Annotated in this window: 57 protein-coding genes and 1 tRNA gene (1 of these 58 only partly in view); 51 read left to right on the top strand and 7 right to left on the bottom strand. The window is 68.4% G+C overall.

Going from position 1 to position 56,898, the window contains the following annotated elements; translation table 11 throughout:
• The 19 genes from AAEX57_RS03415 to AAEX57_RS03325 form a co-directional block, all read left to right on the top strand.
• A protein-coding gene (locus AAEX57_RS03415; RefSeq protein ID WP_342091157.1) for a type II toxin-antitoxin system HipA family toxin crosses the window boundary here: on the top strand, positions 1-501 show its 3' end. It extends 687 nt beyond the left edge of the window; only the last 501 of its 1,188 coding nucleotides appear in the window; the start codon falls outside the window, past its left edge; it ends in the stop codon at positions 499-501.
• A 73-nt stretch (positions 502-574) separates the two neighbouring features.
• A complete protein-coding gene (locus AAEX57_RS03410) occupies positions 575-1,201 on the top strand; it encodes a GtrA family protein (RefSeq protein WP_342091158.1) in 627 nt (208 codons plus the stop codon).
• A 4-nt stretch (positions 1,202-1,205) separates the two neighbouring features.
• On the top strand, positions 1,206-4,760 hold the full coding sequence (gene smc / locus AAEX57_RS03405) for a chromosome segregation protein SMC (RefSeq protein WP_342091159.1): 3,555 nt from the start codon (positions 1,206-1,208) through the stop codon (positions 4,758-4,760).
• 138 nt (positions 4,761-4,898) lie between these two features.
• On the top strand, positions 4,899-5,117 hold the full coding sequence (locus AAEX57_RS03400) for a hypothetical protein (protein ID WP_342091160.1): 219 nt from the start codon (positions 4,899-4,901) through the stop codon (positions 5,115-5,117).
• Positions 5,118-5,149: 32 nt separating this feature from the next.
• Positions 5,150-6,253, top strand: coding sequence for a signal recognition particle-docking protein FtsY (gene ftsY / locus AAEX57_RS03395; protein ID WP_446721080.1), 1,104 nt, complete (start codon positions 5,150-5,152; stop codon positions 6,251-6,253).
• A 96-nt stretch (positions 6,254-6,349) separates the two neighbouring features.
• Positions 6,350-7,711: a sn-glycerol-1-phosphate dehydrogenase gene (locus tag AAEX57_RS03390; RefSeq protein WP_342091161.1), complete on the top strand. Its 1,362-nt coding sequence runs from the start codon at positions 6,350-6,352 to the stop codon at positions 7,709-7,711.
• A 174-nt stretch (positions 7,712-7,885) separates the two neighbouring features.
• Positions 7,886-8,944: a glycosyltransferase family 2 protein gene (locus AAEX57_RS03385; RefSeq protein ID WP_342091162.1), complete on the top strand. Its 1,059-nt coding sequence runs from the start codon at positions 7,886-7,888 to the stop codon at positions 8,942-8,944.
• A complete protein-coding gene (locus AAEX57_RS03380; protein ID WP_342091163.1) occupies positions 8,941-9,324 on the top strand; it encodes an EamA family transporter in 384 nt (127 codons plus the stop codon). Before AAEX57_RS03385 ends, AAEX57_RS03380 begins: the two co-directional genes overlap by 4 nt.
• Position 9,325: 1 nt before the next feature.
• On the top strand, positions 9,326-9,655 hold the full coding sequence (locus tag AAEX57_RS03375; protein WP_342091164.1) for an EamA family transporter: 330 nt from the start codon (positions 9,326-9,328) through the stop codon (positions 9,653-9,655).
• Positions 9,655-11,520 (top strand): DUF6020 family protein, encoded by a 1,866-nt coding sequence (locus AAEX57_RS03370; RefSeq protein WP_342091165.1) that lies wholly within the window; start codon positions 9,655-9,657, stop codon positions 11,518-11,520. The genes AAEX57_RS03375 and AAEX57_RS03370 overlap by 1 nt, the downstream gene beginning before the upstream one ends.
• A 79-nt stretch (positions 11,521-11,599) precedes the next feature.
• Positions 11,600-13,198 carry a signal recognition particle protein gene (gene ffh, locus AAEX57_RS03365; protein WP_342091166.1) on the top strand — a complete coding sequence of 533 codons (1,599 nt, stop codon included), beginning with the start codon at positions 11,600-11,602 and terminating at the stop codon, positions 13,196-13,198.
• A 151-nt stretch (positions 13,199-13,349) separates the two neighbouring features.
• The gene (locus tag AAEX57_RS03360) at positions 13,350-14,534 is read left to right on the top strand and encodes an amidohydrolase family protein (RefSeq protein WP_342091167.1); all 1,185 of its coding nucleotides are present in this window, start codon (positions 13,350-13,352) and stop codon (positions 14,532-14,534) included.
• A gap of 354 nt (positions 14,535-14,888) precedes the next feature.
• Positions 14,889-15,434: a 30S ribosomal protein S16 gene (gene rpsP, locus AAEX57_RS03355; protein WP_342091168.1), complete on the top strand. Its 546-nt coding sequence runs from the start codon at positions 14,889-14,891 to the stop codon at positions 15,432-15,434.
• A 2-nt stretch (positions 15,435-15,436) separates the two neighbouring features.
• Positions 15,437-15,700 (top strand): RNA-binding protein, encoded by a 264-nt coding sequence (locus AAEX57_RS03350; protein WP_342091169.1) that lies wholly within the window; start codon positions 15,437-15,439, stop codon positions 15,698-15,700.
• A gap of 100 nt (positions 15,701-15,800) precedes the next feature.
• Positions 15,801-16,337 carry a ribosome maturation factor RimM gene (gene rimM / locus AAEX57_RS03345; RefSeq protein ID WP_342091170.1) on the top strand — a complete coding sequence of 179 codons (537 nt, stop codon included), beginning with the start codon at positions 15,801-15,803 and terminating at the stop codon, positions 16,335-16,337.
• Positions 16,337-17,041 (top strand): tRNA (guanosine(37)-N1)-methyltransferase TrmD, encoded by a 705-nt coding sequence (gene trmD / locus AAEX57_RS03340; protein ID WP_342091171.1) that lies wholly within the window; start codon positions 16,337-16,339, stop codon positions 17,039-17,041. Before rimM ends, trmD begins: the two co-directional genes overlap by 1 nt.
• Positions 17,042-17,237: 196 nt before the next feature.
• The gene (locus tag AAEX57_RS03335) at positions 17,238-17,903 is read left to right on the top strand and encodes a succinate dehydrogenase cytochrome b subunit (RefSeq protein WP_342091172.1); all 666 of its coding nucleotides are present in this window, start codon (positions 17,238-17,240) and stop codon (positions 17,901-17,903) included.
• Entirely contained in the window at positions 17,900-19,954 is a 2,055-nt protein-coding gene (locus AAEX57_RS03330) for a fumarate reductase/succinate dehydrogenase flavoprotein subunit (RefSeq protein ID WP_342091173.1), read from the top strand. Before AAEX57_RS03335 ends, AAEX57_RS03330 begins: the two co-directional genes overlap by 4 nt.
• Positions 19,951-20,700 (top strand): succinate dehydrogenase/fumarate reductase iron-sulfur subunit, encoded by a 750-nt coding sequence (locus tag AAEX57_RS03325; protein WP_342091174.1) that lies wholly within the window; start codon positions 19,951-19,953, stop codon positions 20,698-20,700. Before AAEX57_RS03330 ends, AAEX57_RS03325 begins: the two co-directional genes overlap by 4 nt.
• A 148-nt stretch (positions 20,701-20,848) precedes the next feature.
• On the opposite strand, the gene AAEX57_RS03320 is transcribed toward AAEX57_RS03325, so the two are convergent.
• Both AAEX57_RS03320 and AAEX57_RS03315 read right to left on the bottom strand, forming a co-directional pair.
• On the bottom strand, positions 20,849-21,979 hold the full coding sequence (locus AAEX57_RS03320) for a hypothetical protein (RefSeq protein WP_342091175.1): 1,131 nt from the start codon (positions 21,977-21,979) through the stop codon (positions 20,849-20,851).
• 130 nt (positions 21,980-22,109) lie between these two features.
• The gene (locus AAEX57_RS03315; protein ID WP_342091176.1) at positions 22,110-22,601 is read right to left on the bottom strand and encodes an RNA polymerase sigma factor; all 492 of its coding nucleotides are present in this window, start codon (positions 22,599-22,601) and stop codon (positions 22,110-22,112) included.
• Between the two features lie 256 nt (positions 22,602-22,857).
• On the opposite strand from AAEX57_RS03315, the gene rplS reads away from it, so the two are divergent.
• From rplS to AAEX57_RS03275, 8 genes are all read left to right on the top strand, one after another.
• On the top strand, positions 22,858-23,205 hold the full coding sequence (rplS, locus tag AAEX57_RS03310) for a 50S ribosomal protein L19 (protein ID WP_342091177.1): 348 nt from the start codon (positions 22,858-22,860) through the stop codon (positions 23,203-23,205).
• A 144-nt stretch (positions 23,206-23,349) separates the two neighbouring features.
• A complete protein-coding gene (gene lepB, locus AAEX57_RS03305) occupies positions 23,350-24,150 on the top strand; it encodes a signal peptidase I (RefSeq protein WP_342091178.1) in 801 nt (266 codons plus the stop codon).
• A 3-nt stretch (positions 24,151-24,153) separates the two neighbouring features.
• Complete coding sequence (locus AAEX57_RS03300; RefSeq protein WP_342091179.1) at positions 24,154-24,792, top strand: ribonuclease HII; 639 nt, start codon at positions 24,154-24,156, stop codon at positions 24,790-24,792.
• Positions 24,789-25,103 carry a DUF2469 domain-containing protein gene (locus AAEX57_RS03295; RefSeq protein WP_342091180.1) on the top strand — a complete coding sequence of 105 codons (315 nt, stop codon included), beginning with the start codon at positions 24,789-24,791 and terminating at the stop codon, positions 25,101-25,103. The genes AAEX57_RS03300 and AAEX57_RS03295 overlap by 4 nt, the downstream gene beginning before the upstream one ends.
• A 109-nt stretch (positions 25,104-25,212) precedes the next feature.
• A complete protein-coding gene (locus AAEX57_RS03290) occupies positions 25,213-25,623 on the top strand; it encodes a YraN family protein (RefSeq protein WP_342091181.1) in 411 nt (136 codons plus the stop codon).
• Positions 25,620-27,146, top strand: a complete 1,527-nt coding sequence (locus AAEX57_RS03285) for a YifB family Mg chelatase-like AAA ATPase (protein ID WP_342091182.1) — start codon at positions 25,620-25,622, stop codon at positions 27,144-27,146. Before AAEX57_RS03290 ends, AAEX57_RS03285 begins: the two co-directional genes overlap by 4 nt.
• Positions 27,143-28,294 carry a DNA-processing protein DprA gene (dprA, locus tag AAEX57_RS03280; protein WP_342091183.1) on the top strand — a complete coding sequence of 384 codons (1,152 nt, stop codon included), beginning with the start codon at positions 27,143-27,145 and terminating at the stop codon, positions 28,292-28,294. Before AAEX57_RS03285 ends, dprA begins: the two co-directional genes overlap by 4 nt.
• Before the next feature lie 115 nt (positions 28,295-28,409).
• Positions 28,410-29,030, top strand: coding sequence for a hypothetical protein (locus AAEX57_RS03275; RefSeq protein WP_342091184.1), 621 nt, complete (start codon positions 28,410-28,412; stop codon positions 29,028-29,030).
• Between the two features lie 11 nt (positions 29,031-29,041).
• Here AAEX57_RS03275 and AAEX57_RS03270 read toward each other — a convergent pair whose 3' ends face one another.
• The 3 genes from AAEX57_RS03270 to AAEX57_RS03260 form a co-directional block, all read right to left on the bottom strand.
• Entirely contained in the window at positions 29,042-31,447 is a 2,406-nt protein-coding gene (locus AAEX57_RS03270) for an N-acetylmuramoyl-L-alanine amidase (protein WP_342091185.1), read from the bottom strand.
• Between the two features lie 281 nt (positions 31,448-31,728).
• Positions 31,729-31,905, bottom strand: coding sequence for a hypothetical protein (locus AAEX57_RS03265; protein ID WP_342097747.1), 177 nt, complete (start codon positions 31,903-31,905; stop codon positions 31,729-31,731).
• A gap of 93 nt (positions 31,906-31,998) precedes the next feature.
• Positions 31,999-32,086, bottom strand: a tRNA-Leu gene (locus AAEX57_RS03260).
• Between the two features lie 127 nt (positions 32,087-32,213).
• Between AAEX57_RS03260 and AAEX57_RS03255 the strand changes: the two genes are divergently transcribed.
• A complete protein-coding gene (locus AAEX57_RS03255; RefSeq protein ID WP_446721082.1) occupies positions 32,214-32,471 on the top strand; it encodes a DUF5703 family protein in 258 nt (85 codons plus the stop codon).
• A 46-nt stretch (positions 32,472-32,517) separates the two neighbouring features.
• On the opposite strand, the gene AAEX57_RS03250 is transcribed toward AAEX57_RS03255, so the two are convergent.
• Positions 32,518-33,492: an aldo/keto reductase gene (locus AAEX57_RS03250; protein WP_342091187.1), complete on the bottom strand. Its 975-nt coding sequence runs from the start codon at positions 33,490-33,492 to the stop codon at positions 32,518-32,520.
• 56 nt (positions 33,493-33,548) lie between these two features.
• Here AAEX57_RS03250 and AAEX57_RS03245 point away from each other — a divergent pair, with 56 nt between their 5' ends.
• From AAEX57_RS03245 to pheT, 15 genes are all read left to right on the top strand, one after another.
• Entirely contained in the window at positions 33,549-34,262 is a 714-nt protein-coding gene (locus AAEX57_RS03245; protein WP_342091188.1) for an MSMEG_4193 family putative phosphomutase, read from the top strand.
• Positions 34,263-34,303: 41 nt separating this feature from the next.
• Entirely contained in the window at positions 34,304-34,897 is a 594-nt protein-coding gene (locus AAEX57_RS03240) for a DUF3090 family protein (RefSeq protein ID WP_342091189.1), read from the top strand.
• An 11-nt stretch (positions 34,898-34,908) separates the two neighbouring features.
• Entirely contained in the window at positions 34,909-35,661 is a 753-nt protein-coding gene (locus AAEX57_RS03235) for an SCO1664 family protein (protein WP_342091190.1), read from the top strand.
• A gap of 142 nt (positions 35,662-35,803) precedes the next feature.
• Entirely contained in the window at positions 35,804-37,057 is a 1,254-nt protein-coding gene (gene mshC / locus AAEX57_RS03230; protein ID WP_342091191.1) for a cysteine--1-D-myo-inosityl 2-amino-2-deoxy-alpha-D-glucopyranoside ligase, read from the top strand.
• Positions 37,058-37,154: 97 nt separating this feature from the next.
• Positions 37,155-37,421, top strand: a complete 267-nt coding sequence (locus tag AAEX57_RS03225; protein ID WP_342091192.1) for a phosphoribosyl-ATP diphosphatase — start codon at positions 37,155-37,157, stop codon at positions 37,419-37,421.
• A 41-nt stretch (positions 37,422-37,462) separates the two neighbouring features.
• Positions 37,463-38,323, top strand: coding sequence for an ATP phosphoribosyltransferase (gene hisG / locus AAEX57_RS03220; protein ID WP_342091212.1), 861 nt, complete (start codon positions 37,463-37,465; stop codon positions 38,321-38,323).
• 44 nt (positions 38,324-38,367) lie between these two features.
• Positions 38,368-38,778, top strand: a complete 411-nt coding sequence (locus AAEX57_RS03215; RefSeq protein ID WP_342091193.1) for a PH domain-containing protein — start codon at positions 38,368-38,370, stop codon at positions 38,776-38,778.
• A gap of 39 nt (positions 38,779-38,817) precedes the next feature.
• On the top strand, positions 38,818-39,303 hold the full coding sequence (locus AAEX57_RS03210) for a hypothetical protein (protein WP_342091194.1): 486 nt from the start codon (positions 38,818-38,820) through the stop codon (positions 39,301-39,303).
• A 65-nt stretch (positions 39,304-39,368) separates the two neighbouring features.
• Positions 39,369-39,821 carry an SseB family protein gene (locus AAEX57_RS03205; RefSeq protein WP_446721085.1) on the top strand — a complete coding sequence of 151 codons (453 nt, stop codon included), beginning with the start codon at positions 39,369-39,371 and terminating at the stop codon, positions 39,819-39,821.
• Positions 39,822-40,120: 299 nt separating this feature from the next.
• Complete coding sequence (infC, locus tag AAEX57_RS03200; protein ID WP_342091196.1) at positions 40,121-40,819, top strand: translation initiation factor IF-3; 699 nt, start codon at positions 40,121-40,123, stop codon at positions 40,817-40,819.
• 112 nt (positions 40,820-40,931) lie between these two features.
• Positions 40,932-41,138, top strand: coding sequence for a 50S ribosomal protein L35 (gene rpmI / locus AAEX57_RS03195; protein ID WP_342091197.1), 207 nt, complete (start codon positions 40,932-40,934; stop codon positions 41,136-41,138).
• A gap of 124 nt (positions 41,139-41,262) precedes the next feature.
• On the top strand, positions 41,263-41,634 hold the full coding sequence (gene rplT / locus AAEX57_RS03190) for a 50S ribosomal protein L20 (protein WP_342091198.1): 372 nt from the start codon (positions 41,263-41,265) through the stop codon (positions 41,632-41,634).
• A gap of 59 nt (positions 41,635-41,693) precedes the next feature.
• Positions 41,694-42,497 carry a TrmH family RNA methyltransferase gene (locus AAEX57_RS03185; protein ID WP_342091199.1) on the top strand — a complete coding sequence of 268 codons (804 nt, stop codon included), beginning with the start codon at positions 41,694-41,696 and terminating at the stop codon, positions 42,495-42,497.
• Between the two features lie 211 nt (positions 42,498-42,708).
• The gene (pheS, locus tag AAEX57_RS03180) at positions 42,709-43,821 is read left to right on the top strand and encodes a phenylalanine--tRNA ligase subunit alpha (RefSeq protein WP_342091200.1); all 1,113 of its coding nucleotides are present in this window, start codon (positions 42,709-42,711) and stop codon (positions 43,819-43,821) included.
• Positions 43,818-46,343 (top strand): phenylalanine--tRNA ligase subunit beta, encoded by a 2,526-nt coding sequence (gene pheT, locus AAEX57_RS03175; protein WP_342091201.1) that lies wholly within the window; start codon positions 43,818-43,820, stop codon positions 46,341-46,343. The genes pheS and pheT overlap by 4 nt, the downstream gene beginning before the upstream one ends.
• Before the next feature lie 137 nt (positions 46,344-46,480).
• Here pheT and bioB read toward each other — a convergent pair whose 3' ends face one another.
• Positions 46,481-47,521: a biotin synthase BioB gene (gene bioB / locus AAEX57_RS03170; protein ID WP_446721083.1), complete on the bottom strand. Its 1,041-nt coding sequence runs from the start codon at positions 47,519-47,521 to the stop codon at positions 46,481-46,483.
• Between the two features lie 136 nt (positions 47,522-47,657).
• Here bioB and AAEX57_RS03165 point away from each other — a divergent pair, with 136 nt between their 5' ends.
• From AAEX57_RS03165 to tyrS, 8 genes are all read left to right on the top strand, one after another.
• Positions 47,658-48,200, top strand: a complete 543-nt coding sequence (locus AAEX57_RS03165; protein WP_342091202.1) for a TetR family transcriptional regulator — start codon at positions 47,658-47,660, stop codon at positions 48,198-48,200.
• A 57-nt stretch (positions 48,201-48,257) separates the two neighbouring features.
• Positions 48,258-49,304, top strand: coding sequence for an N-acetyl-gamma-glutamyl-phosphate reductase (gene argC / locus AAEX57_RS03160; RefSeq protein WP_342091203.1), 1,047 nt, complete (start codon positions 48,258-48,260; stop codon positions 49,302-49,304).
• Positions 49,301-50,506, top strand: coding sequence for a bifunctional glutamate N-acetyltransferase/amino-acid acetyltransferase ArgJ (argJ, locus tag AAEX57_RS03155; protein WP_342091204.1), 1,206 nt, complete (start codon positions 49,301-49,303; stop codon positions 50,504-50,506). The genes argC and argJ overlap by 4 nt, the downstream gene beginning before the upstream one ends.
• Entirely contained in the window at positions 50,503-51,468 is a 966-nt protein-coding gene (gene argB / locus AAEX57_RS03150) for an acetylglutamate kinase (protein WP_342091205.1), read from the top strand. The genes argJ and argB overlap by 4 nt, the downstream gene beginning before the upstream one ends.
• Before the next feature lie 5 nt (positions 51,469-51,473).
• Positions 51,474-52,709 (top strand): acetylornithine transaminase, encoded by a 1,236-nt coding sequence (locus tag AAEX57_RS03145; protein ID WP_446721086.1) that lies wholly within the window; start codon positions 51,474-51,476, stop codon positions 52,707-52,709.
• On the top strand, positions 52,706-53,191 hold the full coding sequence (locus AAEX57_RS03140; RefSeq protein ID WP_342091207.1) for an arginine repressor: 486 nt from the start codon (positions 52,706-52,708) through the stop codon (positions 53,189-53,191). Before AAEX57_RS03145 ends, AAEX57_RS03140 begins: the two co-directional genes overlap by 4 nt.
• A gap of 240 nt (positions 53,192-53,431) precedes the next feature.
• The gene (gene argH / locus AAEX57_RS03135; protein ID WP_342091213.1) at positions 53,432-54,847 is read left to right on the top strand and encodes an argininosuccinate lyase; all 1,416 of its coding nucleotides are present in this window, start codon (positions 53,432-53,434) and stop codon (positions 54,845-54,847) included.
• A gap of 168 nt (positions 54,848-55,015) precedes the next feature.
• Positions 55,016-56,278 (top strand): tyrosine--tRNA ligase, encoded by a 1,263-nt coding sequence (tyrS, locus tag AAEX57_RS03130; RefSeq protein ID WP_342091208.1) that lies wholly within the window; start codon positions 55,016-55,018, stop codon positions 56,276-56,278.
• The last annotated feature ends 620 nt before the right edge of the window (positions 56,279-56,898 follow it).

Below are 56,898 nucleotides of genomic sequence, written 5' to 3'. Positions count from 1 at the left end.
TCGCGTCGATTCGATCGCAGCAAGGGGAAACGCGTCGGCTACCTCAGCGCGATGACGCTACTGGGCGCCGACGATGGGGACGAACGAGACTACCTGGAGATCGCCGAGGAACTGGCGTTGAACAGCGCAGCGGCATCGGCGGATCTGGCGCAACTCTGGCGTCGAATTGCCTTTGGACTGCTGATCAACAACACCGACGACCACCTGCGCAATCACGGCGTGCTGCGTACCGCCACCGGCTGGCGGCTCTCGCCGGCCTTCGACCTCAACCCCAACCCCGAACCGGGGCAGCACGCCACCACGATCCTCGGCGAGGCTGCTCGCGAGCCCGGTTTGGAGGCTCTGATGGTCAGTGCACCGCAGTTCGGGCTCGACCGGGATGCCGCTGCCCGGATTCTTGGCGAGGTGCGCGGGGCCGTTGCGCACTGGAGGACGATTGCTCGTGGGCATGGGATCCGGGCCGCCGAATGTGAACTCATGGCCACGGCATTCGGCTGCTAGCCCGAACGGATGGAATTGGCGCGGGGCGCGGCGCCGGGGGAGCGGCACGGGCGGCCGGTAGACTCTGCTGACTGTGAGCCAAGTTCCCGAGACCCGCACGCAGCGAAACAAGCGCAACCTGCGTCAATTCTTTGTCTTCGGCATGGTTGGCGGCTCGGGCATCGTGGTCAATCTGGCCGTGATGGTGGTGCTCAACTGGGTCCTGCCGCACTACCAGAGGGTCGCTTTAGACCTGCCCCTGACAGCCTTCAACGTGCGTTGGTACCACGTCATGAATGTCATTGCCTTCATGGTGGCCAACACCTGGAACTATGAACTCAACCGCCGTGTCACCTTCAAGGCGCGCAAGCAGGGTGCCGCGGCCTGGTGGAAGGGGCTCGGCAACTTCATGGGCATCGGCGCCGTGGCGCTGTTGGTGGGCATGCTGATCCAGACCGCCCTGCTCAAGCCTGAGTCCGCCTTCTACCTGGAGCGCTTCTTCGGATGGATGGACGATTCGAGCGGCCTGCGAAAGAAGGTGTACTACGCGCAGTTGATCCAGATCGCCCTGACCATGCCGATCAACTTCATCGTGAACAAGCTGTGGACCTTCCGCGCCGTGCGTACCGGACACCTGGACGAGATCCCGCTCGTGGCACCCGTCGTCGCGCCCGAGGTCCTGGAGGCTGACCGGGTGTTCGACGCTGCCGAGACGGAGTGAGCGGGTGTACCTCAAGAGCCTCACGCTGCGTGGCTTCAAGTCCTTCGCGTCCGCGACGACGCTGAACTTCGAGCCCGGTATCACCTGCGTCGTGGGGCCCAACGGCTCGGGCAAGTCCAATGTGGTGGACGCCCTGAGCTGGGTGATGGGCGAGCAGGGGGCCAAGAGCCTGCGCGGCGGCAAGATGGAGGACGTCATCTTTGCCGGCACATCCGGTCGATCTCCTCTGGGCCGGGCCGAGGTGGTGCTCACCATCGACAACACCGACGGCGCCCTGCCGATCGAGTACACGGAAGTCACCATCAGCCGCACCATGTTCCGCAATGGCGGCAGCGAGTACGCCATCAACGGCCAGCACGCCCGGCTGCTGGATGTGCAGGAACTGCTGAGTGATTCCGGCATCGGCCGGGAGATGCACGTCATCGTCGGGCAGGGGCAGCTGGACACCATCCTGCAGGCCACCCCGGAGATCCGTCGCGGCTTCATCGAGGAGGCGGCCGGCGTCCTCAAGCACCGCAAGCGCAAGGAGAAGGCGCTGCGCAAGCTGGAATCGATGCAGGGCAACCTGGACCGGGTCAATGACCTGGTGGCGGAGATCCGGCGCCAGCTCAAGCCGCTGGGACGCCAGGCCGAGGTGGCTCGCAAGGCCGCCCTGATCCAGGCCGAACTGCGCGACGCCAAGGCGCGGCTGCTGGCCGACGACCTGACCCAGGCCACCCTGGCTTTGGAGACCGACCTGGCCGACGAGAAGGCGCTCAACGAGGCCCGGCAGAAGGCCGAGGCCCGGCTGGAGGCCGCCCGGGAGAACGAGTTGGCCGCCGAACTGGTGGTGGCCGAGGCCCAGCCACGGCTCAGCCGGGCGCAGGACACCTGGTACGGGCTGGCGGCGCTGCGTGAACGGGTCACCACCACCCAGCAGATCGCCGCCGAGCGGATGCGGCATGCCGACGCCCAACCCGAGCTGGGCCGTCCCGGGCGGGATCCGGAACAGCTGGAACGCGAGGCCACCGACGCCCGTGACCAGGAGAACGAACTGCGTGCCGAGGTGGATGCTCTGGCCGCGAAACTGGCCGACGCCCAGCTGCGGCGCACCGCGGCGGAGAAGGCCCACGCCGAGGCCGACCAGGCACACGCCGCGGCCCTGCGCGCCATCGCTGACCGACGTGAGGGACTGGCCCGGCTGACCGGGCAGGTGAACTCGCTGAAGTCCCGGCTGGGTGCCGCCAGCGAACAGGCCGAACGGCTGGCCACCCAACGTGATGAGGCACTGGCTCGCGCCGACCAGGCTGCTGCCGAGCTGGCCACCGCACAGCGACGCGCCGACGAGCACCAGGGCGGCGGCGACGAGTTGGTGGCCGCCCAGCAGCGCGCCACCGAGAAGGTCTCCGAGTTGGGCTCCGCCATCCAGGAGCTGCGCCGCAGCGAACAACAGGCCCGGCAGGATCGGGCCGGTCTGGCCGCTCGGATCGATGCCCTGGAGATGGGGTTGGACCGCACCGATGCCCCGGCCGCGCTGCTGGCCGCCCGCGACCAGCTCGAGGGGGTGCTCGGCCAGCTGACCGAGCTGATCAGCGTCGAGGCCGGCTGGGAGACCGCTGTCGCCGCCGCGCTGGGCAGCGCCACCGAGGCGATCGCGCTCAACTCCCTGGAGGCCGCCACCGCCGCCGTCGAACACCTCAAGACCGGCGAACTTGGCCGGGCCGGGCTGCTGCTGGAGGGCGCCAGCCGTTCCGGCGTCTCCGAGATCCCCGACGGCCACCGCGGCGCGCTGGAGGTGATCAGCGTCGCCGAACCGCTGCAAGCCGCCCTGGAACGACTACTGGGCCACGTCGCGCTGGCCGAGGATGCCGCCGCGGCCGTCGCGCTGGTGGCCCAGAATCCGGATCTTGCGGCCGTGACCCGCGACGGTGACGTCTATTCCTCCTGGTTGGTCACCGGCGGCTCGGCCTCCAGCTCGTCGCTGCTGGAGATCCAGGCCGCGGTGGACAAGGCCCGCAGTGACCTGGACGATGCCGAGGCGGTGATCGCCGATCTGGAGCGCCGGATCAAGGCCGAGAGCCTGCTGCTGGAGAAGGCCAATGCCGAACGCCAAGCGGCCCGCGCGGCGGTCAAGGAATCCGAGAAGCAGCAAGGTGACCTGGCCCGGCAGGTGAGCGTGCTGGCCCAGGCCGAGCGATCGGCCCGCGCCGAGGCCGATCGGCTGGAGCAGTCGATCACGGCCGCCCAGTCCACCAGGGTCAAGGACGAGGCCCAGTTGGCCGAGCTGGAGGCCCGGCTGGCCAACGCCTCTGCGGAAGGTGATCTGGCCGAGCCCGACTCCAGTGAGCGTGACCGGCACGCCGATGAGGCCCGCCGGGCCCGCACCGACGAGATGGACGCCCGGCTGGCGTTGCGCACCGCCGAGGAACGCGTCCGGGCGCTGGCCGGCCGGGCCGACTCGCTGCGCCGTGCCGCCCTGGCCGAACGACAGGCCCGGGAGAAAGCGGCGGCCCGCGCCGCCCAGCTGCGCCGCGAGGCCGAGGCCGCCACCGCGGTGCACACCGCCGCCGGTTGGCTGCTGCAGCAGGTGGATGCCAGTCGGGCGCTGGCCACCAGGGAACGCAATGACGCCGAGGCCGCCCGGGTTGCCGCAGAGGGCGCCCTGGGCGTCGCCCGTCGCGAGACCCGGGATCTGGCCAAGGAGCTGGAGAAGCTGGTGGAGGGGGCTCATCGCGACGAGATGGCCCGGATCGAGGTCCGGATGCGGATCGAGTCGCTGGCCGAGCGCGCGATGAGCGAGCTGGGCATCGAGGCCAAGATCCTGATGGAGGAGTATGGCCCCGACCTGTTCGTGCCGGTGCTCACCCGCCCCGACGGCAGCGCCCTGACCGAAGAGGACGAGACCCCCGATCCGATCCCCTTCGTGCGCGAGCAACAGGCCAAGCGGCTGCGTACTGCCGAGCGCAACCTGCAGGTGCTGGGCCGGGTGAACCCCCTTGCCCTGGAGGAGTTCGACGCGATGCAGGAGCGGCACGCCTTCCTGGCGGAGCAACTGGAGGACCTGCGTCAGACCCGCAAGGACCTGCTGGAGATCGTCGACGAGGTGGACAAGCGGGTGGAGGAGGTCTTCGCCGCCGCCTATGCCGACGTCGAGCGCACCTTCAACGAGGTCTTCCCGCGGCTCTTCCCCGGCGGTGAGGGCCGGCTGGTGCTCACCGAACCCGGCCAGTGGCTCACCACCGGCGTCGACGTGGAGGCACGCCCGGCAGGCAAGAAGGTCAAGCGGCTCTCGCTGCTCTCCGGCGGCGAACGCTCCCTGGTGGCGGTGGCCTTCCTGGTCAGCCTGTTCATCGCCCGCCCCAGCCCCTTCTACATCCTGGACGAGGTGGAGGCGGCGCTGGACGACGCCAACCTGGGCCGGCTGCTGGGTATCTACGAGCAGCTGCGGGAGAACTCCCAGCTGCTGGTGATCACCCACCAGAAGCGCACCATGGAGATCGCCGATGCGCTCTACGGCGTCACCATGCGCGGCGACGGCGTCTCCACGGTGATCAGCCAGCGGCTGCACCACGACGAATGATCCGCCGGGTCGGTTGACCCAACGGCTGAGTCTTTGCTGTGTGTTCACCCAGTGGTCAGCGAGACCCGGACTGACCGGTTACCGTTACGCGGCAGAATTGAGGCACACTCCCCGTTGGATCCCCTGGAAAGCAGTAGCGTGACCGCATTTCTCATCTCCCTGGTCCTCATTCTCCTGGTCAGCCTGGCCGTCGTGGCCGTCGTCGTGGTCGGCATGAAGGGGGCCCTGCGGGAACGGGCGCCCAAGCTGCACGAGGGGCTGGCGGAAACCGCCAGGCACATGAACGGCGAGGGTGAGGCTCCACAGATGCTGGTTGACCTGCTGCCGCAGCAGTTGGTGGCCTCGCCCAAGCACTGAGGCGTCCCGCCACGGTTGGCTAGGATGCCGACGTGGACCAAATCTTCTGGTGGATCATCGGCGGCGTCATCGCCTGCCTGCTCATTGCAACCGTCGTCATCTGGACGGGCAACCGGCGTGCCGTGCCCCCGGCCGAGCGGACTCCCGAGGTCACGCCCCCGACGGGCACCGACCTGGAGCCGGTGGAGCCCGAGACCGGCGTCGAGGTCCCCGAGGCGGCCGGTTCCCGCCTGGCCCGGCTGCGTCGACGGCTGGCCGGCAGCAACAATGCCCTGGCTCGGGGCCTGGCGGATCTGCTGGCCCGCGACCGGCTGGACGAGGACACCTGGGATGACTTCGAGGCGACGCTGATCAGCTCTGATCTGGGCGTTGGCCCCACCACCGAACTGGTGGGCACCCTGCGCAAGGAACTGGCGATCGACGGTGTGAATGACCCGGCGCGGGCAGCCACCGTCCTGCGACGCGAACTGGTCAGGCTGGTGGATCCGACCATGGATCGTTCGCTGAACCTCAACCGCGCCGACAACAAGCCCGCCGTCGTGATGGTGGTGGGCGTCAACGGCACCGGCAAGACCACCACCTGCGGGAAGTTGGCCCGGGTGTTGGTGGCCGAGAACAAGACCGTGCTGCTGGGTGCCGCCGACACCTTCCGGGCCGCCGCTGCCGAACAGCTGACCACCTGGGGCTCCCGGGTGGGCGTCGAGACCGTGCGTGGTGAGGAGGGCGCCGACCCCGCGTCGGTGGCCTACCGCGCCGTGGAGCAGGGCATCGCCGACGGCGTCGACGTGGTGCTGATCGACACCGCCGGCCGGCTGCACACCAAGACCGGCCTGATGGACCAGCTGGGCAAGGTGAAGCGAGTGATCGAGAAGATCGCCCCGGTCACCGAGGTGCTGCTGGTGCTGGATGCCACCACCGGCCAGAACGGCCTGACCCAGGCCAGGATCTTCCGCGAGGTGGTGGACTGCACCGGTCTGGTGCTGACCAAGCTGGACGGCTCCGCCAAGGGCGGCATCGTGGTGCAGGTGCAGCGCGAACTGGGGGTTCCGGTGAAGCTGATCGGGTTGGGCGAAGGCGTCGACGACCTGGCGCCCTTTGAGGCCGAGGGCTTCGTGAACGGCCTGATGGGGGAGTGAGCCGCCGCCCGCGCCCGCATGCCCCAGTTCACATCAAAGATGTGAAATTCGCGACCACCTCTGTGAAATCGGAGGGGATCGCGGCATGATGGAGCCATGACTTCAGCGTTGATCAGCCAGGCCCTGGAAACGGCCACCGACACCAAGAGCATCGTCACCGGGCGAGGTGTCGTGGCCCAGACCGGTCAGGTCTTCCGGGACTGTTTCGGTGCCGCCCGGGCGATCCTGGTCGCCGACGAGAACACCTGGGCGGTGGCCGGCAAGCAGGTCCGGGAGAGCCTGACCCGGGTCGGGGCGGAGCTGGAGGAGCCGTACGTCTTCCCCGGTACTCCCACGCTCTACGCCGGCTACGAGAACGTCGAGACCCTGCGGGAGGTGCTGCGCGGCGTCGACGCCGTCGCCGTCTCCATTGCGTCGGGCACGCTGAATGACGTGACCAAGCTGGCCTCCGGCGAACTCGGCCGGCCCTACCTCAATGTCTGCACCGCCGCCAGCATGGACGGCTACGCCGCCTTCGGTGCCTCCATCACCCGCGACGGCTTCAAGATCACCCGCAACTGCCCGGCGCCGGCCGCGCTGGTGGCGGATCTGGACATCATGGGCACCGCGCCGCAGCGGCTGACTGCCACCGGCTTCGGAGACCTGATCGAGAAGGTTCCCGGGGGTGCCGACTGGCTGCTGGCCGACGAGCTGGGCATCGAGGCCGTGGACGACTATGTCTGGGGTCTGGTGCAGGGCAATCTGCGCGGCGCGCTGGCCAATCCGACCGGTTGTGCCGCGGGTGAGCCGGAGGCGATCGACGCCCTGGCCGAGGGACTGCTGATGAGCGGCCTGGCGATGCAGGCCCATCAGTCCTCGCGACCGGCCTCCGGCGCCGGTCACAACTTCAGCCACCAGTGGGAGATGGAGGGCCACGGGCTCGACTGGGAACCCCCGCTCAGCCACGGAAACAAGGTGGGCCTGGGCACCGTCGCTGTCTGCGCCCTGTACGAGCAGGTGCTGACGCTGGACGTCGCCGGGCTCGACGTCGATGCGGCGGTGGCGGCCTGGCCGGATCCGCAGGCCAATGACCAGCGGGTGGCCGCGCTGCAGCCGATCGAGGCGATCCGGGAGGCGGCGCTGGGCCAGTCCCGCGCCAAGTACGTAGCCCCTGACCAGATTCGCGAGCGGATCGAGCTGGTCAAGGCCCACTGGTCGGCGATCATCGAGCGCATCACTCCGCAGCTGGTCACCGCCGACGAGGCCGCACTGATGCTCAAGCAGGTGGGGGCCCCCTACCACCCGTCGATGATCGGGATCGACCAGCAGAAGCTGCGACTCACCTACTACCAGGCCCAGACCATCCGCAGCCGTTACACCATCCTGGACACGCTGCAGGAGCTCGGGCTGCTGCACCAGGTGGTCGACGCTCTGTTCGCCCCCGGCGGTTACTGGCACCGGCATCCGACGGCGGAGTGACCGCAGCTGTGCAACCGGGCCGGGATCTGGTCGGCCCGGTTGCGAGCGTGGCGACGCGCGAGGCGCGGCCGCGGGCGACCGACGAGCGAGTAGCATTCTTGCGTTGAACAACGACGCCGGCGCGTCCACCCACCCGGGGAGCCGCTGCTCGTCATGCTCGTGAAGGGGACCGCAATGGCACGAACCGCTGTGCTCATTCCTTGTTTCAATGAGGAAGTGACGGTGGAGAAGGTGGTCCGGGACTACCGAGCGGCGCTGCCGGGTGCCGACGTCTATGTCTACGACAACAACTCCACGGACCGGACGCCGCAGATCGTCGCCGCCCTGGCCGCAGCCGATCCCCAGGTGCACCTTCGGCACGAGCACCGGCAGGGCAAGGGCAATGTGATCCACGCCATGTTCCGCGACATCGACGCGGACTGCTACGTGATGATCGACGGCGACGACACCTACCCCAGCGAATTCGCGCCGCGGATGGTCGAGCTGGTGCTCACCGGCCAGGCGGACATGGTGATCGGGGACCGGTTGTCCACCACCTATGCGGATGAGAACAAACGGCCCTTCCACAGCCTGGGCAACAGCATGGTCCGAGGGTTGATCAACCGGCTCTTCCGGGCCAACATCCGAGACATCATGACCGGCTACCGGGCGTTCAACCGCTCCTTCGTCAAGGGTTTCCCGGTGCTCTCCCGCGGTTTCGAGATCGAGACCGAGATGTCCATCCACGCCGTGGACAAGAACTATCGCGTGGTGGAAGTGCCGATCAACTACCGCGACCGCCCGGAGGGCTCGGACTCCAAGCTGAACACCTATTCCGACGGCCTCTTGGTGCTGCGCACCATCTTCCGGTTGTTCAAGGACTACCGCCCCCTGGCCTTCTTCGGCGCCATCGCGGCGCTGCTCGGGCTCGCGGCGCTGACCATGTTCCTCCCCGTCTTCCTGGAATACCTGGACACCCACACCGTGCCGCGTTTCCCGACGCTGATCGTCTCCACCGCCTTCGCGATCGGCTCCGCCCTGTCCTGGAGCGTCGGCGTGATCCTGGACGTCGAGGTGAAGAAGCACCGCCAGCTCTATGAGGTGATCACCAACTACCACGAGCACCTGGCCCGGTTGGCCACCGCGCAGCTGGAGCAGCCGCGGGAGGCGGACCCGCCGCCCAGCTCGGTGCCCGCCTCCGGGTCGGTACCCCCGCCCAGCGCGATGCCGCCGGCCCCCGGAATCGCGTCGTGACGCAGCCCACGACACGGCCCGAGGCACCGCCCGCCGGGGCAGCTCACACCGAGGCGCTGGGGGTGCTGCTGATGATCGCCTCGTCGGTCTTCGCCTGCATCGGGCAATTGCTGTGGAAACTGGGCGCCGCGGGCAACCTGGCCCAGATCGGGGTCGGGTTCGTGCTGTACGCCGTGGGGGCGGTGCTGATGCTGGTGGCCTACCGCTACGGGGAATTGTCCGTGCTGCAACCCATCCTGGGGCTGTCCTATGCGCTCAGCCTGGTGCTGGGCGCGTGGTGGCTGCACGAGCAGGTCTCACCCGGGCGGCTGCTGGGCGTGGTCGCGGTGATCGTCGGCGTCGCTCTGGTGGCCCGTGGCCAGACCCGGACGGAGGGCTGAGATGCTGCTGGGCTTCGCCGTGATCGGCATGACGGTGCTGGGTGCCGTCGCCAGCCTGATGCTGAAACTCGCCTCCGGCAACCTGCGTGTGGCCCACTTGCTGACCGACTGGCATTTCTACGCCGGTGGGCTGGGCTACCTGTCCGCGGCCCTGGTCAACATCTGGGTCCTGCGTCACCTCGAGCTGTCGGTGGTGCTGCCGTTGACCGCCCTCACCTATGTCTGGACCCTGCTGATCGCCCGGGTCTTCCTGGGTGAGTCCCTCACCTGGCGCAAGCTGGCCGGGGTGGGCCTGATCCTGCTGGGCGTCCTGCTGATTGCGACCACCTGATGCTCAGTTCACTTCCCTTGCGTCGGGTGGCCTTCGCCCTGCTCGGGGCGCTCCCGGTGGCGCTGCTCTACTACCTGTTCAATCGTCCCCGGCCGGGCGTGGTCTCCGACGTGATCGGCCCGCTGCACCCGCTGCTGGTCTGGCTGGTGCTGGCCCTGGGCGCGCTGCTGGCTTCCCAGGTACGCGGCTGGCTGGCCCGGGCGACGGCGGTGCTGTGCGCCGTGGTGATGGCGTTGGCCCGGCTGGTCGGGGCCCACTTCACTCCCGGGGTGCATCCGCCCTTCGAACGGATCGGGTGGTCCTGGTTGCCGGAGCTGCTCGTTGACCTGGCGGTGATGTCAAGCCTGGCGACGCTGGCACTGACCTTGCTGGCCGAGCCCCGCCGGGCGTTGCGCTGCCGGGCCCGAGTGATGCGTCGGCAGCTGCTGGGCGGGCTGGGCGCCGCGCTGGTGATGGTGCTCGCCTGGACCCCCTACCTGTTGATGTACTTCCCCGGCATCCTGGTGCGGGATTCGTGGACCTCCCTGCGTTTCTCGACCGGCGAGTACCCCCTGGGCAACCACCACCCGGTGCTGTTCAACCTGTGGGTGCGTCAGTGTCAGCACTTCTCCCGCTGGGCGGGTGGGGGAGTGACGCTCGGCGTGGCCATCTTCTCGGTGATCCAGGCCGTCGTGCTGGCCGTGGGGCTGGCCGTGGTGGTGGTGTGGCTGGGGCGCCGGCTGGGACGCTGGCCCGCGGCCCTGGGCCTGCTGCTGTTCGCGCTGTCCCCGCAGATCGCGATGTGGTCGATCACCATGCAGAAGGACACGCTGTTCGTGCTGTGGACCACGCTGCTGACGGTGCTGTTGGTGGAGGCCGCGCACCGGGGCCTGGCCTGGTTGGTGCGGCCCTGGCCGCTCGTCGGCGTGGTCTACCTGCTGCTGGCCATCGCGTTCTCGCGCAACAACGGCCCCTACGTCAGCCTGGTGCTGGTGGTGCTGCTGGTGCTGACGGTGCTGCCCCGGCTGGTCACCCCGCTGCACGACGGTTGGCGCTGGTGGCGGCTTCCGCTGGCCGGGATCCTGGCGTTGACCACCATCTTCATGGTGCAGGGCCCGGGCTACCGCGCCGCGGGCGTGGTGCCGGGGCAGTATGCCGAAACCGTCGGCCTGCCGCTGCAGCAGGTCTCGTGGGCGATGGTCTTCGGCGAGGTCACTCCCGAGCAGGAGGGGATGATGGCCAATCTGTTGCCCGTTCACGAGCTGCGCTCCTCCTTCGGCCCCACGATCGTGGACAGCGTGAAGTTCCACCCCAATTTCAATCCGGAGTGGCTCAACCACCATCCCGATGAATTCCTGCATCTGTGGCAGTCGGTGCTGCCGGCCAACAAGCTGAGCTATGCCTGTGCCTGGTATGGCCTGTCCGGGGGATATTTGGACCCCGGCCGGCTGCTGGTCCGGGCCGATGCCGGCAATTCCAAGGGTTCCGGGCCGGTGCACATCGAGGGGGAGGATCTGCTGGGTCCCCTGCTGGGGGCGGAGGATGCGCGGGGTGTCACCAACCGGACGATCAACCGGGTGATGGCCTATCCGCTGGTGAACCTGGCCTTCAGCATGCCGCTGGTCTTCTGGCTGAGCGCACTGGCCGCCCTGTCGGCCCTGCTCTCGCGACGGCTGTCCTGGGTGCTGCCCTTCGCCCCCTACCTGCTGGTGGTGGGCACCCTGCTGGTGGCCGCCCCGGTCACCGATTTCCGCTACGTGGCGGCCGGTCATGTCGGGCTGCCGGTGCTGCTCGCGGCGGCCTGGATCAGCCGTCCCGTGCGGCCGGTGGCCCCGGGTACGACGTCGGATCTGGAGCCCGCCGGCTCCGGCGAAGATGATGCCTGAGGCCACGGCAAGTATTGTTGGTGCGATGGCTGCGCACCCGACGGGTTGGCGCGGCACCCGCTGACGCGAAGGACAACCAGTGTTCGACACTCTTTCCGACCGCCTTGCCACCACCTTCAAGGGGCTGCGCGGCAAGGGCAGGCTGACCGAGGCCGACATCGACGCGACCGCGCGCGAGATCCGGATCGCCCTGCTCGAGGCCGACGTGAACCTCGCGGTGGTGAAGGAATTCGTCGCCAACCTCAAGGACCGCTGCCGCAGCGAGGAGGTCTCCGGCGCCCTCAACCCCACCCAGCAGATCATCAAGATCGTCAACGAGGAATTGGTCAACATCCTCGGTGGCGAGGATCGCACCATCCGCTACGCCAAGACCTCGCCGACGGTGATCATGCTGGCCGGTCTGCAGGGTGCCGGCAAGACCACCCTGGCCGGTAAGCTGGCGATGTGGCTGAAGGGCGAGGGCCATTCGCCGCTGCTGGTCGCCGCCGACCTGCAGCGACCCAATGCCGTCAACCAGCTGCAGATCGTCGGCCAGCGCGCCGGGGCGCATGTCTTCGCCCCCGAGCCCGGCAACGGCATTGGCGATCCGGTCGCGGTGGCCCGCGCCTCCATCCTGGAGGCCCAACGCAAGCTCTACGACGTGGTGATCGTCGACACCGCCGGTCGCCTGGGCATCGACGCGGAACTGATGCAGCAGGCCGCCGACATCAAGGCCGCCGTCACCCCCGACGAGACGCTCTTCGTCGTCGACGCGATGATCGGCCAGGACGCGGTGAACACCGCGCTGGCCTTCGAGGAGGGCGTCGGCTTCGACGGCGTCGTGCTCACCAAGCTCGACGGCGACGCCCGTGGCGGTGCGGCGCTGTCCATCGCCCGGGTGATCGGCAAGCCGATCATGTTCGCCTCCAATGGCGAGGGCCTCAAGGACTTCGACGTCTTCCACCCAGACCGGATGGCCAGCCGGATCCTGGACATGGGCGACATGCTCACCCTGATCGAGCAGGCCGAGAAGCACTTCGACCAGGAGCAGAGCCGCAAGGCCGCCGAGAAGCTGATGTCCGGCAAGGGCAACGAATTCGGCCTGGGCGACTTCCTGGCCCAGATGCAGCAGCTGCGCAAGATGGGCCCGATGAGCAAGATCTTCGGGATGCTGCCCGGCATGGGTCAGATGAAGGACCAGATCGCCAACATCGACGAGAAGGAGATCGACCGGATCGAGGCGATCATCTACTCGATGACCCCCGCCGAACGCGACGACGTCTCCATCCTCAATGGCTCCCGGCGCGCCCGGATCGCCAAGGGCGCGGGCGTGCAGGTCAGCGACGTGAACAACCTGGTCAACCGCTTCGTCGAGGCCCGCAAGATGATGCAGTCGATGGCCGGGATGATGGGCGGCAAGGGTGGCATGCCCGGCATGGGCGGCGGCCGAAAGCAGACCAAGAGCCAGGGCAAGAAGGCCAAGAAGGGCCAGAAGGTCTCCGGCAACCCCGCCAAGCGCGCCGCGGCGGCCCAGGCCAAGCCCACCGCCGGAGACATCGTCGACGCGGGTGCGGCCTTCGGCGTCGGCGCCGGGGCGCAGCCCACCGAGGCCGAGATGGCCGCCGCGATGGAGAACTTCCAGCTGCCGCCCGAGATGCAGAAGATGTTCAACCAGCAGAACATGGGCCCGCGCGGCTGATTGCCGAGGCGGGTGGGACGGGCCTTGGGATGGGGCGGCTGGTGGCCAGCAGGACGCAACACGGTCCCCGAGCCTGTTGAGGGGCAGGTCCCGCGTACCGCAGGGTGCGCGGGGTCTTCTGTATTGCGGCGCGGTCGTGCAGGATGAGGCCATGAGCGGCCACCATGAACACGCGTCCATGCCCAGCCCGATCCACACCCACACGCACGACGGGCACACCCACACCCACATCGGGGAGCAGGTGGTGCCCGACGGGCCCGAGGTGCGGTTGCACCTGAGCGGCGTGCTGCTGCCGTCGGGGGAGAAGACGGATCTGTGGGTGCACGACGGGGTGGTCACCTTCGAGCGGGTCGAGGATGCGATCACCGTGGCCACCGACTGTTGGATCATGCCCGGGCTGGTGGATGCCCACTGCCACATCGGGCTGGACGCCAATGGCGCCATTCCCGCCGATCAGGCCGAACAGCAGGCCATCACCGAACGTGATGCCGGCACCCTGCTGGTGCGCGATGCCGGCAGCCCGTCGGACACCCGCTGGATCGACGACCGTGAGGACCTGCCGGAGGTGATCCGGGCCGGCCGGCACATCGCCCGCCCCAAGCGTTACATCCGCAACTATGCCGACGAGGTGGAGCCGGAAGACCTGGTGGACACCGTCGAGAAGCAGGCCCGGGGTGGTGATGGCTGGGTGAAGCTGGTCGGCGACTGGATCGACCGGGAGAAGGGTGACCTGGCGCCGTTGTGGCCGGTGGAGGTGGCCCGCGAGGCGATCGAGCGGGCGCACGAGGTGGGTGCCCGGGTGACTGCGCACTGCTTCGGTGAGGAATCCGTCGCGGAACTGGTCGAGGCCGGGATCGACGGCATCGAGCACGGCACCGGCATGACCGAGGACGTGATCGACCAGATGGCCGATCGCCAGGTGGCGCTGGTGCCCACCATGGTCAACCTGGAGACCTTCCCGGAGATCGCCGCCAGTGGCGAGGCCAAGTTCCCGATCTATGCCGCCCACATGCGGGATCTGCACGCCCGACGGCTGGACACCCTGCGCAAGGCTCATGAGGCGGGGGTGCCGATCTACGCCGGCACCGACGCCGGGGGCGTGCTGCCGCACGGCATCCTGGGGCAGGAGATCGAGCTGCTGGGCGAGATCGGCGGCCCGGAGTTCGCGCTCGGCGCGGCCTCCTGGAGGGCCCGCGACTGGCTGGGCCGCCCCTGTCTGGAAGAGGGCGCCCGGGCAGACCTGGTGGTCTTCGCCGAAGACCCCCGGGTCAACCTCGGGATCACCCGCCATCCAGTGCTGGTGGTGCTGCGCGGCCGGATCGTCAAGCAGGCCTGATCACAGCCTGACCAGCCGCACCACCCCGGCCTGGAAGCGTGCCTTGGCGGCGGCCGGGTCCCAGCGGGTCGGCCGCCCAACCTGCGCCGGTTGCCTGGAGTAGGCAGCGGGGAACAACCCGGTGGGACGGGCAGGCGTCGGCTGGGCGACGAGGGCGGTCCCCGACTTTGCCGACTGGCTCCGACGTCCCCGATCTGGCAGAATGTGTCGAGCGTCTGTGTCGTTGGCGCCCTCTAACCCCGGCGACGCGGATTCATCCGACCCCACGAAGGCATGCCCCACATGTCATCCGACGGGTCACCCGCCTGGCACCGGGGCAGTTCCCGGGCCATTCCCAACAGGAGAACCACACACGTGGCAACCAAGATTCGTCTGAAGCGTCTCGGCAAGATTCGCTCGCCGCACTACCGCATCGTCGTCATCGACTCGCGCGCCAAGCGCGACGGCAAGGCGATCGAGGAGATCGGCCAGTACCACCCGAAGAATGACCCGTCGGTCATCAAGGTCGATTCCGAGCGCGTGCAGTACTGGCTCGGCGTGGGCGCCCAGCCCACCGAGGCCGTCGTCGCGATCCTGAAGCGCACCGGTGACTGGCAGCAGTTCTCCGGCGACACGAGCCCCTCGGGTGTCGATCCGCAGCCGGAGAAGGCCGACAAGCTGGCCCGCTTCAACGCTGCGCTGGCCGAGGCTGATGATGCCCCGAAGTCCGAGGCCATCAGCAAGAAGAAGTCGAAGGCCGACGAGGCCACCGACGAGACCGAGGCTCCCGCCGAGACCGAGGCTCCCGCCCAGGAGGAGGCTCCCGCCCAGGAGGAGGCTCCCGCCCAGGAGGAGGCTCCCGCCCAGGAGGCCAAGGCTGACGAGGCCAAGGCCGACGAGGCTCCCGCCGAAGAGGCCTGAGCATGCTCGCGGACGCCCTCGAACACCTGGTGCGCGGCATCGTCACGAATCCTGACGACGTCGTCGTCAAGGACAAGGACCTGCGCCGCGGCCGGATGCTCGAGGTCAGGGTCAACCCCACCGACATCGGCAAGGTCATCGGCCGTCAGGGTCGCACCGCCTCGGCGCTGCGCACCGTGATCGCTGCCCTGGCCGGTCGTGAGCAGGTGCGGGTGGACTTCGTCGACGTGGATCGTCGTGGCGGCAGCCGCGGCTTCCGTCGCTGAAATCCCGGCCCGCAGCAAGCATCAGCAGTACAGCGCCGAGCGCCTCGCACCATCCGGTGCGGGGCGTTCGGCTTCTTACACCAGCAAGGAAAGCAGACAGATGGCAGAGCAGGTTGAGGTGGTGGTCGGCAGCATCGGCCGTGCCCACGGGATCCGGGGCGACGTGGCGATCGACGTGCGCACCGACGAGCCGGAGCGACGCTTCGCCCCCGGCGAGGTGCTGCGGGCGGAGGGTACCCGCCGCACCCTGACCGTCGAATCGGCGCGCTGGCATTCCGGTCGGCTGTTGGTGCACTTCGTCGAACTGCATGACCGCACGGCCGTCGAAGAAGCCCGCGGCACCGTCCTGGTGGTCGACGTCGACCCCACCGAGCTTCCCGAGGACGAGGACGAGTACTACGACCGCCAGCTCGTCGGCCTGATGGCGTTGCGCGCCGACGGGACCGAGGCCGGCCGGGTCAGTCAGGTGGTGCACCTGCCGGCGCAGGACCTACTGGCGATCCACACCGAGGCGGGGGAGCGGTTGGTGCCCTTCGTCAGCGAGCTGGTGCCCACCGTCGACCTCGCCGCCGGAACCGTGCACCTGGCCGACATGCCGGGGTTGCTGGACGACGAGGGTGCCGAGGTGGCGCAGTGATGCGGATCGACGTCGTCTCGATCTTCCCCGACTATTTTGCCCCGCTGCAGCTTTCGCTGGTGGGCAAGGCCATCGACAAGGGCCTGTTGCAGGTGGGCGTGCACGACCTGCGGCAGTGGACCCACGACCGGCACAACACCGTCGACGACACCCCCTACGGAGGCGGTGCCGGAATGGTGATGAAGCCCGAGCCCTGGGGGGAGTGCTTCGACGCACTGCTGGAGGGCCTCGCCGAGCCGCCGACCCTGGTGGTGCCCACCCCGTCCGGGATGCCCTTCAGCCAGCCGATCGCCTATGAGCTGAGCGAGGCGTCGCACCTGGTCTTCGCCTGTGGGCGCTACGAGGGCATCGACCGGCGGGTGATGGAACACGCCGCCACCCGGATGCCGGTGCGCGAGCTGAGCCTGGGGGACTATGTGCTCAATGGTGGCGAGGTGGCCACCTTGGCAATGGTCGAGGCCATTGTCCGCCTCATTCCGGGGGTGATTGGAAATCCGGAGTCATTGACCGAGGAATCCCACTCCGAGGGGCAGGACAATCTGCTGGAATACCCCGTCTACACCAAGCCTCCGGTGTGGCGTGGGCTGGAGGTTCCCGAGATCCTGTTCAGCGGCCACCACGCCCGGATTGCCGCCTGGCGACGGGAGCAGGCCGTCGGACTGACCCGTCGTCGTCGGCCCGATCTCCTGCCTCAAGACGCTTGAATTACGGCCCAAAAGGGTTTCATAAATGGGGGTAGTTGCGGGTCTTCGCCCAAGTCACCGTGGGATTGGTAACAAATCCGAGATTTTCGGCCGACATATGGCACCCCGGGTCCCACTCTCCATCTGGATTGTCTAGGGTGAGCCTGTGGCGACAACTCTTACCAACCATCAGAGAGCAGCCCGATCCACAGTTGCGATGAAGGCCCTCATGGCCGTCACCGGTCTGTGTCTGATCGGCTTCTTGCTCATGCACATGTTCGGCAACACCAAGTTGCTGCTTCCCGACAACGGCGCCGAGTTCAACGAGTACTCGCACTACCTGCGCCGCTTCCTGTACCCGATCGTGCCCCCCCTGTGGTTCCTGTGGGCCTTCCGGCTCTTCCTGCTGGCCTGCATCGTGCTGCACATGTGGTCGGCCGCCAAGCTGACCGGCCGCAAGAGCAAGAATGTCGGCGGCGCCCGGTATGCCAACAAGAAGAACATGGAGAGCTCCTTCGCGGCTCGCACCATGATCTGGAGTGGCATCATCCTGGTGCTCGGCCTGGTCATGCACCTGCTGCACTACACCGCCGAGGTCCTGACTCCCGGCTACCCGAGCGGCACCTCGTCGCTGCCGCCCTTCGGGCGCGTCGTGGCCGGCTTCGGTCAGTGGTGGGTCGTGCTGGCCTACCTGGTCTTCATGATCGCGGTGTGCACGCACATCTACCACGGCTGCGCGAGCGCCTTCATCACCCTCGGCGCCAATGTCAGCGCCGGGTCCCGCAAGCTGCTGAAGACCCTCTCGGGGATCATTGCCGGCCTGCTGTTCATCGGCTTCATGATTCCGCCGGTGATGATTCTGACTGGAGTGATTGGACGATGAGCGAGAACCAGTTCAACGGAGCCACCGCGGCGCCCGCTCGGGCCGCCGTCGAGGTGGACGCGGCCGACTACTGGGTCGTCGGTGAGGAGATCGAGGACACCAAGGCCCCCAAGGACCTGCCGATCGACAAGATCTGGGAGACCCGCAAGTTCACGGCGAAGCTGGTCAACCCGGCCAACCGCCGCAAGCTGAAGGTCATCATCGTGGGTACCGGTCTGGCCGGCGGCGCCGCTGCCGCCACGCTGGGCGAGGCCGGCTACCACGTCGAGAACTTCTGCTACCAGGACAGCCCGCGACGTGCGCACTCGATTGCCGCCCAGGGCGGCATCAACGCGGCGAAGAACTACCGCAATGACAACGACTCGGTCTACCGGCTGTTCTACGACACCGTGAAGGGCGGCGACTACCGCGCCCGCGAGACCAATGTCTACCGCCTGGCCGAGGTCAGCAAGAACATCATCGACCAGTGCGTCGCCCAGGGCGTTCCCTTCGCTCGTGAGTACGGCGGCCTGCTGGACACGCGCTCCTTCGGGGGCGTGCAGGTGCAGCGCACCTTCTACGCTCGCGGCCAGACCGGGCAGCAGCTGCTGATCGGTGCCTACCAGGCCTTGGAGCGCCAGGTGGCCGCCGGCACGGTGAAGATGCACACCCGGCACGAGATGATCGAGCTGATCGTGCACGAGGGCATTGCCCGCGGCATCGTCACGCGTGACATGGTGACCGGCAAGATCGAGGCCTGGACCGCCGACGCGGTTGTGCTCGCCACCGGCGGCTACGGCAACGTCTTCTTCCTGTCCACCAATGCCATGGGCTGCAATGTGACCGCCGGCTGGCGGGCGCACCGCAAGGGCGCCTACTTCGCCAACCCGTGCTACACGCAGATCCACCCGACCTGCATCCCGGTGCACGGCGAGTCGCAGTCCAAGCTGACCCTGATGTCGGAGTCGCTGCGCAATGACGGTCGCATCTGGGTTCCCAAGAATGCGGCCGACTGCGACAAGGATCCCCGCCAGATTCCCGAGGAGGCGCGCGACTACTACCTGGAGCGCATCTACCCGGCCTTCGGCAACCTGGTTCCGCGTGACATCGCGTCGCGTCAGGCGAAGAACATGTGCGACGAGGGCCGCGGCGTCGGCCCGGCCGTCAAGGAGATCGATCCGGACACCGGCCAGGAGCGGATGGTTCGCCGTGGCGTCTACTTGGACTTCTCGGATGCCATCAACCGCATGGGCCAGAAGACCGTCGAGGCCAAGTACGGCAACCTGTTCGACATGTACAAGCAGATCACCGCGGAGAATCCCTACGAGACTCCGATGCGGATCTACCCGGCCGTGCACTACACCATGGGTGGCGTGTGGGTCGACTACGACCTGATGACCTCCATCACCGGTCTGTACTGCACGGGCGAGGCCAACTTCTCCGACCACGGCGCCAACCGCCTCGGTGCCTCGGCGCTGATGCAGGGCTTGTCGGACGGCTACTTCGTGCTGCCGAACACCATCAACGACTACCTGGCCGATGCCACCAAGCACGGCCGCATCGAGAATGACCACCCGGCCGTCCAGGCCGCGGTCAAGGAAGCCACCGACCGCATCAACACCCTGTTGAGCATCAACGGTTCCCGCACGGTCGACTCCATCCACAAGGAACTGGGTCTGATCATGTGGGAGTACTGCGGCATGGATCGTCGTGAGGAGGGCCTCAAGACTGCGATCGCCAAGATCCGCGAGCTGAAGAAGGTCTTCTGGAGCGACGTGAAGGTCACCGGCGTCAACGAGGACTTCAACCAGACCCTCGAGCGCGCCGGCCGTCTGGCCGACTTCCTGGAACTCGGTGAGCTGATGTGCATCGACGCCCTGCACCGTCGCGAATCCTGCGGTGGACACTTCCGTGGCGAGAGCCAGACGGAAGAGGGCGAGGCGCTGCGCCACGACGACCAGTACGCCTATGTGGCGGCCTGGGAGTTCGGCGGCGATGGCGGCAAGCCGATCCTGCGCAAGGAACCCCTGGTCTACAAGGCGATCGAGCTCAAGCAGAGGAGCTACAAGTGAAGGTCACACTCCGAATCTGGCGTCAGGCGAATGCCAACGCCAAGGGCCAGATGGTCACCTACCCGCTGGACGGCGTCTCCGAGGACATGTCCTTCCTGGAGATGCTCGACCTCCTCAACGAGGAGCTCACCGTCAAGGGCGAGGAGCCGGTCGCGTTCGACCACGACTGCCGTGAGGGCATCTGTGGCATGTGTGGTGTCGTGATCAACGGCATCGCGCACGGCGGCCAGCACACCACCACCTGCCAGCTGCACATGCGGTCCTTCGCCGACGGCGCCGTGATCGACATCGAGCCCTGGAAGGCCGGGGCCTTCCCGGTCATCAAGGACCTCGTCGTCGACCGCAATGCCTTCGACCGGATCATCCAGGCCGGTGGCTACATCTCGGTGAACACCGGTGCGGCTCCGGATGCCCATGCCACCCCCGCGCCCAAGCGCGAGGCTGACAAGGCCTTCGACAATGCCACCTGCATCGGCTGCGGCGCCTGCGTCGCCGCCTGCCCCAATGGCTCCGCGATGTTGTTCACCTCGGCGAAGATCACCCACCTTGCGATGCTTCCGCAGGGCCAGCCCGAGCGGTACAGCCGCGTCAAGGGCATGGTGGCGCAGCACGACGAGGAGGGCTTCGGCGGCTGCACCAACATCGGCGAGTGTGCCCAGGTCTGCCCGAAGGGCATTCCGCTGGAGAGCATCAGCCAGCTGAACCGCGACCTGATCAAGTCGCTGTTCAAGGGCGACGGCAAGTGAGCTGAGTTCGTCAACACGACGAGGCGCCGACCGGGGGACCGGTTGGCGCCTCGTGCGTTGTAGGGGATGATGTCGATCGTGCCGGCCGGAGGGCCGCAACCACGACGGCCGGCAGGCCGACCACGATGGCCGAGCCTGGCGAGGCCTTCTAGGGCAGCAGCTTGTCGGCCCAGCTCTGGGCGTGCGCGATACCCGGGTAGACGGCCCCCACGGGGCCTCCCGCGGAGGTGTCCCAGTTGTTGTCGTCGGTGCCCTGCACGGTGTAGACCACCCACTCCAGCCGGTTGCCGGCCTGGATGATGGTGGCCTCCTCGAAGACGCCGGTGTCACCGCCCTCCACACCATGAGAGACCTGCCGGAAACTCGCGCCGTCCACCGGATCGATCACCTGCCCGGCCTTGCCGGCCAACGGAATCGGGTGGGCCTGTGTCTGCTTGGCCCCGGGCTTGCCGGCCGCCTGCAGCCGGGCCGCGCAGCCGGTGTACCAGCCGCGCAGGATCTTGCGGGCCGCCACGGCCTGCTCCGGGGTGTCATAGCCGAAGGCCACCGCGTAGGCCGTGACGGCGCCGTCGCCGGAAGTGAAGTGCCTGACCAGCAGGTTCTTCTGGGACAGATCCTTGATGTCCACCTGGCACAGGCTGAACGACTCCTGGGGCAGCTCGGTCGTCTCGACGTCCTGGGTGAGGGCACTCTGGCCCGTGCGCGCGAGTTCACTCGCCGTCGGCAGATCGTCCCAAGTGGGGGCTGCCACGCTGGCGGGGATGGAAGAGGCGGCCGGCGGGGGTGCGGAGGCGGGGGCGCTGGCGGAACTCGTCCCTGACCCGGTGGGGGTGCTCGATGCGGTGGCCGTCGTCGTCACCGTCGTCGTGGCGGTGGGCACTGCGGTGCTGGCCGGAAGGGAAGTGCTCGGGGCGCTGGGTTGGGTGCTGCTGGCCGACGGCTGGGGGGCCGACGTGGCCGGCGGTGTGCTTACGCTCGGTCGGCTGGTGGGCAGCTGCACCCGGGATGTGGCCGGGCTGGGTGTGCCGGCGGGATCGACCGACGGGTGGCCGCGCAGTGCGCCGCCGCCCAGGCTGAAGGCCGATGCCGCGGCCAGCAGACCGATGCCCAGCGTGCCGGCGGCAATTCCGGTGTGCCGGCGGGTCCGGCGCTGCTCTCCTCGTCGGCGGATCTCGGCCGGGGTGGGGGCCGTCAGCAGCTCGTCGGTCTCCTGGGTGAGTTCTCGAAAGAGCGCGTCGGCGCGCGCGTCGAAGTCGTCGCGGGGTGGCCTGGCAGTCATGGCGCACCTCCTGTCCCTGTGATCATCGCCAAGGATCCTGCCTGTGGGGAAACGTGCTCGCAGGCCTGATCGTCATGTCTACGCACGGGGGGCGTGCGTGGTTGCATGAATCCTGAGAATTCTTTCGGATTCATCCCAGTCGGGTTTCCTCGGGGTCCCCCAGGGCCTTGGCCAGGGCGGCCCGGCCGCGGGAGAGCCGCGCCTTCACCGTACCTGCCGGGGCGCCGATTTCCGCAGCGATGTCATTGACGCCCATGTCACACAGGTGGTGCAGGACGATCACCCGGCGCTGTTCCTCGGGCAGGGTGGCCAGGGCCCGTTCCAGCGCCACCCGGGTGGGGCTGGGTTCCTGGCTGGGGCGCACTTCCACGGCACGATCGGGCTGGCGGAAGGCCCGCCGGGCCTTGCGCCACCGGCTGACCGCCAGCCGATATGCGACGGTGCGTACCCAGGCTTCCGGCGCATCACTCTCATCCAGCTGTTTGCGCCTGTCCCAGGCCCGGACGAAGGCCTCCTGGGTGCAGTCCTGAGCCTCGGCGAGATTGCCACACATGGCGTAGATCTGGTTGACGACGCGAGAGAAGGAAGCCGTGTAGAAGGCGTCAAAGGCGGCTTCGTCCACGTCTCCTCCCCTCTGGTGGTGCGGCTGTCTGTCGGTTGCCCAGTAGACAGGGGCCAGTCTTTCGTGTCAGGGGGTCGCCTGTCTTGGGGCAACACGGCGGGATGCGGATTTCTCGCCGGGAGCCCCGGTGTGGAAGAATGTACAGCTGTTGCTCTACGTCGTCCGGCTCCTGCCACAGGGGGACCGTCCGGAGTCGCGGAGACCTATTCATACATCATCAGCACGGTGACCTGTGGCACTGGCGAGGAAGAGACACATGAGCAAGCTCATCAAGGAGATCGACCAGGCCTCCCTGCGCACCGACATTCCCGACTTCCGTGCGGGCGACTCGGTCAAGGTGCACGTCAAGGTCGTCGAGGGCAACCGGTCCCGAGTGCAGGTCTTTGCCGGCGTCGTGATCGCCCGCAATGCCGGTGGCATCCAGGAGGCCTTCACCGTTCGCAAGGTCAGCTTCGGCACCGGCGTGGAGCGTACCTTCCCGCTGCACTCCCCGATCATCGACAAGATCGAGGTCGAGCGTCGCGGTGACGTCCGTCGCGCCAAGCTGTTCTACCTGCGTGGCCTGCGTGGCAAGGCCGCCAAGATCAAGGAGAAGCGCGCCTGAGCCCAGGCAAAGCGTTTCACCGACCAGGGTCCGCTGCTTCGGCAGCGGGCCCTGGTGTCTTTCCGGGGAGCTCCGCTGATGGGCACTTAGACTGTCCCAAGCAGACGCATGGTGCGTCGTGACACTGTGCGGAAGGTGAGCTCTGTGACGGAACACAACCCTGGCGGGGAAGCCCAGGCGGAGGAGCGCCGCGACGAGGAGCAGGCATCGTCCGAGTCGCGTACCGTCGGCAGCCGGATCCGTGCTGCGCTCACCGAACTGGTGGTGGTTGTCGTCGGAGCCTTGGTGATCGCGGCACTGCTGCGGGCCTTCGTCGGTCAGCTCTTCATCATCCCGTCGGGTTCGATGCAGAACACCCTGGACATCGGGGATCGGGTGGTCGTCTCCAAATTGACCGACTTCAAGCGCGGCGACATCGTGGTCTTCGAGGACCCGGACAACTGGATCGTCGATCGGCCGGCGGAGCGTTCGGCGCTGGGCAAGGTGGGGGAGAAGATCGGCGTCCTTCCCGCGACCAGCACCAATCACCTGGTCAAGCGGGTGATCGGGATGCCCGGCGACACGGTGAAGTGCTGCGCCGCGGATGGTCGGGTCACCGTGAACGGCGCCGCGCTGGACGAGACCTCCTATCTCTTCAGCGACGGGGCCGGCCAGAACGAGCCGTCGGACACTCCCTTCGAGGTGGTGGTTCCACGGGATCGGATCTTCGTGCTGGGTGATCACCGGGCGGAATCCGGCGACTCCCGGATCCACCTGACCGAGGGCACGCCAGCGGGGATGCGCGCCTTTGTGCCGACCAGCGACGTGGTCGGTCCGGTCGTGGCCATTGCCGCACCGGTCAGCCGGTGGAGTGGCTTCAGCACCCCGGACACCTTCGACGCGGTGCCGGCCGGCGCCAATCCGGCGCCGGAGAATCCCACCGTACGGGTGGGTTCCGGGGGCTGATCCGTGACGATCCGTCCTGGCAAGGGGATCTACGGCTACGAACGGGCCCTGGCCCGGGCCGGGTTGACGCCGGTGGCCGGCGCCGATGAGGCCGGGCGCGGTGCCTGCGCCGGTCCGCTGGTGGCAGCCGCGGTGATCCTGGCCGACACCCCGGCCCGTCGGATCACCGGGCTGGCCGATTCGAAACTGCTCACTGCCCGGGCGCGCGAAAGGGTCTACGACGAGGTGATGGCCAAGGCCGTCAGCGTTGCCTGGGTGCGGGTCGAGGCCGACGAATGCGACGCGCTCGGGATGCATGAGGCCGACATCCAGGGCCTGCGCCGGGCCTTGTTGCGGCTGTCCGAGCCGGCCAGCTATGTGCTGACCGATGGCTTCCCGGTGGACGGGCTCGGGGTTCCCGGGCTGGCCGTGTGGAAGGGCGACCGGGTGGCTGCCTGTGTCGCGGCCGCCTCCGTCGTGGCCAAGGTGACCCGGGACCGGATCATGACCGACTATGCCCAGGAGCATCCCGACTACGCCTTCGAGGTGCACAAGGGCTATTCCACCAAGCTGCACCAGCAGCGGCTGGACGAGTTCGGGCCGTGTGCGATCCATCGGTTCAGCTATGCCAACGTCGCGCGCGCTAGAGTTGTCGCACCATGAGCGCCGAAGACCTAGAGCAGTACGAGAGCAAGCTGGAACTCGACCTGTACCGCGAGTACAAGGACGTGGTCGGGATCTTCACCTATGCGGTGGAGACGGAGCGGCGCTTCTACCTGTGCAATGCGGTTGACCTGAAGGTCCGCACCGAGGGTGGCGACGTCTACTACGAGGTGAGCATGGGCGACGCGTGGGTGTGGGACATGTACCGCCCCGCCCGCTTCGTGAAGTCAGCCAAGGTTCTCACCTTCCGCGACGTGTCGATCGAGGAGATCGCCCACTCCGACCTGCAGGTTCCCGACGACCAGGACTGAGCCCACACGGGCCGACGCCGGTCGAGAGTTATCCACAGGGCGGCCGGGGCCGGCTGAACCTGTGGATGGCTGACACGCCTTGCACACACTGTGTGCGGAGGTGGTTGGAATGGACGAGCGCACACCGACGCGCAGTCATGACCAAGAGGTGGGCCGACTGGGGGAGGACCTTGCCGACGCGCATCTGCGGGGGCTCGGTTGGGAGATCGTGGAGCGCAACTGGCGCTGCAGCGACGGGGAGCTGGACATCATTGCCCGCGAATCCCTGCCAGGGGACAGGACCGCCCTGGTCTTCGTCGAGGTCAAGTACCGATCCGGGCTCGGTTTCGGGGATCCCCTGGAGGCGATCACCCGGGCCAAGGTGAGGAAACTCGAGCAGCTGGCGCTGCTCTGGTTGCGGGAGCGACAGGACGCCGGGCTGGAGACCTGGGCGGACCAGATTCGCGTCGACGCGGTGGGGGTGCTCCGCCAGCCCGGCGACGTGCACCGGATCACCCATGTGCGGGGGATCACCCGATGAGCGCCGCAGCTGCCTGGTCGGTGGCACTGCTGGGCATGGAGGGCACCATGGTGGAGGTGGAGGCCGCCATCGGCAATGGCCTGCCAAAGACGGTGCTGGTGGGCCTGCCGGACACGGCGCTGTACGAGGCGCGGGACCGCTGCCATGCCGCGGTGCACAGCGTCGGGATCGCCTGGCCGAGCCAACTGGTCACCATCAACCTGTCACCGGCCACCCTGCCCAAGGGCGGCAGCCACTACGACCTGAGCATCGTCACCGCCGTGCTGGCCGCGGCGGAGATGGTGCCCCGGCAACGAGCCGGTCGGACCGTGCTGATGGGGGAACTCGGGCTCGACGGGCGGGTACGCCCGGTCCGGGGCATCCTGCCCGGCCTCTTGGCGGCGCAGGAGGCGGGTTTCGAAACCGCAGTCGTCCCCGCCAGTCAGGTGGGAGAGGCCGGCCTGGCCGATGGCCTGACGGTCTGGGGAGTCCGAACCCTGAATGACCTGGTGGACGTGCTCCATGGACGGCCGGTGATGCTGCCGGAGCTGACCGAGGCGAGCCCGCCACAGCCGGCGCACCAGCTGGATCTGGCGGATGTGGTCGGGCAGGAGGACGCCAAGTACGCCCTGGAGGTCGCTGCGGCGGGGCGGCACCATCTGTTCCTGGCCGGGCCGCCGGGTGTCGGCAAGACGATGCTGGCCGAACGGATGCCGGGCCTACTGCCGCCGTTGACCCGGGCCGAGTCACTGGAGGTCTCGGCGATCCACTCATTGGCCGGGCACGACTTGAACCATGGCCTGGTCAGTCGGCCGCCCTTTGCCGATCCGCACCACAGTGCGTCCCTGGCGTCACTGATCGGATCGGGAGCAAGGGTGGCCCGGCCCGGGGCGGTATCCCTGGCCCACCGTGGTGTGATGTTCCTGGACGAAGCACCCCAGTTCGGCGCGGCCAAGCTGGATGCCCTGCGCACCCCGCTGGAGTCCGGGTGGGCCACCATCAGCCGCGCCCAGATCCAGACCCGCTTCCCGGCACGTTTCCAATTGGTACTGGCCGCCAACCCCTGCCCGTGTGGCAACCACGGCACGGTGGGGGCGGTGTGCACCTGTTCCCCGATGCAGGTCCGACGCTATACCGAGCGGTTGAGCGGACCGGTGCTGGACCGGATCGACCTGACCGAGCATCTGGTTCCGGTACGCAAGGCCTATCTGAAGGCGGCGGTGGGGCAGCGAACCGCCAGCGCCGAGGTCGCGGAGCGGGTGGCGGTGGCCCGGGAGCGGCAGGCCCATCGACTGCGGGGCACCCCGTGGCTGACCAATGGCGAGGTGCCGGGTGCCTTCCTGCGGGGCAATCTGCCCAGTGCCCAGGGCGTTGACCTGCTGGACCAAGCCCTGGTGACCGGCCTGCTCAGCTCCAGGGGTGCGGACAAGGTGATGCGGGTGGCCTGGACGATTGCGGATCTGGAGGGGCACGGCAACGTCCAGCGCGACGACATGCATGTGGCGTTGCAGATGCGCCGAGGACGGGCAGGAGAGGCGGCATGAGCACCCAGTGGAGCGACGAGCGGTTGGCTCGGGCGGGGTTGACGATGGCCTGTGAGGCCGGATCGGCCACCCTGGCCGGCAAGGTGCTGGAGCACGGCGCCCAACAGGTCTGGCAGACCTTGCGAAACAGCTCCGCCGAGGGCAGGTGGGCGGCGCGGGCCAAGGGGCTGGAACTGGCCGAGCTGGTGGGCACCGCCGAACGACGCGGGGTTCGTTTCGTGATTCCCGGTGATCCGGAATGGCCGGAGTCACTCGACGTGCTGCAGCACACCGATCTCAAGGGCCTGGGTGGACTGCCACTGGGGCTCTGGTTGCGGGGGCCGGGCCATCTGGCCCGGTGGAGTGAGCGCGCCGTGGCCATCGTCGGCTCCCGGGCCAGCACCCAGTATGGCGACCACGTGGCCACCGATCTGGCGATGGGACTGGCCGAATCGGGCCAGAAGCACGAACCGTGGACCGTCGTCTCTGGCGGCGCCTATGGGATTGATGGCAGCGCCCACCGAGGGGCGATCGCGGCCGGCGGGCGTACCATCGCCGTCCTGGCCTGCGGTCTGGACGATCCCTATCCCCGGGGCAACCAGGTGATCTTCGACGCGATCCGCAACGATCATCTGCTGGTCAGCGAGCTGCCCTGCGGTCTGCATCCCACCCGGGTGGCCTTTCTGGCGCGCAACCGGCTGATCGCGGCCCTGACCAGCGGGAGCATTGTCGTCGAGGCGGCGGCCCGTTCGGGGGCCAACAACACTGCCTCGTGGGCCAATGCCTGCGGGCGGGTGGTGATGGCCGTCCCGGGATCGGTGCGATCCGCGATGAGCATCACGCCGCACCGGCTGATCCGGGACCGGCAAGCGACGCTGGTGACTGACGTGGCGGATGTCCTGGCCCTGGTGGAGCCGCTGGTCAGCGCACCGACCCTGCCCTTCGGCGGCGAGGATCGTCCGCTGGATCGGCTACCGGCGGAGCTCATGGAGGTGCGGGAAGCCCTGCCTGCTCGCGGCGGCATGACGGCCGGGGAGGTCGCCCGCCGGACCGGTTTGGGGATGGCAGCGGTGCTCTCCCGGCTCTCCCGGTTGGAGGAGTCACATCTGGCCCGGCGGGATGAGCTGGGTCGTTGGCGGATCGACGCCCCGCGCAAGGCTGTGGCCTGATGATGGGAGCACCGTGCTGCGGGTGTTGTGGCTCGCGGGTTGGGGAAGGGTCCGTAGGCTGGGCCTGCCCGGCGCTCTCACCCCGGGAAACATAGTCACTCGGCCAGGAGGAATCATGCAGGTCTACGCACGTCCCGGTTGGCGGATGGCTCGGCAGCTGACCGCAGACCTGTTTGTCCTGGGCTGGGTGATCGGTTGCGCCCTGGCAGCCCGGCTGCTGGGGCGGGCAGTGGAGCAATTGGCGGTGCCCGCCCGGCAGACCGGCGACGCCGCTCGCTCCATGTCGGAACAGATGCGCGCCGCCGAGCAGCAGGTCGGATCACTACCCGGGATCGGCGGGGTACTCGGCGATCCCTTCGCCTCGATGGCGGGCGGCCTGCAGCAGATCGGCGAACAGACCACCGCCCAGGTGGCGCAGGTGCATCACCTGGCGCAGGTAACCACCTGGACGGTCTTCCTGGTGCCGAGCCTGACCGTCCTGGCCTTCTGGCTGCCGCGACGGATCCGCTTCGTCCGACAGGCCGCGGCGGCCCGCAGCTTCATCGATGCCGATGCCGACCTGGATCTGTTTGCCCTGCGGGCGATGGCCAATGTGCCGATGGACCAGCTGGCGCGGATCACGCCGGACCCGGTGGGGGAGTGGCGTCGTGGCAATGCCGAGGTCGTGCGCAAGATGGCGGCGCTGGAACTGGAACGCACCGGCCTGGCAATGCCGAAGCCGGTGCGCAACCAGTAGTCGTCCGCAGATCAGGCAAGGATTCCCAGCTGCGTCACCTGTGGCACCATGGCAACGGCCTCGGTCCAACGGCCTTGACGGTTGATGTAGTTGTACAGCGGGCCACTGGAGCGGTGGGCCACCAGGTCCCACCGGCCGTCCGCATTGATGTCGCCGATCGAGTAGACCCGGGTGAATCCGGTCCACCCGGTGCCCACCTTCCGGCTGCCACCCAAGGTGCCGCTGGAGCTGCCGAAGTAGTCGAGCAGCAGCCCGTCCTTGGTGACGGCCAGGATGTCGGTCACGCCGGCGCCCCGGAAGTCACCGACGCTGGTCATGTGGACGATGCCGCCCCAGTTCTTGCCGATCTGCTTGGTCCGGATCACGGACAGCTTGCTGCCGAGGTTGTACTGCATCATTCGCTGATCGGCCGAGATGCCGACGATCTCCGGCAGCTTGTCGCCATTCATGTCCGGCACCACGTTCAGCTGACGCATCCCATTCCAGCGCTGGCCGATCCGGTGTCCATTGGTGTAGCGGCCCTTGCCCCGCCCATCCCAGGCCCACAGGGTCCCGTCCTGGCGGCGCGCCACCAGCTCGCTGAAGCCATCACCGTTGACGTCGGGGAGCTGGCTGACCCAGGTGAAGGGGCCGCCGGAGACGGTGCTTCCGCTCTGGCTGGTGCCGGAGGTGCGATCGCTCTGGGTGGGGTACCAGGTGATGGTGCCGTCGCCGTCGATGCTCAACACGTCGGCGCGGCCGTCACCGTTCAAGTCCCCCTGCTTCCCGCTGCCGGAAGCCCCGGTGCGGGTCATGCTGATGGAGCCATTGGCGTAGCGCAGCACGCCGTTCTGGAAGCTCTGCTGCCAGACCGACGAGCTGGTGGTGCTGGGGCTGTGGGCATTGCCCGTCGGATAGCCCAGGGCGGAGAACTCGCGGGGATGGGACTTCAGCCAGGCGTCGATGGCGCCAGTGGTGATGTACGCGCCGGCCGAGCTGGTGTAGATGCTGCCCTTCTGGAAGCGGACATAGCTGCGGGCGCCGTCGTCCACCATCACCGTCTTGGAGGTGGGCCAGCCCAGCTTCTCGAAGGAGCCAGCGGCACGGTAGCGCGCGTCGGCGGAACGGCTGATCCAGTAGGTGGCGCCCGACGGGGTCTGGTAGATCCCACCCTTGGTGAAGGTGGTGGTGCGGCCGCCATTCCAGGGGCGTTCCATGATGTGCGGAGCCCCCGCGGCGTCCTCGCCACCCTCGGCGATCCAGGTGCGGTAGATCGGGCTCTTCCAGTCGCCCATCTTGGCGGTCACCTGCCGACGCAGGGTCGGCATGTAGGCGGTGATGTAGGTGCCGGGGCAGTCGGTGCTCATCACGTCGCCGTGCCGGGCGATCCGGTTGATCCGCTTGCCGGCCAGCGTCAGGGTGCTGTTCGGGTCGCGGTAATTGGCGGCCAGCTTCCAGGCCAGCACATCGGCCACGGAGTTCATCGCGGACGACGACGGAGCGACCTTCATCGAGCTCATCATCACGCTGACACCCACGGTGTCGGTATTCCAGTTCGTGGCGTGGGCGCCGTGCACCGGCAGCTCCATGCCGCCGTGTCGGCCCTCATAGATCGTGCCGTACTTGTCCACCAGGAAGTTGTAGCCAACATCGCACCAGCCGCGGTCCTTGACGTGGTACGCGTAGATGCCGCGCAGGATGGAGGCAGACTGGGCGGGGGTGTAGTTGTTGGTGCCCTCGGTGTGGTGCACGATCGCGGCCTTGATGGTGGTGTCAATCGTGGCGTTCACGCACCCGGAGCCGTTGTAGCGCAGCAGGCTCTCGTTGGCACCCCAGCCCGCGCGGGACACGATGGCGGGACGGGCCGGTGTGCCGGGGGAGTTCTCGGCCTGGGCGCGCACCTTGCGCTGGGCCAACTGGTCGTCACCGGCCTGGACGCGGGAGTCGATCAGCGAGACCTTCACCTTGCTGATGCTGGCGGGGGCGATGCTGCTGGTCAGCACCCGCACCTCGACGGCGGTGGACTCGCCGAAGAATCCGGCGCTGGTGCCCTGTCGGCTCTGGGGGCTGCGGGCATCCACCTCCTGCTCGGCATTGAGCGTCTGCCATTGCTGCCATCCCTTGGCGGTCCGAGCCCGTACCTGGACGGTCGCCTCACCCTGCAACGAGGCCCAGGTGACCCCGGCCATGGTGAAGTTGCCGCTGGTGCTGGGGAGCTGCGCGATGACCCGCTGGATCGTGCCGCCGACGGTGACGGTGGCGTTGGCGGCCGGAACGTCCACCTGCTTGGTGGAGGGAGTCGCTGGGGCCGGCTGCGGTGCAGCCGGCAGGTCCTGCCGTGGGGCCGGGGCGGCGGCGGCCGGCGTGGCGAGCAGCGAACCCAGCAGGGCTGCGGTGCTGAGACCGGCGAGGAGTTGGGGGTGACGGGGGCTTCGCAAGGCAATCTCCAAATGTCAGTGCTGATTTGAACGGTGTCCCCATGGCGGCCCCCCGGCCCGTCATGACGGGTTGAGCAGGGCCAGTAAACCCCACCGCGTGATCCACCGGCCAACCGTGAGACGCCGCCCTGAGTAGAAGCCACGTGGTTTTCAGCTGAAGTTAAGCTGTCCTTCGAACGGCAGACACACAAGGCGTCCGAAAAGCCCTCACAACTGCCGGGTGGTTCCCCGGCCTGGGGCAAGCCATGACCTCCCTTGGCGGAGTGCGGGCCCGGCGAGGATCACTCTGCCAGGGCCCAGCCGGCAGCATGCAGCCGCAGATCCTGCGCCGCATCCAGGGCGGTGGTGGTGAAAGTGAGCTTCACCGTCCTGCGCTGGCCGTGGATCGAGGCCCAATCGTCCACCGCGGTAGATCGCCCGAAAGCGGGGCCGGACAACACCTGGACAATGGACAACACCTGACCGGGCGTCCTTCGGGCCCTCGATTCCCGCAACAGCACGAAACCCCTGACCAGACCGGCATTGCTGCTGATCCGTTCAGGGGTTCTACGTGGTGTCCGGAAGAGGACTTGAACCTCCACGCCCTTAGTCGGGCACTAGCACCTCAAGCTAGCGCGTCTACCATTCCGCCACCCGGACAGGGTGATCACCGGGGTCACCGGCAACAGCAGGAAACGATAGCAGTTCAGACGGCGTGCGCGCACATCGTCCCGCCACGCCTTTCCCGGCGTGGCATCATGGCGGCACGCACCATCTGGGAGGCTTGATGGGGATCGAGGACCGAATCGGCTACATCGCCGCTCGTCAGGTACGCGTCGAGGAAGACGAGGGCAGGACCTTTGAGGTGCTGTCCATCAAGCTGCCGCACACCGTCACCCGCAACCAGATCCGCAAACTGCTCACCGAGGAGGCGGAATACGGCCACTGGGAGCTGCAGCGGCTGCGCCGCTACCGGGATGGTTCCACCGAGGCCTGGCTGCGCCGCAAGGTGATCAAGGTGCGCTCCACCCTCACCATGGCCTGAACCGTGGCCCCGGCTCGAACCGATCCCCGGACCAGGTGGTGTCGGTTCAGGGGATGGGCGCGGCCCGCAGCTGGTTGGGTCCGCCGGTGACATCGTCCAGGGCCGCGACGATCGGCTCTGGCAGCAGTTGATCCTCCAGCGCCAGATAGGGCGCCAACTGATCCACATTCCGCGCTCCCAACAGGGGCGCCGTCACCACGGGCGCATCGCGCACCCAGAGCAGCGCCACCTGTTCCGGCGTCAGGTCCAGGCCCTCGGCCGCCTTGGCGACGGCGTCGGTGATGGCGCGGGACTTGGCCTCCAGATAGGGCTGAACGAACCAGCCGAAGTGGTCGCTGGCGCCGCGCGAGTGCCGCGGGGTGCCGCCCCGGTACTTGCCGGTCAGCACTCCTCGGCCGATCGGCGACCACGGGAAGAGCCCCATCTGGTGGGCGCGTAGCGCGGGCAGCACCTCCAGCTCCGCCCGCCGTGCCAGCAGGGAGTACTCCACCTGACCGCTGGCCAGCGGGGTGCGGCCCGGTACCGCCTGCTGCCAGGTGGCGGCCCTGGCGGTCTGCCAGCCGATGTAGTTGCAGATGCCCACATAGCGGGTCATGCCGGCGCTCACCGCGTGGTCGAGCGCTGCCAGGGTCTCCTCCAGCGGGGCATCGCCCCAAGCATGCACCTGCCACAGGTCGACGTGATCGGTGTGCAGCCGGCGCAGTGAGGCGGCCAGATCGTCCAGCAGGGCACCGCGGGAGACGTCGACGCTGCGCTTGCCGTTGTGGACGCCGAAACCGCCCTTGGTGGCAATCACCAGATCCTCCCGACGCACGTCGGTGTGGATCAGTTTGCCGATGATCTTCTCCGCGACGCCGTGACCATAGGCCGGTGCGGTGTCCACCAGATTGCCACCGGCCTCGACGAAGGAGCGCAGCAGGGCGCGGGCATCGCCGGTGGGGGTGTCGCCGCCCCAGGTCATCGTGCCGAGTCCCAGCCGGGACACCACCAGGCCAGTTCGGCCAACGCGTCGGGTCTGCATGCCCTCGACCCTATCCAAGCGAACCTCGTGGGTGGGTTGCGCATAGGCTCGGCGGCATGACCCTGCTCCTGCTGGTGCGCCACGGCCGCAGCACCGCCAACACCGCTGGCATCCTTGCCGGCCGCACGCCCGGCGTGACCCTGGACGATCATGGCGAATCCCAGGCGATGGGCGTGGGGGAGCGGTTGCGCGGGGTGGCGCTGGATGCCGCCGTGCATTCGCCGCTGTACCGGTGCAGACAGACCCTGGAGTTGGCCCTGGCCAGCGCGGGCCTGGCCACGCCGGTCACCGAGGATGCCCGATTCACTGAGTGTGACTACGGGGAATGGACCGGTCGGGGGTTGAGTGAGCTGAACAGCGAGGCGTTGTGGGCACAGGTGCAAGCCACCCCTTCGCAGGTGGTCTTCCCCGACGGTGAGTCGATGGCGGGCATGGCCGAGCGGATGGTGACCGGTGTCGCGGACTGGAACCGGCGACTGGCGGAGGCCTGCCCCGGGAAGGAGCCCGTCTGGCTGCTGGCCAGTCACGGCGATCCGATCAAGGCGGTGCTCTCCGACGCCCTGGGTCAGCGGCTGGACGACTTCCAGCGGATCGTGGTGGATCCGGCGTCGGTGAGCATCATCCGCTACCCGACGCCGGACCAGGCCGCGCAGGGGCAACGGCCCATGGTGCTGGCGATGAACACCACCGCCGGCCAGCTCAACCAGCGGCTGCCGAGCAGCCCGGCTGGGCCCGAGCTGGGCGGCGGGCTGGGCAGCCAGCAGGGCTGAGCACTCCTCGGCCCTTGTGCGGCTCCCCCTACAGTGGAGTCATGCCGCGCATCACGCATCGTTTCGAGTTCCCTGACCGCTTCGTGGCGGGGACGGTGGGCGAACCCGGTCAACGCACCTTCTTCGTGCAGGCCAGGGAGGAGAGTCGACTGGTCAGCGTGCGCTGCGAGAAAGAACAGGTGGAGGTGTTGGCCGACCATCTGGAACGGATCCTCGACGAGCTGGCCAAGCTGACCGAGGGCAGCGCCCAGATCCCGCCGCAGCGCGTCGCGGCCAAGGACCTGGACCCGCTGGATGCCCCGCTGGAGGAGGACTTCCGGGCCGGCACCATGACCATTGCCTGGGATGGCACCCTGGATGCGGTGCAGGTGGAGCTGTTCAGCGTCACCGACGGTGAGGATCTGGACATTCCCGAGGAGGCAGGGCAGTACTTCGACGAACTCGCCCAGGTAGCTGGTGCGGCTGAATGCCTCAGCGTCACGATCTCCGCCGACCAGGCGCGGGACTTCGCCGCCCGGGCCCGCGCGCTGGTGCAGGCAGGGCGTCCGGCCTGTCCCTTCTGCAGCCAGCCGATCAACCCGGAAGGCCACATCTGCCCGCGCGCCAACGGCTACCGTCGCCCCCTGTTCCTGTGACAGAGCCGCCCGTGACCGAGCCGCCCAGGATCGACGCCACCGGGATGAAGCTGCTTGGCCGGCTGGTGGAGGCGTCCAATGCCACCTTCCTGGCCGAGCTGCACGGCAGCCACGTGGTCTACAAGCCCGTGGCAGGTGAGGCGCCGCTGTGGGACTTTCCGCCGAAAACCCTGGGCCGACGCGAACTGGCCGCGCATCGGCTGAGTCGTGCGGCCGGCTTCGACGTGGTGCCACCCACCCGCTGGATCGAGGACGGTCCGCTGGGGCCCGGTTCCGTGCAGGACTGGGTGGAGACCGACGGCGATGACCTGGCGGAGCTGGTGGCCTTGGACGAGGTACCCGACGGTTGGTTCGGAATCGTCGTCGGGCTGGACGCCGATGACCAAGAGGTGGCCTTGGTGCACGCCGACCATCCCGGCCTGCGGCGGCTCGCACTCTTCGACGTCGTCGCCAACAATGCCGATCGCAAGGCCGGCCACATCCTGCGGGTCGGGGATCGGGTGCTGGGCTGCGACCACGGGGTCAGCTTCCATGCCGAAGCGAAACTGCGCACCATCCTGTGGGGCTGGTCCGGTGAGCCGCTCACGGACGAGGAGACCGTCCTGCTGGACCGCACCGCACAGGTGGCCGATCGGGCGCTGACCGGCTGGCTCGACCCCGAGGAGATCCGGGCCTGCGAACAGCGCGCCCTGGACCTGCTGGCCGCCGGCCGCTTCCCCGAGCCTGGGGATGCCTGGCCGGTCATCCCCTGGCCGCCGATCTGAGTGCTGTGGACCTGGGTGGTGCGGACCTGAGTGGTGCGGCCCTGACGGTGCCGATCTGGACGCTTCCACTGCGTTGGGTTCGTCCGGGATCGGCGATGGGCGTCTAACCACCGATCTTGCCGGTGCCGCTACCTTGTAGACCATGAAGGCATGGCCAGCACCCCAGATTCCGCAGCTCGACGTCGCCACCCCCTCCGCCCCCCAGCGGCTGCAGGTGCACGACACCGCCCGTTCCAGGCTGGTGAAGGCTGGCCCGGCCAGCGGTACCGCCCGTCTCTACGTCTGCGGCATCACTCCCTATGACGCCACCCACCTGGGCCACGCCAATACCTATGTCACCTTCGACCTGCTGAACCGCGTCTGGCGTGACCTCGGGCTCACGGTGCGCTATGCACAAAATGTCACCGACGTGGATGACCCGCTGCTGGAGCGCGCCCAGGCCACCGGTCAGGACTGGACCGAGCTGGCCGAGGACCAGACCCAGCTCTTCCGCACGGACATGGAGGCGCTGCGGGTGATCCCGCCCGACGACTACATCGGCGCCGTCGAGTCCATCCCGGAGGTGGTCAGCCTGCTGGAGGCGATGAAGCCCACCGGCACCATCTACCAGGTGGACGATCCGGAGCACCCGGACTGGTACTTCAGCTGCAATCTGGCGCCCGGCTTCGGCCAGGTGGGTCGGCTCAGCGAGGACGAGATGATCGCCAAGTTCACCGAGATGGGTGGCGATCCGCAGCGTCCCGGCAAGAAGCACCCGCTGGACTGTCTGGTCTGGCGGATGGAACGTCCCGGCGAACCCGCGTGGGAGTCCTCCCTGGGTCGCGGGCGCCCCGGCTGGCACATCGAGTGCACCGCGATCGCGCTGCAGTACCTGGGCCCGCACTTCGACGTGCAGGGCGGCGGCTCCGACCTGGCCTTCCCGCACCACGAGATGTGCGCCGCGGAGGGCACGGTGGCCACCGAGCAGGCCTTCGCCGAGGTCTACCTGCACTCCGGCATGGTGGCGCTGGACGGCGAGAAGATGAGCAAGTCCAAGGGCAACCTGGAGCTGGTCAGCCGGCTGCGCGGCCAGGGGCACGATCCGATGGCCATCCGGCTGGCCCTGCTGGGTCACCACTACCGCAGCAACTGGGAGTGGACCGCCGATGACCTGGCTGCCGCCGAGCGACGGCTGGCCGCCTGGCGCGAGGCCGCGGCCCTGCCCACCGCCGCCCCGGCCACCCCGGTGATCGAGGCCGCCCGCGCCGCGCTGCGGACGGATCTGGACGCCCCCGCTGCGCTTTCCGAGATCGACGCCTGGGCGCAGGCCAGCCTCGCCGGTGAGGGGCAGGACGATGCCGCGTCGGCGCAGCTGGCGGACTTCGTCGACGCCGTGCTGGGCATCCGACTGCACTGAGTCGCCCCGCCCCAATCGTTCAGGGTGCCGCGGGGAGCGATGGCCGGGGCGTGAACACGGTGCCGGCCACCCCCGCGCACCCGGATAGGGTGTGGGCGTGAGCAAGACATTCGAAGAACTCTTCACCCAGCTGACCGAGACCGCGCGCACCCGCCCGGAGGGTTCGGGCACCGTCAAGCGGCTCGATGCCGGCGTGCACGAGATCGGCAAGAAGATCGTGGAGGAGGCCGCCGAAGTGTGGATGGCCTCGGAATACCAGTCGAAGGATGAGGCGGCCGAGGAGATGAGCCAGCTCTTGTACCACGTGCAGGTGATGATGCTCGCCCTGGGGCTGGAGCTCGACGACGTCTACCGCTACCTCTGATTTTTTCCCCGAAGACCGGAATGACCCAAGGAGACATGTCCATGTCGCAGGAGCAGCTGCTCAAGATCGCCGTTCCCAACAAGGGGGCGCTGAGCGAGTCGGCGGCCCAGATGTTGCGCGAGGCTGGCTACCGGCAGCGCAGTGACAGCAAGGAGCTGGTGCTGGTCGACGAGGAGAACCACGTCGAGTTCTACTACCTGCGCCCGCGCGACATCGCGGTCTACGTGGGGGAGGGCACGCTGGACATCGGCGTCACCGGCCGGGACATGCTGCTGGATTCCGGCGCCGATGCCGACGAGGTGATGGCGTTGGGCTTCGGCCGGTCCCGCTTCCGTTTTGCCGCGCCCGCCGGCGGCGAGGCAAGCCTGGAGCAGTTGGCCGGCAAGCGGATCGCCACCAGCTACCCGGGCCTGCTGCGCGGCTACCTGGACGAGCGCGGCATCGATGCCCGGCTGATCAAGCTGGACGGTGCCGTCGAGTCCGCCATCCGGTTGGGCGTCGCCGACGCCATCGCCGACGTCGTCGAGACCGGCACCACCCTGCGCAAGGCGGGGCTGGAGCTCTTCGGCGACGTGATCTGCCACTCCGAGGCCATCCTGATCCAGCGTCGCGGGGAGGTGCCCACCGACCTGCTGGACCTGCTGAAGCGACGCCTCTCCGGCGTCCTGGTGGCCCGCAACTACGTGATGGTGGACTACGACGTCTCCCAGCAGAACCTGGATGCCGCCACCGCCATCACCCCCGGTCTGGAGGGCCCCACCGTCTCCAGCCTCGCCAAACAGGACTGGTTCGCGGTCCGCGCGATGGTTCCGCGCAAGGATGCCCAGAAGATGATGGATGACCTGTGGGCCGCCGGCGCCCGGGCCATCCTGCTGACCGACATCGCCGCCTGCCGGCTGTGACCGGCCAGGCCGACCGGGTGGAGTTCCGCTCCAGACCGGCGTTGATGATGGGCAGTGTCATGTCCATCGTGCTGCTGGTCTTCTCCTTCGGTCTGTGGTTCGCCCTGGGGCCGGAGCTGAGGGCGCTGTTCACCATGCCGCAGATCCTGACGCTGTTGTTCTTCCTGGCCGTGATGATCGGGATGATGATGTCGGTGGGAATGAGCACCATCGTCGTGACCGACCAGGGGCTGATGGTCCGCAATGCCTTGTGGACCCGACGCTTCCCCTGGTCGGAGGTGGTGGGCGTGCACATGGGCGGCGGCGACCCGTGGGCCTACATCAGGTTGGCCCCCACCCTGGAACATCCGGAGGGGCGCACCCAGCTGGCGTTGGCCATCCAGCGCTCCGAAGGGGCCATGGCCGAGGAGCGAATCGCCCAGTTGCAGGCCCTGATTGCCCGCCACCGCCCCTGATTGACGCATCCACGGCGAAGGCTGTGCCAGCATGGAGCCATGCCCTCCATGAATGTCCTGGTGATTGCCGTCACCGTCATCCTCTGCCTGCTGACCCTGTTCTGGACCTGGACCCGCTGGTCCATGGGCCATGGCGCCCGCGTGCTGCTGCGTGGCGTCGGCGTGCTGCTGATGCTGATCGGCATCTACCTCAGTGGCCTGATGGGGCTGGCCGGCAATGGCGCGCGCTCCATCTACGACTGGGCGCAGCGCACCGCGATGAGCAATCTGATGCTGGTCGGATTCGCCACCGCCGGCGTCGGCCTGCTCTTCTGGCTGATCGGCACCATCCTCAAGCCGCGTAGCCGCGAGCAGGCCAAGGCCGCCCGGCTGCAGCGCAGCGGTGGGGTCTCCGGCTCGCGTGGCACCCAGGCCGTCGCGCCGCAGGCGCAGCCGCAGCAGCAGACCCGCAAGCCCGCGGCCGCACCCGTCGCGGATGACGACGACGAGGTCAACGCGATCCTGAACAAGCACGGCATCGAGTGAGCGATCAGCACGGCGTCGCCCACGGCCAGCGGCTGGCCCAGCCCAATCCCGCCTTCAAGGGGGATCTGGGTCATCCCGATCCCGCCGTCCGGCAGGCGCTGGCCACGGCCGGCGACCAGCTGGGCTACCTGCGGGCCGTCGCGACGCTCTGCACCGCGCGGCTGCTGATGCCGATCGTGGCCAGCGGCGACGACTCGATGGACGGCCCCGATCCGCAACGGCACGCGGAGATGGCGGCGGTCACCGTCGCCAGCGCGACGGGGGAGCGAGCCCTGCTCGCCTTCACCGGGATCGACGCGTTGACGCTCTGGCGCGCCGACGCCCGCCCGGTGCCCTGCACGCTGGACGATCTGGCCGCCACCGTCACCGAGACCGGCGCCAGTCACCTGCTGCTGGACATCGCCGGACCGACGCCCTTCGAGCTGGGGCCGGAGCTGGTGACCGAACTCGCCCAGGGGCACCGCCTGGTGGAGGTGGAGCCCGGTCAGTTCGGTTGGATGTTCCTGGCCGAGGAGTGACTTGCCCCCTGGGCTGGCCGAGTCCGTCGAGCCGGATTTCGTCCCAGGGTAGATCGTGGGATAACATGTTCGAGATTGGTCGCGCTTCGTGCGTCGACCGTACAAGTGGAGGCCTGACCTCCCACCCGACCGGGTTCGGCTCGGCGGGTCGGTACCCACCGTCATCGGTGGCATTGCCCGCACGCGGGCAATGCCCGGATCGACGGTCGTCAGGCTTCCGCACGCGCGGGAGCCTTTTCTGGTTCTCCGGGCGGTGTGCGGGCGACGAGGGCTGCGCCCGATCACCCAGATTTCAAACCTTGGAGGACCACATCAGCAACGAACCTCGCATCAACGAGCGGATCCGTGTTTCGGAAGTCCGTCTGGTCGGCCCTGCCGGCGAACAGGTGGGCATCGTGAAGATCGACCAGGCGCTGCAGCTTGCTCGGGAGCACGACCTGGACCTGGTTGAGGTGGCCCCGATGGCCCGTCCGCCGGTGGCCAAGCTCATGGACTACGGCAAGTTCAAGTATGAGAACGCGCAGAAGGCCCGCGAGTCCCGTCGCAACCAGACCAACACGGTCATCAAGGAAATGAAGCTTCGTCCCAAGATCGACGAGCACGACTACGAGACCAAGAAGGGTCACGTCGTCCGCTTCCTCAAGGCCGGGGACAAGGTGAAGATCACCATCATGTTCCGCGGTCGTGAGCAGTCCCGCCCTGAGCTGGGCTTCAACCTGCTCAAGCGGCTGGCCGAGGACGTCACCGAGTTCGGCTTCATCGAGTCGGCGCCCAAGCAGGACGGGCGCAACATGCTGATGGTGCTCGGCCCGACGAAGAAGAAGACCGAGGCACGCGTCGACGAGAAGGCCGAGCGGGATCGCCGGATGGCCGAGCGCGCCGCGGCCCAGGAGGCGGAGCGTCAGGCCGAGGCCGAGCTGCGCGCCCAGCACCAGCCGTCGGCCACGAAGAAGAAGCGTGGCCCGGCCGACAACATGGATCCCGACATCGATCTGTGACAGACCACCGGGGACGTCCCGCCGGACGGCCCCAATCCGAACCGGGCAACCGGTTCACCCGCTGCAGCAGCCTGTGGCGGGCCACCTGAAGAAGATGAATGGAGCGGCAACCATGCCGAAGATGAAGACGCACTCCGGTGCCAAGAAGCGCGTGAAGGTCACGGGCAGCGGCAAGCTCTCGCACCGTCAGGCCGGCAAGCGCCACCTGAACGAGCACAAGCCGACCAGCCGTACCCGTCGCCTGTCGACCGACCAGGTCCTGCAGGGCGCCGATGCCAAGAAGATGCGCAAGCTTCTCGGCAAGATGAAGGGCCGCTGATCCACCGCTGGCTCGTCCAGTACCCGCCGGTTTCCCCGGACCACCGCCGCAGGCACGCGGCACCACGTACTTCGGCCCCGACGATCACGTCGCGAGGGTCGGCACACACAGCAAGGAGTAAGACATGGCACGCGTCAAGCGTTCTGTGAATGCGCAGAAGAAGCGCCGCGAAATCCTCGAGCAGGCCTCGGGCTACCGCGGCCAGCGTTCGCGCCTGTACCGCAAGGCGAAGGAGCAGGTCCTCCACTCGATGACCTACTCCTACAACGACCGCCGCAAGAAGAAGGGCGACTTCCGTCAGCTCTGGATCCAGCGGATCAATGCCGCGGCTCGCGCCGAGGGCATGACCTACAACCGCTTCATCAACGGCCTGAAGAATGCCGGCGTCGAGGTGGACCGCAAGATGATGGCCGAGCTGGCCGTGAGCGACCCCAAGGCCTTCGCTGCCCTGGTGGAGATCTCCAAGGCGAACCAGCCGGAGCAGGCCGCGGCCTGATCCACCCCGTCGGCCGATCACATGCCGCCGCCTCCGCGCGGTTGCGTTAGTGTTTCGGCATGACTTCTGACGAGCCGAGCGCACTACCCCTGATTTCCCGGGGGCAGCAGCGCTCGGCTCGTCGTTTGTTGGCCCGCCGGGAACGCGACGAGCAGGGCCTCTTCCTGGCCGAGGGTGCGCAGGCGGTCCGGGAGGCGCTGCGCCGTCCCGAGCTGGTGGAGGCGGTGATCGTCGACGACGAGCAGACCCACGCCGAACTGCTGGCGATGGCCGATCCGCAGGTCTGCTGGAAGGCCCACCCCGACGACATGTTCCAGCTGAGCGACACCGTCACGCCGCAGGGCGTGGTGGCGATCTGCCGTCAGGATCTGGCCCATCTGGACGAGATCATCACGCCCAAGCTGGTGGTGGTCTGCGCCCAGGTGCGCGACCCGGGCAATGCCGGCACCGTGATCCGCTGCGCCGACGCCTTCGGGGCGGATGCGGTGGTCTTCACCAAGGGCTCGGTGGAGGTCTTCAACCCCAAGACGGTGCGCGCCACCGTGGGCAGCATCTTCCACCTGCCGATCGTGGTCGGGGTGGAGATCGGTGACGCGGTCACCTGGCTGCACCAGCAGGGGATGCAGGTCTTTGCCGCCGACGGTGGCGGGGCCCATCTCGACGAGTTGGCCGGTGACCTGGAGAGGCCGACCGCCTGGATCATGGGCAATGAGGCCTGGGGCCTGCCTGAAAGGGAACGCAGCCTGGCGGACAAGGTGGTGGGTGTCCCGATGTGGGGCCAGGCCGAGAGCCTGAACCTGTCGACGGCGGCCGCGGTCTGCCTCTATGCCACCGCCAGTGCCCAGCGTCGCGTCGCTGGCTGACGCTGATACCCCGACGGGTGCCCCGGGCGGTGCTGATATTCTCGGCCACATGATGGGACGTCGATTTCTGAGCCCCCGGCCGGGTGACGGTCGTGGGGAGGCTCGTCGGCGTCGCAACGCCAGCTGACCTACGCGGATGTCCTTGGTCGGGGGTGAGCCCCTGATGTCACCACCGGGCATTTCCTGCCCGAAGCCCAGAGAAGAGGAGCCCATGAGCGGCCCGAACACGAACTATGACCCCGTCCAGGTGACGCCCTTGAAGGCCGAGCAGGTGGAGCAGATGGTCGCCGACGCGCTGGCCGCCATCGAGGCAGCCAGCACCACCGCCGAGCTGAAGCAGGCCCGGATCGACCACAACGGCGACCGGTCGCCGATCGCCCTGGCCAATCGCGAGATCGGCGCCCTACCGCCGCAGGCCCGCAAGGAGGCCGGCGCCCGGGTCGGCAAGGCCCGCGGCACCATCAACCAGGCCGTCGCCGCCAAGGAGAAGGTGCTGGCCGCCGCCGAGCTGGAGGCCCAGCTGGCCGCCGAGACAGTCGACATGACCCTGCCGGTCAGCCAGCACGCCCCCGGCGCGCTGCACCCCGTCACCGCCCTGATGGAGAAGATGGCCGACGTCTTCGTCTCGATGGGTTGGGAGGTCGTCGAGGGCCCCGAGGCGGAGGCCGAGTGGTACAACTTCGACGCCCTGAACCTGCACCCCGAGCACCCGGCGCGGGCCCTGCAGGACACCCTGTGGATCGATCCCGTCGAGAACGGTGCCCTGTTGCGCACCGCCACCAGCCCCGTGCAGATCCGCACCCTGCTGGAGCGCGACCTGCCGGTCTACGTGGTCAGCCCCGGCAAGGTCTTCCGCGCCGACGAGTACGACGCCACCCACCTGCCGGTCTTCCACCAGATCGAGGGTCTGTGCGTTGACAAGGGCATTTCCATGGCCCACCTGAAGGGCACGCTGGACCATTTCGCCCAGGCGATGTTCGGCGACGACATCCGCACCCGGATGCGCCCCCACTACTTCCCCTTCACCGAGCCCAGCGCCGAGGTGGACGTGGAGTGCTTCGTCTGCCGCGGCGAGAGCGTCGGCAACCCGTCGCGACCCTGCCGCACCTGCCGCAGTGAGGGCTGGATCGAATGGGGCGGCTGCGGCGTGGTCAACCCACGCGTGCTGGCCGCCTGCGGCATCGACACCGAGGTCTACTCCGGCTTCGCCTTCGGGATGGGCGTCGACCGCTCCGTGATGACCCGCAATTCCGCCCCCGACCTGCGCGACTTCGTCGAGGGTGACATCCGTTTCAGCCGTTCGCTTGTTGGAGGAGCACGATGAAGGCCCCCGTTTCCTGGCTGCGCGAGCTGGTCAGCCTGCCCGACGACCTGACCACCGACCAGCTGGCCGCCGCCCTCACCCGCGCCGGGCTGAACGTGGAGCGCGTCGAGACCATCGGCGGCGAGGTCTGTGGACCCGTCGTCGTTGGCCGGGTGCTGACCATGAGTCCCGAGCCGCAGAAGAATGGCAAGACGATCAACTGGTGCCGGGTGGATGTCGGCGACGAGCACAACGAGCCCGCCGGCACCGACAAGGACGGCACGGAGCTGCCCGCGGGCCGCGGCATCGTATGCGGCGCGCACAACTTCGCACCCGGAGACCTGGTGGTGGTGGCCCTGCCCGGCGCCGTGCTGCCCGGCGACTTCGCCATCGCCGCCCGCAAGACCTACGGCCACGTCTCCGACGGCATGATCTGCGCCGCCGACGAGTTGGGCGTCGGCGAGGACCACAGCGGCATCATCGTGCTGCCCACCGAGCTGGACGGCCGTCCGCTGACCCCGGGCATGGAGGCCATGCCGCTGCTGGGCGGCGGGGAGGCCGTGCTGGACGTCGACGTCACCCCGGACGTCGGCTACTGCCTCAGCCTGCGCGGCCTGGCCCGCGAGGCCGCCCAGGCCACCGGCGTCCGCTTCACCGACCCCTACGGCCGGCCGCGCCCCGGGACCAGCACCGACGGCCACCCGGTGCGGATCGAGACGCCCAACTGCTCCACCTTCGTCGCGCTGACCGTCACCGGGATCGACCCGAGCGCCCCCAGCCCGCAGTGGATGGTGCAGCGGCTGGAACGCAGCGGCATGCGCAGCATCTCGCTGGCCGTCGACGTGACCAACTACGTGATGCTGGAATCCGGCCAGCCGCTGCACGCCTACGACGCTGACAAGCTGACCGGCGAGATCGTCGTCCGGCAGGCCACGCCGGGGGAGACGCTGGTCACCCTGGACGACGTCACCCGCACCCTCGGCGACGACGACATGCTGATCACCGACGGCTCCGGCCCGATCGGCCTGGCCGGTGTGATGGGCGGGCAGAACACCGAGGTGACCGAGCAGACCACCAACATCGTGCTGGAGGCCGCGCACTTCGATCCGCTGGCGATCGGCCGGACCCATCGTCGGCACAAGCTGCCCAGCGAGGCCTCCCGCCGCTTCGAGCGCGGTGTCGACGTCGCGGTGGGCCATGCCGCCGCGCGCCGCGCCGCGGACCTGCTGGTGGAATTCGGCGGTGGCACACTGCAGGCCGCCGAGACGGTGGTCGGCGAGGTGCTGGCCATGCCGCAGCAGCACATCGCCGCCGACCTGCCCGCCAGGATCCTGGGCACCGAGGTCTCCCGGGAGCAGGTGATCGACATCCTCACCGCCTCCGGCGTGCACGTCACCGCGATGGCCGACTCGCTGACCCTGGTGCCACCGACCTGGCGGCCCGACCTGGTTGACCCCTACGACTACGTCGAGGAGGTGGGGCGCAAGATCGGCTTCGACGTGATCCAGGGCATCGTGCCCACCGCCCCGATCGGGCGCGGCCTGTCCAAGGCCCAGCAGGGGCGCCGCGCCGTGCTGCGCGCCATCGCCAACCTGGGCTTCGTCGAACTGATCAGCCTGCCCTTCGTCAGCGAGGAGCAGATCGCCAGGATCGCGCCCGACGCCGACGATCCGCGCCGCGACCTGGTGAAGCTGGCCAATCCGCTGGACGACACCCACGGCCACCTGCGCTCCAGCCTGCTGCCGGGGCTCTTCCAGGCGATCGCCCGCAACACCTCCCGTAGCCAGGACGATCTGGCGCTGTTCGAGCTGGGCCGGGTCTTCCTCAAGGGGGAACCGACGCCCGCGCCGCGGCCCAGCGTCGCCCAGCGCCCGAGCGCCGCCGACCTGGCCGGCCTGCAGGCGGCGCTGCCGCAGCAGCCAGTGATGGTGGGCGGCGTGGTCTCCGGCACCTGGGCCGGCGCCGGCTGGCAGGGGCCCGCGGTGAAGGCCGACTGGACGCATGTCGTCGCGCTGGCCGAGGCTGCCGCGGCCGCCGTCGGGGCCCGGATCACCCGTCGCAATGCGGCGGTGACGCCGTGGCATCCCGGCCGTTGCGCCGAGCTGCTGGTGAACGGCGAGGTCTTCGGTTGTGCCGGTGAGCTGCACCCGCAGGTGATCAAGGCCTTCGGCCTGCCCGAGCGCACCTGCGCCGTCGAATTCGACCTGGAGGTACTGCTCGAGGCCGCTCCCGGCGCCGGATCGATCGCCCCGCTGTCCAGCTTCCCGCTGGCCAAGGAGGACGTCGCGCTGGTGGTGGACGAGTCGGTGGCCGCCGAGGAACTGCGCCGGGCTCTGGTTGAGGGCGCGGGGGAGTTGCTGGAGAGCTGCCAGCTCTTCGACATCTACCGCGGCCCGCAGATCGGCGACGGCAAGAAGTCGCTGGCCTACTCGCTGCACTTCCGCGGGGCGGACAAGACGCTGAAGGACACCGAGAGCGCCGCCGCCCGCGACGCCGCGGTGAAGCTCGCGGCCGAGCGCTTCGGGGCTGCGCTGAGGCAGTGACCCAGCCGCTCGGCTGAGCTTGGGCACAGAGGTGACCACGGCGGCTAAGCCTGTCGAGGCATCGACGAGCGGGCCCCGATCTCCGGTGAGGAGATCGGGGCCCGCGTCGTTGTCGAGGGGGCGCCTTGGCGTCCGGGTCAGACGTTGGGGGCCAGCTGGGTGCCCGCGCCGCGACGACGGATCGGCACCTGGGTGTGCTCCAGCCGCTCGGCCGGGCTCTCCTGGCCCTCGACGACGAAGCCGGCGTCGGCAATCATCTGCAGGTCGTCCTGACCGGCCTGACCCTCACTGGTCAGGTAGTCGCCCAGGAAGATCGAGTTCACCAGCTCCAGCGCGGTGGCCTGCAGGCTGCGCAGGTGCTGCTCGCGGCCGGCCGCGGCGCGCACCTCGGTGTCCGGGTGCACCAGCCGCACCATCGCCAGGATCCGCAGGCATTCCAGCGGCTGCAGGGTCTTCTGACCCTCCATCGGGGTGCCGTCGAAGGGCAGCAGGAAGTTCACCGGCACCGAATCGACGCCCAGCTCGCGCAGCGCGAAGATCGCCTCCACCAGCTGCTCCTTGCTCTCACCCATGCCGGCGATCAGGCCGGAGCAGGGGGACATCCCGGCGCCCTTGACCTTCTCGATGTTGTCCGTACGGTCCTGGTAGGTGTGGGTGGTGCAGATGTCGGTGTAGTGGCTCTCCGCAGTGTTCACATTGTGGTTGTAGGCGTCGGCGCCGGCGGCGCGCAGCTTGGCGGCCTGCTCGTCGGTGACGAAGCCCAGGCAGGCGCAGACCTCCACCTCGGGGTGGTTGGTCTTGATGTTCTCGATCATTCCGGCAACCTTCTCGGTCTCCCGGTTCGACGGGCCGGTGCCGGAGGCCACCATGCAGACCCGCTTCACGCCGCTGGCCAGACCAGCGGTCACCACGTCGTTGACCTCGTCGTCCTTGAGCCAGGTGTACTTCAGGATGTCGGCCTCGCCGCCCAGCCGCTGTGAGCAGTAGCCGCAGTCCTCGGCGCAGCGGCCCGACTTCAGGTTCACCAGGTAGTTCAGCTTGATCCGGTTGCCGAAGAACTTGCGACGCACCTGGCTGGTGGCCGCCACCAGGCCGAAGACCTCGTCGTCACGGCAGTTCAGCACCTCCAGCGCCTGTTCGGGGGTGATGGACTCACCGGCGAGTGCGGTGCGTGTCATAGAGTCGAGATCCACGATTCCTCCAGGGGTCGGGCTTGGCCTGCAACGGCGGTGTTGAGAAGCACGGTGTTGAACGGTGTTCAATGGACGGTGTCACGTTAGCGCGTGACCAGTTCCGATGAAAGTGGGGGGTTCCATGAGTCTGGATCGCGACGAGGTGATCGCGGCCGCCGTCACGATCCTCGACGACTACGGTCTGGGTGACCTCTCGATGCGTCGGCTGGCCGACGCGCTGGGGGTGAAGGCCGGGGCGTTGTACTGGCATGTGGCCAACAAGCAGAGCCTGCTGGCAGCCGTCGCCGACCGGATCCTCGCCGAGCTGCCCGATCCGGATCCGGCGCTGGATGTCCGCGCCGCGTTGACGGTCTGGGCGCATGGGCTGCGACGGGTACTGCTGGGCCATCGAGATTCCGCGGATCTGGCGGCCACCGCCCTGGCCAGCGGCCTGTGCGAGCATGATCCGCTGACCGGCGTCGTGGCCGTGCTGGCCCGCGACGATTCCGCCGAGCGTGCGGCCTGGGGAGCGCGGGCCCTGCTCCACCTGGTGCTCGGGCACGTCGCGGAGGAGCAGAACATTGCGCTGTTCGCCCAGCTGGGCAAGCTCGACGGCGCGCCCGGCAACCAGGATGCCGCCTTTGCGCACGCCGTCGACGCGCTGGTGGCGGGGCTGCTGCGCTGACCGCTGCGCACGCGAGATGGACGGAATACTTATTCCATCTGTGGCATAGTTATGCCTATGACGTTCACAGTGGCAGTTGCCGGGTGCACCGGCTACGCCGGCGGTGAGGTGCTGCGCCTCCTGCTCGGCCATCCCGAGATCACCATCGGAAAGCTCACCGCCGGCTCCAGCGCCGGCTCGCGCCTGGGCCAGCACCAGCCGCACCTGTTGCCCCTGGCCGATCGAGAGGTGCTGCCCACCACGGCGGAGAACCTGACCGGTCACGACGTCGTCTTCCTGGCCCTGCCGCACGGCACCTCCGGCCCGGTCGCCGAGCAGATCGCCGCCCTCCCCGGCGGTGACCGGGTGTTGATCATCGACTGCGGTGCCGACTTCCGGCTGGAATCGGCCGAGCAGTGGGTCAAGTACTACAAGTCCGAGCACGCCGGCACCTGGCCCTACGGCCTGCCGGAGATGCCGGGCCAGCGGGAACTGCTGAAGGCCACCCAGCGGATCGCGGTGCCCGGCTGCTACCCGACCGCCACCACGCTGGCGCTGCTGCCGGCCCTCACCCGTGGCCTGGTCACGGGGCAGGACGTCGTGGTGGCCGCGGCCTCGGGATCCTCCGGCGCCGGCAAGGCCCCCAAGCCCAACCTGCTGGGCGCCGAACTCTTCGGTTCGGCCAGCGCCTACGGCGTCGGGGGAGTGCACCGGCACGTCCCCGAGCTGCTGCAGAACTTCGCCAAGCTGGGCGGGAGCAATCCCAGCGTCAGTTTCACCCCGTTGCTGGTGCCGATGGCCCGCGGCATCCTGGCCGTCGTCACCGCGCCGGTGAAGCCGGGCGTCACCGCCGCCGACATCCGCGAGGCCTACGTCGACGCCTATGCCGGTGAGCCCTTCGTGCACGTCCTGCCCGACGGCCAGTGGCCGCAGAGCCAGCACATCGTCGGCAGCAACGCCGTGCACGTGAATGCCACCCTTGACGCCGACGCCGGCCGCCTGGTGGCCGTCGGCACGCTGGACAACCTGTGCAAGGGCACCGCCGGCGGCGCCATCCAGTCCATGAACATCGCCCTGGGCCTCGACGAGGCCACCGGGCTCAGCACCATCGGAGTCGCCCCATGACCAGCAAGCCGCAGTTCTCCATGGATGACTACACCCCGGACCGCTCCGGCAGCGTCACCACCCCCAAGGGCTTCTCCGCGGCCGGTCTGGCGGCGGGCATCAAGGAGTCCGGCAATCCCGATCTGGCGCTGGTGGTGAACAACGGCCCGCTGCAGGACGCGGCCGCGGTCTTCACCAGCAACCGGATCTTCGCGGCGCCGGTGCAGTGGAGCCGCGACGTGTGCGCCGACGGCGTCCTCAAGGCGGTCGTGCTCAACTCCGGTGGCGCCAATGCCTGCACCGGCAAGGAAGGCTTGGCAGATGCGGTGAAGACCGCCGTTCAGGTGGCCTCCGGGCTGGACTGCGCCGTCACCGACGTGGCGGTCTGCTCCACCGGCCTGATCGGTGTCCGGCTGCCGATGGACAAGCTGCTGCCCGGCGTTGACGCCGCCGTCGCCCAGCTCTCCGTGCAGGGCGGCCCCGATGCCGCCGCGGCGATCATGACCACCGACACGGTGCGCAAGATGGCGTCGTGGACCAGCCCCGACGGCTGGTCGATCGGCGGCATGGCCAAGGGCGCTGGCATGCTCGCCCCCGCCCTGGCCACCATGCTCGTCGTGCTCACCACCGATGCCGACATCAAGCCGCTGGCCCTGGACAAGGCGCTCAAGCAGGCCACCAGCGTCTCCTTCGACCGGGTGGATTCCGACGGCTGCCAGTCCACCAATGACACCGTGATCCTGATGTCCTCGGGTGCCAGCGGGTCCGCCCCCAATCCCGACGAGTTCGCCGCCGCCCTGAGCGCGGTGTGCAAGGACCTGGCGATGCAGCTCCTGGCCGATGCCGAGGGCTCGTCACACGACATCGCCATCACCGTCAAGAACGCCGCCACCGAGGTCGATGCACTGGAGGTGGCCCGCTCGATTGCCCGCAACAACCTGTTCAAGTGCGCCATCTTTGGCAATGACCCCAACTGGGGCCGGGTGTTGGCCGCGGCCGGCACCACTGGTGCCGCCTTCGAACCGGAGGCGATGGACGTCTACTTCAACGGTGTTTGCGTCTTCCGGCAGGGCGGGCTGGGGGAGGACCGCAGCCTGGTGAAGCTCGATGACCGGCAGGTGGACGTCGTGCTGGACCTGAACCACGGCAGCCACACCGCCACCGTGTGGACCAATGACCTCACCTATGACTACGTCAAGGAGAACGCGGAGTACTCGTCATGACCCACAAGCGCACGGTGGACACCGAGGCCCTGGTCAGCAAGGCCAGCACCCTGATCGAGGCCCTGCCCTGGCTGGCGCAGTATGCCGGCAAGGTGGTGGTGATCAAGTACGGCGGCAATGCGATGATCAACGAGGAGCTCAAGCACGCCTTCGCCGAGGACATCGTCTTCCTGCGACGCTGCGGTGTGCGCCCCGTGGTGGTGCATGGCGGCGGTCCGCAGATCAGCTCCATGCTCAAACGACTCAACATCACCAGCGAGTTCAAGGGCGGCCTGCGGGTCACCACCCCCGAGGCCATGGATGTGGTCCGGATGGTGCTGGTCGGCCAGGTCGGCCGGGAACTGGTGGGCCTGATCAACCAGCACGGCCCCTTCGCCGTCGGCATGTCCGGCGAGGATGGCGGTCTGTTCACCGCCAAGCGCAAGGGCACCGTGATCGACGGTGAAGATGTTGATCTTGGTCTGGTGGGTGACGTCGCCAGCGTCAACCCCGCCGCGGTGCAGGACCTGATCGACGCCGGGCGGATTCCCGTCGTCGCCACCGTCGCCCCGGACCGGACCGGGGCCGTGCACAATGTGAATGCCGACACCGCCGCCTCCGCCCTGGCCGTCGCGCTGGGCGCCGAACGCCTGGTGATGATGACCGACGTCGCCGGACTGTACGCCGACTGGCCCAATTCCGACGAGGTGATCACCCAGATCACCGCCACGGAATTGCACGAGCTGCTGCCCAGCCTGGAATCCGGCATGCGGCCGAAGATGGAGGCCTGCCTGCGCGCCGTCACCGGCAAGGTGCCGCGCGCCACCGTGATCGACGGTCGGGTGCAGCACTGCCTGTTGCTGGAGATCTTCACCGACGACGGCATCGGGACGATGGTGATGGCCGACCCCGACAAGCGGGTCGGCAAGGTGATGGCCGACCCCGCAAAGCCAACCAAGCAAGCAAAGAAGGGCGCCAAGTGAGCCAGATTGTTCCCACCACGGCCCAGAACCAGCTCACCCAGGCCGATCTCACCAGCCGCTACGGGCAGGTGATGATGAACACCTTCGGGGCCCCCAAGCGGGTCTTCGTCCGCGGTGAGGGCGCGCACGTCTGGGATGCCGACGGCACCAAGTACCTTGACCTGCTCGGCGGTCTGGCCGTCAACGCCCTGGGCCACGCCCACCCCGCCGTGCTGTCCGCCATCACCAGCCAGCTCTCCACCCTGGGCCATGTCTCCAACTTCTTCGCCACCCCGGCGCAGATCGCCCTGGCCGAGAAACTGGTTGCGATGGCGACGGTCAATGACCCCGGTGCCCAGGCGCGGGTCTTCTTCGCCAATTCCGGCGCCGAGGCCAATGAGGCCGCCTTCAAGGCCACCCGGCTGACCGGCCGGAGCAAGATCATCGCGATGGAGGGCGCCTTCCACGGCCGCACCATGGGCGCCCTGGCGATCACCGCCAATCCCAAGTACCGCGAACCCTTCGAACCACTGCCCGGCGAGGTGATCTTCGTCCCCTACGGTGATCTTGCAGCGCTGCGGGCCGCCGTCGACGACCAGACCGCCGCCGTCGTGCTGGAGACGGTGCAGGGCGAGAATGGCGTCGTGCCCGCGCCCGACGGCTACCTGGCCGCCGCCCGGGAACTGGCCACCGTCCACGGCGCCCTGCTGTGGATCGACGAGGTGCAGACCGGGATCGGGCGCTGCGGCGACTGGCTGGCCAGCAGCGCCAGTGGCGTGACCGCCGACCTGGTCACCCTGGCCAAGGGGCTGGGCAATGGCTTCCCGATCGGCGCCTGCATCGCCACCGGCCGGGCCGCCGGGCTGCTCAGCCCCGGCCAGCACGGCACCACCTTCGGCGGGAATCCCGTCGCCGCCATCGCCGGCCTCGCGGTGATCGGCGTGATCGAACGCGACGGTCTGCTGGAGCACGCGCGGCGGATGGGGGAGCACCTGGCAGCCGCCGTCGAGGCGCTCAACCATCCCGCGATCGGCCAGGTTCGGGGCGCCGGACTGCTGCGCGGCATCGTGCTGACCGACGACCGTGCCGCGGCCGTCAGCGACGCCATGCTGGATGCCGGTTTCATCATCAACGCGCCCCGGCCCGACGTGCTGCGGATCGCGCCGCCGCTGATCGTCACCGCCGAGCAGCTCGACTCCTTCGTCGCCGCCCTGCCGGCGGTGCTCGACGCCAATGCCCCCGGTGGGAGAGCCGGCCGATGACCACCCGCGCCAGCCGACAGGCCCGGATCCTTGCCCTGGTGGAGTCTCGCGAGGTCTCCAGCCAGAGCGAGCTGGCGGAATTGCTGGCCGCCGAGGGGATCACGGTCAGCCAGGGCACCCTGAGCAAGGACCTGCTGGAGATCGGCGCGGTACGCATCCGCGGGCCCAAGGGGAACCTGGTCTACGCCGCCCCCGGCACCGAGACGGCGCCCGATGCCAGCGGGCTGGAGGCCAGGCTGGCCAAGCTCTCCCAGGAGGTGCTGCTGGGAGCCGATGCCTCGGCCAACATGGTGGTGCTGCGCACCCCGCCCGGCGCCGCCCAGTACTTTGCGTCGGCGATCGACAAGGTGGCGTGGAGCTCCATTCTGGGCACCATCGCCGGGGACGACACGGTGCTGCTGGTGACCCGCAATCCCAAGGGGGGCGAGGCCCTGGCAGCCCGGTTCATGAGTATGGGCGGGGGCTCCGGCGCCCAGCCCTGATGCCATGGGCCATGGCCCCCGAGACCAGCCCAACCACGGTCCCCGAGACCAGCCCAACCACGGTCCCCGAGACCAGCCCAACCACGGTCCCCGAGCCTGTCGAGGGGTGGGAACGCACCTTTCGCTCCAGGGACCGGCGGTGGGCCGCCGACCAACCAACCGTCGCTCGCTACGATCGACCAGACACCCGAAACCACAGGAGATGCCGTGAACACCAAGGACGAGGGCCACGCCGAGGGAATGCTCTGGGGAGGCCGCTTCGCCGGCGGTCCGGCCGAGGCGATGTTTGCCCTGAGCAAGTCCACCCACTTCGACTGGCGACTGGCCCGGCATGACCTCGCGGGATCGGTCGCCCATGCGCATGCCCTGCACCGGGCCGGGCTGCTCACGGACCAGGAGCACGAGGACCTGGTGGCCGGGCTGGGCACCCTGAACCAGCGGGTGGCCAGCGGCGAGTTCACCCCTGCGGCCAGCGACGAGGACGTGCACGGCGCCCTGGAACGCGGCCTGGTGGAGGTCGTCGGGTCGGAGCTGGGTGGGCGGCTGCGCGCCGGCCGATCCCGCAATGACCAGATCGCCACCCTGATCCGCAGCTACCTGCGCGAGGAGCTCCGGGTGATTGCCGCCGAGGTGCGCGAGGTGGTCGAGGCACTGCATTCCCAGGCCAGCAAGCACCTCGGCGACCCGATGCCCGGACGCACCCACCTGCAGTCCGCCCAGCCGCTGCTGCTCTCCCACCACCTGCTAGCCCACGCCTGGCCGCTGTTACGAGACATCGAGCGGATCACCGATCTGGATCGTCGGCTGGCGATCTCGCCCTACGGCTCGGCCGCGCTGGCCGGCACCTCGCTCGGGCTCGACCCGCAGGCCGTAGCAACGGACCTGGGCTTCGCGGGTTCCGTGCCCAATTCGATCGACGGCACCGCGGCCCGTGACCTGGTGGCCGAGGCCAGCTATGTGCTGGCACAGATCGGCGTCGACCTCTCCCGGGTCAGCGAAGAGGTGATCCTCTGGTCCACGGTGGAATTCGGCTTCGCCAAGCTCGACGACGCCTGGTCCACCGGCTCGTCGATCATGCCCCAGAAGAAGAATCCCGACGTCGCCGAACTGGCCCGGGGCAAGTCCGGACGCCTGATCGGCAATCTCACCGGTCTGATGGCCACCTTCAAGGGTCTGCCGCTGGCCTACAACCGGGATCTGCAGGAGGACAAGGAGCCACTCTTCGACGGGCTGGACCAGTTGCACATGCTGCTGCCCGCCATGGCTGGGATGCTCGGCACGCTGGTCTTCCAGGCCGACCGAATGGCCGAACGTGCCCCGCAGGGCTTCAGCCTGGCCACCGACGTCGCCGACTGGCTCGTCCGGCAGCGCGTGCCCTTCGCCCAGGCACACGACATCTCCGGCAAGGCCGTGCAGTACTGCGAGGGCAAGGGGATCGAGCTGTTCGACCTGACTGCCGACGACCTGCCGCGGATCGACGAGCACCTCACCCCCGAGGTGCTGGACGTGCTCAGCGTGGCCGGCTCGATCAATGCCCGCAACGGCCGGGGAGGCACAGCGGAGAGCTCGGTGCGCGACCAGTTGGAGGAATGCACCCGGGTGCTGGACGGCCTGATGGCCAGCCTCGACGGTTGGAGCCCGGTGCGCGCCTCCTGACCCACCCGCCCATGGGCGGCCGAGTTCGGCGGAGCCCTCGACAGGTGACCATCAAGATCCGGCTGCGCTCGCGGGCGCGGAGACGACCACGATGGCCGAGCCTGTCGAGGCCGCTCGAAGGGGACAGTCGGTCGAAGGGCACCAGCCCGGTCGACTAGTGTTGGCCGGGTGAATGCTGTCCTGGATGAACTCAAATGGCGGGGGCTGGTCTACCAGTCCACAGACGAGGCCGCATTGGCCGCTCATCTCGATGAGGGGCCGGTCACCGGCTATGTGGGCTTCGACCCGTCCGCCCCGAGCATCCACTTCGGCAACCTGGTGCAGCTGATGGTCTGGCGCCACCTGCAGGCCGCCGGCCACAAGCCGCTGCTGCTGGTGGGCGGCGCCACCGGTCTGATCGGCGATCCGCGGATGTCCAGCGAGCGCAACCTCAACCCCAAGGAGGTCGTCGAGGAGTGGGTGGAGCGGATCCGCGCCCAGGTCACCAAGTTCGTCAGCTTCGACGGCTCCAATGCCGCCGAACTGGTCAACAACTACGACTGGACCCAGAACATCTCCACGCTGGACTTCCTGCGCGACGTCGGCAAACACTTCAGCATCAACCGGATGCTCGCTCGCGACGTGGTGGCCAGCCGGCTCGAGTCCGGGATCAGCTACACCGAATTCAGTTACATCCTGCTGCAGTCGCTGGACTACCGGGAGCTCTACCGCACCAAGAACTGCACCCTGCAGACCGGGGCCTCCGACCAGTGGGGCAACATCTCGTCGGGTGTGGAACTGATCCGACGCAGTGATGGCGGCAAGGCCCACGGCCTGTGCACCCCGCTGCTGACCAAGGCGGACGGCACCAAGTTCGGCAAGACCGAGAGCGGCACGGTCTGGCTGGATCCCACGATGACCTCGCCCTATGCCTTCCACCAGTTCTTCCTGAATGCGGAGGACGCCAAGGTGGTGGACTACCTCAAGGTCTTCAGCCCGCGCAGCCGCGACGAGATCGACCAGCTCGACCACCTCACCCAGACCGAGCCGCACCGTCGAGCCGCCCAGAAGGCGCTCGCCGACGACGTGACCGATCTGGTGCACTCGGTTGCCGAGCGGGAGGCCGCGGTCGCGGCCGCTGCCGCGCTCTTCGGCAGGGGAGAGCTGTCCGAACTGCCGTCCAGCACCCTGGCTGCGGTGATGGCCGAGGTGGGGGTCACTCCCACGGAGGGCCCGGAGCTGCCCACCATCGTCGACGCACTTGCCCTGGCCGGCGTGGTCACCTCCAAGGGGGCGGCCCGACGAGCAGTGGCCGAGGGCGGTGCCTACCTGAACAACCAGAAGGTGACCGACCCGGATCAGCGCCTGACCCCGGCTGACCTGCTGGACGGCCGGTTCGCGCTGCTGCGTCGCGGCAAGAAGACCTTGGGTGCCCTGGACTTTGGGAACTGACTGCTCCAGTCACGTTGACTAGGTAGATCGCGCTGTGGTGAATGTCACCCCAGCGCGATTTGCACGTCTGCGGGCGGCTGGGTAATGTAGTCCAAGCCTCGTCGGTGAGACGGACGGCCCGGAGACGGGACGGACGAACCGAGAGGTCACTCCACTCCAACGAAGCCTTGGGCATCACTGCGTCCGCGTCTGCGGCCACAGCGGTCCCTGGGCAGGTCCTGGACGACGAGTGAAGGTGCCGAAGCTCGTTTTGACGAGTCGAGGCAAACCTCATAAAGTAGTCCGAGTCGCCAAAACGACGACAAGTTCTACGGAGCATGGATTCGAAGCAAGAGATTCTTCGGAAAAGTGCTCCAGATCCACGAAATCGGATTTGACTCCGAGTGACTGGGTCACTAAAGTAGAGCGAGTCGCCAGGAGCGACGGGAGAGTGCCAAAAGGCGATCTCCGGCCGGAGAAAGTCCGAGTTTGACACTCGGAACTGATCCGGTAGGCTTGATCGAGTTGCCCCAAGCGGAAGACCGGATGGTTGGATGTGCGGGTTGTGCCCGAAACTTGAGAACTCAACAGCGTGTCTAAAGTCAATGCCAAGTTTTACCCGTGGCTATTGCAGTGGATCC

It is taken from the genome of Luteococcus sp. H91 (genome assembly GCF_038433135.1).
Taxonomy (GTDB): domain Bacteria; phylum Actinomycetota; class Actinomycetes; order Propionibacteriales; family Propionibacteriaceae; genus Luteococcus.
This window is presented reverse-complemented; position numbering and strand designations above follow the sequence as displayed.

Excerpts from the sequence above, each read along its gene's own strand:
- AAEX57_RS03390 (WP_342091161.1), top strand. The coding sequence starts at position 6,350 with ATGACTTCAGCGTTGATCAGCCAGGCCCTGGAAACGGCCACCGACACC.
- AAEX57_RS03385 (WP_342091162.1), top strand. The coding sequence starts at position 7,886 with ATGGCACGAACCGCTGTGCTCATTCCTTGTTTCAATGAGGAAGTGACG.
- AAEX57_RS03375 (WP_342091164.1), top strand. The coding sequence starts at position 9,326 with ATGCTGCTGGGCTTCGCCGTGATCGGCATGACGGTGCTGGGTGCCGTC.
- AAEX57_RS03370 (WP_342091165.1), top strand. The coding sequence starts at position 9,655 with ATGCTCAGTTCACTTCCCTTGCGTCGGGTGGCCTTCGCCCTGCTCGGG.
- AAEX57_RS03360 (WP_342091167.1), top strand. The coding sequence starts at position 13,350 with ATGAGCGGCCACCATGAACACGCGTCCATGCCCAGCCCGATCCACACC.
- AAEX57_RS03350 (WP_342091169.1), top strand. The coding sequence starts at position 15,437 with ATGCTCGCGGACGCCCTCGAACACCTGGTGCGCGGCATCGTCACGAAT.
- rimM (WP_342091170.1), top strand. The coding sequence starts at position 15,801 with ATGGCAGAGCAGGTTGAGGTGGTGGTCGGCAGCATCGGCCGTGCCCAC.
- trmD (WP_342091171.1), top strand. The coding sequence starts at position 16,337 with ATGCGGATCGACGTCGTCTCGATCTTCCCCGACTATTTTGCCCCGCTG.
- AAEX57_RS03335 (WP_342091172.1), top strand. The coding sequence starts at position 17,238 with ATGAAGGCCCTCATGGCCGTCACCGGTCTGTGTCTGATCGGCTTCTTG.
- AAEX57_RS03330 (WP_342091173.1), top strand. The coding sequence starts at position 17,900 with ATGAGCGAGAACCAGTTCAACGGAGCCACCGCGGCGCCCGCTCGGGCC.
- AAEX57_RS03320 (WP_342091175.1), bottom strand. The coding sequence starts at position 21,979 with ATGACTGCCAGGCCACCCCGCGACGACTTCGACGCGCGCGCCGACGCG.
- rplS (WP_342091177.1), top strand. The coding sequence starts at position 22,858 with ATGAGCAAGCTCATCAAGGAGATCGACCAGGCCTCCCTGCGCACCGAC.
- AAEX57_RS03295 (WP_342091180.1), top strand. The coding sequence starts at position 24,789 with ATGAGCGCCGAAGACCTAGAGCAGTACGAGAGCAAGCTGGAACTCGAC.
- AAEX57_RS03290 (WP_342091181.1), top strand. The coding sequence starts at position 25,213 with ATGGACGAGCGCACACCGACGCGCAGTCATGACCAAGAGGTGGGCCGA.
- AAEX57_RS03285 (WP_342091182.1), top strand. The coding sequence starts at position 25,620 with ATGAGCGCCGCAGCTGCCTGGTCGGTGGCACTGCTGGGCATGGAGGGC.
- dprA (WP_342091183.1), top strand. The coding sequence starts at position 27,143 with ATGAGCACCCAGTGGAGCGACGAGCGGTTGGCTCGGGCGGGGTTGACG.
- AAEX57_RS03275 (WP_342091184.1), top strand. The coding sequence starts at position 28,410 with ATGCAGGTCTACGCACGTCCCGGTTGGCGGATGGCTCGGCAGCTGACC.
- AAEX57_RS03255 (WP_446721082.1), top strand. The coding sequence starts at position 32,214 with ATGGGGATCGAGGACCGAATCGGCTACATCGCCGCTCGTCAGGTACGC.
- AAEX57_RS03250 (WP_342091187.1), bottom strand. The coding sequence starts at position 33,492 with ATGCAGACCCGACGCGTTGGCCGAACTGGCCTGGTGGTGTCCCGGCTG.
- AAEX57_RS03245 (WP_342091188.1), top strand. The coding sequence starts at position 33,549 with ATGACCCTGCTCCTGCTGGTGCGCCACGGCCGCAGCACCGCCAACACC.
- AAEX57_RS03240 (WP_342091189.1), top strand. The coding sequence starts at position 34,304 with ATGCCGCGCATCACGCATCGTTTCGAGTTCCCTGACCGCTTCGTGGCG.
- mshC (WP_342091191.1), top strand. The coding sequence starts at position 35,804 with ATGAAGGCATGGCCAGCACCCCAGATTCCGCAGCTCGACGTCGCCACC.
- hisG (WP_342091212.1), top strand. The coding sequence starts at position 37,463 with ATGTCGCAGGAGCAGCTGCTCAAGATCGCCGTTCCCAACAAGGGGGCG.
- AAEX57_RS03215 (WP_342091193.1), top strand. The coding sequence starts at position 38,368 with ATGATGGGCAGTGTCATGTCCATCGTGCTGCTGGTCTTCTCCTTCGGT.
- AAEX57_RS03210 (WP_342091194.1), top strand. The coding sequence starts at position 38,818 with ATGCCCTCCATGAATGTCCTGGTGATTGCCGTCACCGTCATCCTCTGC.
- rpmI (WP_342091197.1), top strand. The coding sequence starts at position 40,932 with ATGCCGAAGATGAAGACGCACTCCGGTGCCAAGAAGCGCGTGAAGGTC.
- rplT (WP_342091198.1), top strand. The coding sequence starts at position 41,263 with ATGGCACGCGTCAAGCGTTCTGTGAATGCGCAGAAGAAGCGCCGCGAA.
- AAEX57_RS03185 (WP_342091199.1), top strand. The coding sequence starts at position 41,694 with ATGACTTCTGACGAGCCGAGCGCACTACCCCTGATTTCCCGGGGGCAG.
- pheS (WP_342091200.1), top strand. The coding sequence starts at position 42,709 with ATGAGCGGCCCGAACACGAACTATGACCCCGTCCAGGTGACGCCCTTG.
- pheT (WP_342091201.1), top strand. The coding sequence starts at position 43,818 with ATGAAGGCCCCCGTTTCCTGGCTGCGCGAGCTGGTCAGCCTGCCCGAC.
- bioB (WP_446721083.1), bottom strand. The coding sequence starts at position 47,521 with ATGACACGCACCGCACTCGCCGGTGAGTCCATCACCCCCGAACAGGCG.
- AAEX57_RS03165 (WP_342091202.1), top strand. The coding sequence starts at position 47,658 with ATGAGTCTGGATCGCGACGAGGTGATCGCGGCCGCCGTCACGATCCTC.
- argC (WP_342091203.1), top strand. The coding sequence starts at position 48,258 with ATGACGTTCACAGTGGCAGTTGCCGGGTGCACCGGCTACGCCGGCGGT.
- argJ (WP_342091204.1), top strand. The coding sequence starts at position 49,301 with ATGACCAGCAAGCCGCAGTTCTCCATGGATGACTACACCCCGGACCGC.
- argB (WP_342091205.1), top strand. The coding sequence starts at position 50,503 with ATGACCCACAAGCGCACGGTGGACACCGAGGCCCTGGTCAGCAAGGCC.
- AAEX57_RS03140 (WP_342091207.1), top strand. The coding sequence starts at position 52,706 with ATGACCACCCGCGCCAGCCGACAGGCCCGGATCCTTGCCCTGGTGGAG.
- argH (WP_342091213.1), top strand. The coding sequence starts at position 53,432 with ATGCTCTGGGGAGGCCGCTTCGCCGGCGGTCCGGCCGAGGCGATGTTT.